Origin of the sequence: Methanoregula sp., from assembly GCA_041645435.1 — an archaeon.
GTDB lineage: Archaea > Halobacteriota > Methanomicrobia > Methanomicrobiales > Methanospirillaceae > Methanoregula.
The window spans coordinates 1-41,588 of record JBAZQB010000010.1 but is presented as its reverse complement, the minus strand read 5'-3'; the positions used below and the strand labels follow the sequence as shown (position 1 = coordinate 41,588).

The following is a 41,588-nucleotide window of genomic DNA, read 5'->3' as shown; positions in this document are numbered from 1 at the left end:
GAAAAATATCACAAAATACATGGGCCCGCTGAGATTCGAACTCAGGACCTCCGCCGTGTGAAGGCGACGTCATAGCCAACTAGACCACGAGCCCGATGCATCGACCGGGAATTGAACCCGGGCTATAGGCTTGGAAGGCCTAAGTCATACCACTAGACCATCGATGCACTGTGCTCTACAATTTTGGCGGGGAGCTGTATTAATAATTGTCACTGGATTTTCTGCAGACACTGTGCCTTGTATGTCAGTTTCCCCAAAAGTATCGTTCAGGTACGCGGACTTTTTCAACGGTAATATTCGCACACAATCCATGTGATAAACGTCTGAAAAATGGCGACTATTTATTTGCCGGATGGAAGGATGGTAATCGCTCGGGAAGTACCGCCGCGCCAATTGCGAGCACCGGTCCAATGATCAGACCTGCCCATAAGATGAGCCCCAGTATACCGATCAGCACAAGGAAAGCCCGGTCTTGCATCGTCCTCTTTGATGATGATCGCCCCATGCGTAGTGCCCAGATACCCAGTGCTAAGGGTATAACAGCAAAAACAAGGGTGAGGGCAACAGAAGAAAAAAAGCCCGTAACCGCCAGCGCCCGCATCATCTGAACCAGCGTGATCGCCGCACCGCCAAGATAGCATAAGCCGGCGATAGTTGCCAGCCAGCAGGAATAACTGAGGTGCGAACCCCTGCGTTTCTCGCGCCGGGAGATTACGATAAACCCGAGAATCACGACGGCAAGAAAAGGCGTGAGAATCGCGAGGATCGATTGGCCCTCCCAGAGATGGGTGGATATCACGCTGACCGGAACGAGCACCCATTCCGATGGTGTATACTCTTCTTCGTATCCGACTGCAAGACTGTACCGGGTTTCATCTGCCGGGCTGACAACCGCCAGATACCACAGTCCCGGCGCAGTAATCTCTTTTGAGTACGTAACAACCTCAAAAACCGGTGCCGGGCTGAATGGCTCGTAACCTGCAATCGGGGGCGGTTGCCCCTTTACAAGCTCGGTACCATATCCCTGCGGGACACTGATCTGTGCGGGGAGTCCTCCAGGTGACAGGGTCGTTGTCGGGCTCATAACGATCACATCCGGGACGGATGCATTATACCCGGCATTCATGAGCGAGAGAACAAGGCGCTCGCCCGGATTCATGCGCAGCTGGTAATATGCGACATCCCCTGCTTCGTGCAGGTGCCCGTATATCACGTAGGATTTTGTCGGTTTTTCTAGGGAAAATGCGGTACTGATATCATAATTGCCCTCTGCACTGACCGGAATATGGGCATTCACCGGCAGAGCGAGGCACAGGATCAGCAGGAGCGTTACGGGCAGTAACCAATGTTGCTTCAAAATGATTGGCCTTGTGCGTACTATCATCGCAATCCTCGTAATAGTACATCTCTTGAAATGATGTGAAATCGAATCCCTGTGCCAGGGGAATGATCGAAAAACAGTGCCCAGGTAAGATCAGAGATACTCATCGCGCCTGCGTAAAATGGGGGTATCCTTCATCGCGTGTTTGATCTCCATGGCCCGTTCAGAGTAGAATTTGGCCTCCTCGGCTTTTCCCATCTCCTTGTAGCAGATACCCAGGTGGTTCCAGGCCTCCATATTATTGGGTAAGATATTCACTACCATCCTCAATGTCTGGATCGCAGAATCAAGGTACTTGTTGTCCATATTGAGCACACCTATTAATTCGAGCGTCTCGGCAAGATCGAAGAGAAATTCCGGGTTGTCCGGTACAAGCTCCACGGCACGCAGGTGTGATTTGAGCGCCGAGGTATAGTCCCCAGTTTCCCGGTAACAGATGCCGCGATCGTTCCAGGCGAACGGGAGTTTTTCATCGATTGCCAGTGCCTGGTCAAAGGCTGCAATCGCTGCAGTAAATTTTCTTTCCCGCACATACAGGCCGACCCCGTCTTTATAGTGAGTCAGAGCCCTGCCCAGCGTCTTTTTGAGGGATCCTCCTGCTGGTATCAGCACCGCGGGTGTCTGATCGCCCTGAGGCAGTACCGGTTTATCAACCGGTGCTGCCTGGATAGTGACATCCCCAAACGTTGCCGTGACATCGCGTACCATGCTGATAGCCGCTATGCATTCTCCACGACCGTCATAGATGGGTTTTGCCTTTGCCCAGATGGTCCAGCCACTCCCGTCCTTTTTCTGTCCCCGGGTCACTGCAATGACCATCCCTTTAGGTACCCGGCTGACCAGCATGTACTCCAGCCGCTTGATCTCATCATCCGGTTCAAAGAGCAGATCCACCAGCATCTTTTTCCGGACCCCAAAGAACGGCTCTGCGTACGCGAGGTCCCCCTTGCCTATCATCATGCTTGCCGGAACCCCGGTGAGATGCTCCATGGAATCATTCCAGGCCATCACTTTTCCTTCACGATCGATGGCAAAGCTGGGATCTGATGAAAAGTTGATAATATCCGAAACGATCCGCTGGGTTGTACCCAGTGATCGCCCGATATAGTTCTGCTCAACTGACTGTTTGACAATGGCAACCAGTTCGCGGTACTGCATCCGCGGCGATTCTCCTTTTTTTAGAAAAAAGTTTGCACCATTGTTCAGTGCGTCGATGGCCGCCTGTTCGTGCCCCACTGCTGTGAAGATGATGACCGGCGTGGCATTGCCTTTCGAGCGGAGAATTTTTAAAAATTCGATACCGTTGATATCGGGCATATGGTAATCAACGATGATCGCATCGAACGTTTTACCCTGCAGGATAGTGAGCGCCTCTTGTGCAGACTGTGCAGTCTGAACGGTCATCTCACTCGACTGTTCGGAAACGATCTTGATAATTTCCAGCAGGCTGGATTCATCATCTACGAGGAGCACTGAGAGCAAGGGAATTTCCTCTCTATATAATCAAAATAAGCCCCTGATGATATAAATTACATCATTCACTCTGTGCTGTGAAACTGCTACAGGACAAATTTTCCGTATTCAAACGGAACAGGAATGCAGAACGAAAAAAACGGGATAGTGTTAGTATCCCCGCATCTCGGTTTCGACTTTTTCGAGGTTGGCGATGCGCTTTTCGAGTGGCGGGTGCGTTGAAAGAAGTTCCATAAAGGATTTGCCTGAAATGGCGGGGATGATAAAGAATGCATTTGCCGCCTCGACCTTAGCCTTGTATTCCGGTGGAACTGCATCCATCCTGCCGCTGATCTTGTTGAGGGCTGAGATAAGTGCCCGCGGGTTTTTCGTGATGAGCGCGCTGCCGCGATCTGCTGCGAACTCGCGGTATCTTGAAAGGGCGAGGATCAGCAGCGTACTGACAGCATACACGACAATCGAAACGATCCAGACAATGATCCAACTGCCGCCTTCACGATCACGCCCGCCGAATAGTGCAGAGAAGAAGAAACTCTGCATGATCATCGATGCGATCATTGCAATAAAACTGGCCATGGTCATGGTCAGGATATCGCGGTTTTTCACATGGGCCAGTTCGTGGGCAAGTACTGCCTCCAGTTCATCCCTGGTGAGCAGCCGCATGATCGAATCCGTGCAGGCAACAACGGCATGCTTCGGACTCCTGCCGGTGGCAAAAGCATTTGGCACCGGGCTCTGCATGATGGCAATCTTTGGCTTGGGGAGATCTGCTTCCGTGCAGAGCTTCTCTACTGTCCGGTGGAGTTCCGGATATTCATCCACTTCTATGATGCGTGCCCCGGTTGACCAGAGCACCAGCTTATCCGAGAAGAAGTATTGGACCAATCCCATTCCTACCGCAAGGAGGACAATCAGCCAGTAACCGGCTCCAAACGCCAACAATACTGTCATGAACACAAGGTACAGGATGAACAGTAAGAACATCGTCAGCCATACCCTGCCCGTAAGGCCCCAGTCACGTTTCCAATCCATAATTAGTACATTTTCGATGGTAGCGCTCTTAAAACATTCGACTGTTGCAAAAAACCGGCTTTATTCTGAACCTTTTTTTTGCATTCCTGATAATTATGCGAAGTCGTGCGAAAAAAGGGACCCGGTAAAACATTGGTAACTGACAAAACAGCCCCCCTCACCAGAAATCAATAACACAAGCTTATATTTTGTAACATCGGAAAGGTACGCATGGCGGAAGTCGATTCCGAAGCGCTGGCTGACGTGGCATACGGCATCTTCGAGCACCTCCTGAACAGGAGCCTCCAGGCACAGGGTAAATATCTTTATGCCCTTGTCGAAGGCGGTATTGATTTCAAACCGGATCTCGCGGCAATTTTCCAGAAGTTCACCGAAGAATACCCGCAACTGGCTGAAGCAATGCTTTCCCATTTTTCAAACCTTGACACCATATACCAGCAGCTCTGTGACGGTGAAGGGGTACTTCCTACAAAAACCACGCAGATGTACTGGATCGTTCAGGACGCACCGGGGAGTGCCCCAGAAGCGATCGAGGATGAGAATGCGGGCAAGTGGCTGATCTTCCAGGAACCCGATCAGGTGGATGGTGCCTGGACAAAAGTGCGCAATGCAACGGTGGCTCTCGACTTAGGGATCTCGGCAAAGGTGAGCACGGCAAAACCCAACCCGGATTCACGGGACAACCGCAAGGTAATCTACGTCTATACAAAGGACTGGGCAGATGAAGCAGATGTTATGCGGGCAAGGGAGAAACTCCGCGAACTGGGCTTCGTTGACCGGATCGGTTACAAGCGCAATATCGAGACCTTTGCGGGAGAATACGCAAAGAAAGGAAAACGTGTCACATATTACAGTGCATAATCTTTACACGATAATGGCCGGGGTATTTTCATGAACCATGCATGAAAGTCCTGGTGACCTTTCCACAGTTTTTTAAACATTCTGTTTTCGTTAAGAAAACCCAAAAAAGAGAGAAAAAAATATTGAAGATATCAATTATGCTTTTCGCTCTTTGTTCTTGGGGCGCAAGTTCGTGTAACCGCATTTGCGGCAGCTGGTTGCGCGGATCGCATTGCGGGCGTTGCAATGCATACATATCTTCACGTTGAGTAACCGGGCTTCGGCTTCAGGGAATTTTGCCATCGAAATACACTCCTGTCTCTGCCCTTATAAGAAAGCTGTAAGACTTCTTAACCGTTTGTGTCAAGGGGGTCGGATTGGTTTTTTTCCAAAAACCAGTCACGGAATGCAGCAAGGGCCCTGGCACGGTGGGACATGACGCTTTTTTCCTCAAGGGACATCTCTGCAAGCGTCCGCCCGTCAATGTCCACAATCGGATCGTAGCCAAACCCGTTATTACCTTGCGGAGATGTCGTGATGCTGCCGTGTATTGTTCCGGTAAATACCCGGATACCTGCGTTATCCGCGTATGCGATCGCGGTGGTGAAGTGGGCATTCCGGTTTTTCACACCATCCATAAGTTTCAGGATACCGGTATTGCCCAGCGTGTGCAGGACATACGCCGCATAGGGTCCGGGAAAGCCGTTCAGGGCATCGATGGAAAAACCGGTATCGTCAACGATGAGCGGTGTCCGGAGATGGTCATAGGCATACTGCGCTTTGCCCTTTGCGATCTCCCCCACATCATCGGAGCGGTGCTCCGGTATTTCAAGCGCCATGTGCGTAACATCCAGCGCACCTTTGAAAAATGCAGCAACCTCTGCAGCTTTGTTTGCATTACTGGTGACTATGGTAAGTTTCACAGGTATCTTCCCCTCAGTTCGATCTCGTGTTCGCGATGAATCACATCAGCAGCACCATCGAACGTTTCCGTATACCCTGCAATAAAGACTGCTTTGAGTGCATCTGCCTGCTCAGGTGCGGTGCTCTCAAGGGTCTGGAACAGCACATGGATGTCAACGCCCCGCTGCTCGATCTCGGTGGTTGCCTGTGCAAGCCCGAAGTCGATCAGAACGCATTTCCTGTCGCCTTTTCGAAGGATCAGGTTGCTTGTCGTGAGGTCTCCGTGCATGATGCCCGCCTTGTGAAGTCTGCCTACCATCCTGCCGGCTTCCATGACCGTGGATTCGTGCAGTGCGTGGGTGAGCAGGGTTCCCTGAATTTCTTCCATGACGATGGTATCAGCAGTGATGTCGCTCATGATGGGTGTGGGTACGCCACTTTTGCGGGCTGTGTGGATGAGGCGGGCTTCCGCCCGTGTTCTTTCCGCGATCAGGCGCTTATCGAGTGCTGCCACGCGGTAACGTTTCGAGACCCTCCTCTTCTCTGCAAGGCCATCGTGAAATGTGATGACGGCTTCTGCCCCCCGCTTCTGTGTGCCGTTACCGGGCTGAACCGCGACGTGTGCAGGGGGGGCATCGTGTTTCCAGGTAACCGCGACCTCATCCGAGCGGAATGAGGGATTGACCTGTGAGGATTCTATTGGCGTGATAAGCCCGCTCTCCAGCATCATCTTCCCGGTATAGGCGATCATTGCCCCGTTGTCGCCAAGATATTTCTGCTCGGGAACAAAGAATTGCGCACCGCGATCCTCGCACATTATCCGGAGCATTTCCTGGAGGCGCCTGTTTGCCCCTACACCCCCAACAAGCAGTACTTCATTTTTCCCGGCAAGCGACATAGCCCGTTCAACGACTTCCACGCACATTGCAAACGCGGTCTCCTGCAGGCTGTAGCAGACATCCGGCATTGATGCCTTGCTGTCCTTTGCAGCAGAGACAAGGCCGGAGAAGGCCAGATCCATTCCCTTCACCGTGTACGGGAGTTCAATATACTGCCCCTGTTTTCCCTGCGCTTCGATGATAGGGCCTCCCGGATGCGGGAGATTTTTTGACCGGGCGAATTTGTCCAGCGCATTGCCAATCCCGATGTCGAGCGTCTCGCCAAAGATGCGGTACCTGCCGTTCAGGTACCCTATCACCTGGGTATTTGCACCGCTTGCGTACAAAACGATGGGATCGCGACAACCGGTAGCAAAACAACCTATCTCAACGTGGGCAACGCAGTGATTGACTCCTATCAGGGGAACCTCAAGTGCAAGCGCAAGGGACCGGGCTGCTGTTGCAACCGTCCGCAGGCAGGGACCGAGCCCCGGCCCCTGGGAAAAAGCAATGCCGGTTATTTTTTCAGGCTCGGTGAGCACCGAACCTATCAGCTCCTTCATGACTGACGCGTGATGCTGGGCTGCTTCCCGGGGGTGAATGCCCCCCGTTGCCGGGCTGTAGGGTCGTGAAGCCAGCGTGATAAGATCGCGATCAAAAAGAGCGGCACTGAGGTTCCAGGCTGTGCCCTCAATCCCAAGTATCTGCCCAAAAACAGGCATTGGTGCTTATTTTCTGAATTCGGTATATCCGCACTTGCCGCAGGTAAGGCGATCCTTGTGGTCCGCCATCATGATACCGGGTCCGCAGCGCGGGCAGTATTTCTTTGCGGTGGTGATCTTGTCGCCTTCAACCTTGAAGTGCGCACCCCTCTGGGGTCCCTTGGCCTTGGCTCCTTTCTTTGGTGCTGCCATCGTTATGCCTCTTCCTTGGGCTTTGGCATACCGCGCGCTGCAAGGTGCGGGCGCTCGGTTTTGTTCCGAATCTCTTCGTTCTCGTAGATGCGGGCTGAACCGCTGATTTCAGTTTTGCCGAAGCTGCTGTGCAGGGTGTCAAGGGTAACCTGGTGCTCCTTTATGTTGAGCAGTGCGCAGAGTTTGCCGATGATCTGCATGCGGGAGGGGGTCGCTCCTTCGTATTTGAGGGTAAACTGAACCTCTCTTCTGGATAAAAGCTCATTCCTTTTATCGCTGGTGATCTCAAAGTCCATCGATATCCTGTAATTATTGGAAACCGGTTTATTTAAACTATGACCTATTCCGGAGAAAAAAATTCCCCCGGTAAAAACGATGCCGGGAAATGAAAGATGCCCATGTTGCGGTTAAAATCAGAATTTATGCATCGGAGCGTATAAAATGGTCAAGGAAATGCCGGGCAGTCTGTTGTGCCTCACGGTTCACCGTGCGCATAACAACCCCTTTGTTCGGTTGGCCATAGAGTACGATTGCCCCTAAGGGAGCTGCGAGGATAAGCGGGATAACTGCGAGATCTTCTTCCCCATCCACATTGATGGTTACCGGTGGATGGAGAACCGCATACGTGAGTGCGCGGATCAACTCATCAGTGAGAGTTCCGGCCGGGTTTTTGACATTTATGCACTCTCCCCGGAGTGCCGGTAGCCGGCTGCACGGGGACCTCATCGTATGCCCATCGATTACGGCAATCGCGGGGGTGATTCCTTTCCTCTGGAGGTTGTGGGTAACGACATCTCCCACAGCATACACGGTACTATTGGTGAGGAGGGGTATGATCTCCTCAATACTCTGGTGCAATTCCCCGAATGGATCCTTGAAGAGCTTACGGTGCTCTTCGGGAAGGGTAAGCATCAACGGACCTTCAGTGCGTAGCGGCCCGGAAGTTTGATGTTCATCCTTTTTGCCACTTCAGAGTTTTCCGGATCAATCATGACGAGGTAACCGGACCAGTCCTCGCTCAAGTTGGTGGTACCGCAGATGACACAGTTCTCACCGTCAACTACGCGGTGACAGTCACGGCAGACCTTTCCCTGTTTCTTCTTATTCGCCGGAGGCATGCTCCTTCCTCTTGCCTTTTGCCTTCTCGGGTGCCTTTACTGCGCCTTCAGGCTGGTTGGCCTTCTCTTTTTCCTTGTTCATCTCTTCTTCGAGCCAGAGTGCGGTGCCAAGTCCAGCCTGTCGCATGGTCAGGCCGATCTTGCTGTCACGTGGTTCGCGTTCGTTCAGAGAGAGGGTAACTACCCGTACGCGGACAACATCGCCGACGCCAATAAACCTCTTTGATTCCTGGCAGATGAGCCGGGCGTTCTTCTCATCGTAATTGATATACTCGTCTGAAATCTGGCTCACGTGAAGCATTGCATCGATGGGGCCGAGGCTCACGAATGCGCCGAAGCTCGTGGTTTCAACAACCAGGCCTTCGATGACTTCCTGTAATCCTAGCCTGAGTACCATCGCCTCAAACTTCACATCGTAATAGACGCCGCCATCTCCGGGAACGAGTTCTCCCTCTCCAACGTCCTGCACTTTTGTTACGCAGATGAAGATCCCGATCTCCTTATCGATGCTGCCTTCCAGCTGCTCCTGCAGGACCTCAAGGATCACTTTTTCGAGTTTCTCGCCCAGCCTCTGGGGGGGCACCCGTACCTTATCCTCAAGCATCAATTTGTGATACATTTTTTTACCTCCGTAAAATCTCCAGTTTTTTCTGATTTCTTAATGAAATTACACCGATACCCTGGGCAAACAACGCGTCTCTTACGCGCCGGTCATTGGTTACTACCAGGCACTTATTCTGGGCTGCATATTCGATTACCTGTCCATCAACCGATCCTGCTTTCAGGTCATTGACCTGTGCAATAGTGCATTTTTCGGCAAGGGCAAGACCGCAGCGTGCAGCGGCACCATCCCGGCCTTTTGCCCGGGTAAGCCCGTTCAGCTCCTGCAATACTCCGGGGAGTACTACCGGGTCAAATGCTCCGACGAGCATCCGTAGCTCGTCAAAGAGATCAACCTGGAACTGTGCCGGCATCATCAGTGCATTGGCGTCCAGGAGGACCTTCACTCGCCCAGCACACCCATCCCGATTAACCGCCAGCGTGCTCCCACCTGCCGGCTGATAGCGATCCTGGAACCGATCTCTGCACATACAGGCCGCTTCAGCGCAATCTCAACGTGATCTTTCTTGGTATTGCTCACAACTCCGACGGTTACTGCGGTACCGACAGAGAGCATCAACGGTTCGCTGTGCTTAAGCGGCTCGATGATAAGCTCGCTTGTAGCGCCAACAACCCGTTCCATCAGGGTTACACTGCACCGGATCTTCTCCCAGACCGGGGGAAGTTTGCCCTCGTGTCCAAGCACCTGGCCGGCAAGCGCATCGCTCTTGGTCAGTGCCGGATCGAGCTTTGTACCCACCCCGAGGAGTCCCCCGGGAGTCGCCGCTTCCACATTCTTGGAGCCGGCATTGATGGATGTGATCGTTGTGGTGATAGGGATCCATTTGATCTTGTTCTCAACCTGCACCTGTCTGCCGGGGCGGATCTCAATCTTCTCATCTGCTCGGAGGATGCCCCGTATAAGAGACCCCCCGACAACGCCGCCTTTCACATCCTTCCAGTTGCAGCCGGGTTTATTCACGTCAAACGAACGGGCGATCAGCATCAATGGTTCTGCATCCGGATCCCGTACCGGCTCAGGTATTGTACTGTCAAGAGCCTGCACGAGCGCTCCCATATTGATCCCTTTCTGGGATGAGACGGGAACAATGGGTGCATTTTCTGCAATGGTACCCTTGACAAATGCCTTGATCTCGTGGTAGTTATCGATCGCTTCTTTCTGGCTTACCACATCGATCTTGCTCTGGACAATGACGATATTTTTGATGCCGACAAGCTCCAGTGCCATCAAATGTTCTTTTGTCTGGGGCTGCGGGCATTTCTCACTGGCAGCGATGACGAGCATCGCACCGTCCATCAGTGCAGAACCGGACAGCATTGTCGCCATAAGCGTCTCGTGCCCGGGTGCATCAACAAATGATATGGAGCGGAAGGGAGTGCCGGTTCCACCACAGGCCGGGCATCCGGGGTGTGTGGAGAAGGCTTCTGTTCCTTCACACTTATCGCACCGGTAAAAAGTCGCGTCAGCATATCCGAGTCGGATTGAGATACCCCGCTTCACCTCCTCGCTGTGCCGGTCTGTCCATGTACCGGTAAGCGCATTGACGAGCGTGGTTTTGCCATGGTCGACATGACCCACAACTCCGATATTGACACTGGGAACTGTCACATCATGCAAATGAAATCGAACCTCCTTACTCTATAAAAGATTGTCAACCTGACCATCTTATTATGAATCTTTAATTATGCGCCGCATGGGATACCGAAGTGATTTCAGATCCCACAAAGTATAGACGCATAGCTGATCATCATATAGAGCGCCTGATACATAAATACAATCCCGCAGATCAAAAAATTATTCAGGAATATTACAAAACCAGAGGTCAAAAAAAGAAAGGATTAAAAAAGGCAAATCTCAATGAGGGGGGAGTCGCTTAACCCCCGCCCTCACAACTCTGGTCGATATTTTTTAACGCCTCGGTCATATCGTTTCCCGCAGCAAATGCCCGTTCCCTTTCAATGACTTTTTTTGCGTCTTCACTGATGGTTGATGTGGTTTTATCCGAACCGGATGCCGGGATCAGCTGGTCAATACGGTACAGGAGATGGGTACTGTCCAGCTCGGCAAATACATCTCCCCGAACGTGTTCGATTCGAAGAATGGTGCCGGTTGTCCCCGTCCTCGGATATCGCACTCTCATACCCTGGACAACCTCTTGAGATAACATACCGGAGAATACTAACTTCTCATCTATAAAAATATTTTTCTGTGCCCTGACCATCGTTTCAGGTTGTCAGTTTACTAAGAGCAGCAACAATTTCCAGTGTCGTCCTATGGGGTTCACCCACCGGATCGAGAGTATCAGATGATCCTTTGAGTGCAGAGAATATTGAGGAGACTGCTTCCCCATGGGAAGGGCCATATCCCCCTTCAAGAACAAGAGCGAGTGGATGTTCCGTTGAATCCTGGACAATCCGGGTAAGCGTACCAAAATCCCCGGGAAATAATAACATACCGCTTTTTGGGTCGTCTGACAGTGAATCCTGACCTGCAGAGATAATCACTACATCCGGTCTGAAGCGTTCAAGTGCAGGGACGAACACCCGCTCAAAGACATACCGGTAATCTGCAATGCCGGATCCCGATCGCAGGGGAGCGTTGATGGTGTATCCTTTGCCTTTCCCTGAACCGATCTCGTCTACCCAGCCGGTATGGGGGAAGATATTACCCTGGTGAATGGAACAATAGAGCACCCGGTCATCGGTATAAAATATCTTCTGTGTACCATTGCCGTGGTGAAGGTCCCAGTCAATAATGGCGACACGGTCAACACGGTCAAGAGCTACTGATGCTGCAATCGCCGCATTATTAAAAATACAGAATCCCATCGCCCTGTCCGGTTCTGCGTGGTGTCCCGGCGGGCGGACAAGCGCAAAGCTGTGTTCGCCTTCGATTGAACGGTGCACAGCCTCAATGGTGGCACCGGCTGCATAGGAAGCGACTTCGAATGTTTCTCCGTTGACATAGGTGTTCTGGTCTATGAAATGTTGTCCCCCATGGGAGGAAAACTCGCGGATCATGTGGACGTGTGAACGGGTATGGACGCGGAGGAGATCTTCTTCTTGTGCAATTCCCGGTTCAATGATGGCAATCCCGTCAGGTACACCTGAACATGCTGCATCCAGGCGGGCACTGCTCTCATCATGGTTTTTGATCTCATGCCGGGAGAAAATATCCCCGGTAATCGCGGAACACCTGACCATAATTTCTGTTCGGTACTATTATTCCCAATCTTTTAAAAAAGGGTTGGCTTTTTAAAACGAGAAAAAAAAATACGGGATTACTGGATAACGGATCCCTGCATTACTGCAGATTCCGGTACATCATATTGCTTTCCGCTGCTGATGACTCGGTATTTCCCCGTAGTCCTGACATCATATGGATTACCTGAAGTGGAGTAGGGTACAATGAATTCACCGTTGATACTTTCCTGTCGGTAGGTGTATTCCCTGCCGGTGTTGGAGATAACGGGGACTTCAATAATTCCCTCACCCTTTATATGCGCTCCTTTGACATATTCAAAGACTTTCACATACTTCACATCCGGCGTTTTTGCATTGAAGACATTGGTGGGGGATTCATGGACGAGACGGTAGTGATGCAATGCCGGAACTGTATCTATCGGGAGTGTTATTGCAGGGCTGAGAGCTGCTGCATGATACCCGGCAGGTGCTTTGAGGTTATATTCATCTGCAAGACGTTTTGCTTCAGAGGCATTCATTGCTTTTGCGTTTGTGATTACCGGCAGCGTGACCCGGGTAATCTCCGGATCAGCATATTCGACATAGTAAATATTTGAAGCGGGGGTCATGGAGCCGTCAAAATTGTGGAGCCGGGATATCGTTGTAAGATAATAGGGCTCCTTGTTCAATAGTGTGGGTTCATAATTATTTGCATCATTCTGCCCGGGTGCAAGCAGCGTCATCTGGTAGGGGGCGGTGGCAACCGAGCTGTTATACCATGTTGACATTGCCCAGAATTTTCCGGTGTCCATTTCAATATCGGTAATTACGTAACGGGTACCGAGATGATCAAGAATGCTATTTGCGTTATCCTCTGATGTTGACATGAAATAGGCAGCAGACCCCATATCTCCTGCCACACCCTGCTGGAATGGATTTGCGTTCGGGATACGTTTAGAGATATAGGTAATCATATGGCCATAGTCCCACCAGGACATGACACCATACGATCCTTCCGGGTATTTGAAGGTCTTTGGATCGAAGATTGTGTAATAATTTACTCCGGTATCTGGTGTGTTGTTCCCCAACCAGTCGAGGGACTCACGCCAGTCAGGATTCATCTGGGTCGGAATGCTTACGGCACTGGCATAACTGTATGAAACTGACGTATAAGCAAATAAAACACCCAATCCAGCAATGATCAGAATCAATCCAACCATCAGGAAATTAGATTGCGGGTGCCCCATACTCTTTTTTGCGGTTTTTTTCAGTTTTTTACTTCGGGGGGAGATATCATCCGCTGGCTCTTCCGGCTCTTTATCCGAAGAGAAACCGGATACAAGCCGGTAAATATCGCTCCGCCCTTTTATCCATACAAAACTTACACATACTGCCGAGAGCAGGGCGACGTTTATGGCCAGGTAATATTCGTACCTGACATGCTGCCAGGTAGAAAACAGCATGGTGAGTGACCAGACAAGTGCAAATACCTGTTCCGGATGCTCATTCCGCAGGTTGTTATATGCCATGACCAGAATCCCGCCAATCATCAGAATGAGGCCGTAATTAAAGGTCATCCATGCATTATCCAATGCCCAACCCCGTGCTTCCTGAACCGTATTGGTAACTGCAACCTGCCCGAAGAACGCGAAGAAAGATCCGATAAGCAGGTTAAACAGGGTAGGGCTTACGATAAACAGTACCACGGCAAAACCAATTCCACATCCAAGCAGTGCAGCGGGATAAAAATACCATTCTTTTCCTTTTAAGTAACGGGCAATAAGGTAGAGCACACCCGTACCAACGATCAGGCCGATATATGCGATGATGTGACCGATTGAGTAGGTGGAAAGACCTATGCCGTGGTCTTTGAAACCAAATAAAATCAGTCCCAGTGATGCAATGGCGAATACAACGAAGTTGATGATGACAAGATACTCACTCGTCCGGTTTTTGTGAACATCGATGATGAACTGTATTACGGTAAATATTCCCGCAATCATCGCAAAGAGGATCATTGTCGGCATCACAAAGAGGCCAAGCACGTAAGCAATGCCTGCCAAAGCTGAGAAAATGACTGATTTTTTGTAAGTGTTAATATTTTTCAGATCAGTTATTGTCTCTTTCTCTGAAAGCAGAGCGTACATATAGAACAGGCAGAATATGGTGGAAAAGAGGACTTCTGCGATATGGTGATCCATATAGCCGTATAAAGAACGGTAGAAATACTGTCCGGTTACAATGGCCGAAAAGCCAGATGTCAAAAGACCGGTTTTCCAGTCCCCGCAGGTCTTGCCCACCCAGTACATAATAGCTACAATAGCTGCTGCCATGATAGCGGGAATCACAAGGCCAACTCCAATGATTTCCGGACGCGTTGTTGCACCCGTAATCATGCAGCCTATGGCGACGATCATGGGGAAGAGAGGCCCCCAGTAGATCATCGAACCCGTGGGATACAGGGTCATGGGATCAAACCAGGCATATGCGAGATTATTGGCAAGCATCTGTTCAACCTGACGCAGGTTATAGAGCGGGTCATCACTTCCGACCATCATCAGGATATCTGTATTCCCCATCATGAACATAGGAATAAGACGAAGCCAGAGTGCGAAGAGTGAGAACAGGGTTACAAGGCCGATAATCACAAACGTCCGGCCGTTTTTTAAATTAAATTGTACCATAAGGCTAACCTTTCGTGGGTACTTGGTTTAAAGTTGTAATCATTAATAAATTTGGATTAATGTATCAGAGGATTGCCTTTAAAATCGTCTCGAACTGTCGTGATTTCTCTTTCCAACTATAATTTTCGAGATTGATGGAAAAATTGACCGGGTTATCCATCAAGGTCTTAATCTCTGCGATATACTCTTCCTGCGTCCGGTAGACTGACAAATTAGGTCCCCCGATGCGGGACACATCGGGAATTGGCCGCATCAGGATAGGTTTTCCACAGGCTGAATATTCAAAGAATTTGTTGGGAAGTGCAATATCTCCCCATTGGGGGGGTGAAAGGGGGATGGTGCAGACATCCATGCAGGCGATATAATTCGGGAGTTCGTGATAGGGTTTGGTCCCGGTAAAAACCACATGTTCTGAAATGCCGAGATCCCCGACAAGTTTCTTTAGTTCTGTCTCGTAACTGGTGAACAGCGAACTCCCCACAACCAGCATTTTTGTGGATGGACGATAACGGATCAATTCCGGAAGGGCCCTGATCATCTCATCAATGGCATACCATCGTTCCACACTCCCACAAAAACCGATAATAAAATCATCGGAACCAAATCCCAGTTCTTCTCGTTTTTTGTCTCCCGTCATAGGTTTGAAAATTTCTGTGTCCACACCATTTGTGACAAGATCTGCAGAAAAGCCAAATCCTTTGAGTTTTTCGACAAGCGAAGGTGAAACCGTTGTTATTTTATCACTGTTTGACAGGTTTCTTTTTGTGATTGCCCAGACACTTCTTCTGACCGCTTCCTGCATAAATCTGGCTTTAAAATATGCAGCAGCAGAGTCCGGGAACCAGTCCTTGAGGTCAAATACGACCGGAACATCATATTTTTTTGCTGCATGGATTACTGCTGTGCCGGCAAGCACATGAGCAGCAACTACGACATCAATACGCTGTTCCCGGATAATTTTGTTGAATATGTGGAAATGATACGGAGTATTGAACGTATAATGTAAAAGAGGACTGGTCAGGGGGAACTGTGTCGCCTCTTCTACGATAAGGCGGGTAGGACGAGTTTCTCCCCTGCTGACATGGAAGTGGGCAACGTGTACCTCGTGGTGGAGGGCCAGCTCTTCGAATATGTAGTGGTGCCGTGAAGGTATGGGGTGGTGGATATAATCCTGTGTTGATACAAGAAGAATCTTCATGAGGTATCCGGTAGTTTTTTTGGCTGTGATTTGCTTTGTGCTGTGATTTGCTGGTTGTACAATTTACCCGGTATCAGGTCTTATTTTCTTAGGTAATTCCCTGACCTTTGCCGGAGTACCAATCGCCATCATATGATCGGGGACATCACGGGTCACGACAGCACCTGCTGCAACAAGTGCACCCTTTCCGATGCATACTCCGGGTAATAAGGTTGCATTCGCTCCGATTGCGGCACGATCATGTATTACTGGACCCTCAAGCCCGCCGATGCGTGTAGGTGGATAACGATCGTTGGTGAGAATAGCGTTCGGACCGATAAAAACATGATTTCCTATCCGGGTATTGGTGGGTATGTATACCCGGCTCTGGAGATTAACATCGTTTCCTATGGTGGTGTTGCCATCTATCACCGTTGCTGTACCAATGGAAACCCGATCACCTATGCGGGTCTCTTCGCGGATCACAACATTATGCCCTGTCTGAAAAAAATCCCCAATAACCACATCGCAATAGAGGATGGTACCTGAGCGGATCACTGAATTTTTCCCGATTGTAGTCCCGGTAAAACCGGTTTTTTGCATCTTGTCCCGTGAGGGAAAACCAAGGGTTACCGGTTCGAATATCTGGGCATCGGGGCCAATGACATTTGTGCCATACTCAATCATTCAACGGTCACGCTCTTTGCAAGATTTCTGGGTTTGTCGACATCCCGTCCCAATGCAACTGCCGTATAATACGCGAGAAGCTGGAGAACCACAAGACTGGTGAGCACCTGCACATAAGGAGTAGTGCGGGGAATCGGAATGAAAATATCGACGATATCGGGCAGTTCACTATCCCCTTCGCTTCCAATGGCAATGACTGGCGCACCGCGTGCTTTCATCTCTTTGATATTGGAAACCATAACCGCATACGTGTCCCCCGGTATGCAGAGTGCAATGACCGGTGTTTCGGATGAAAGAAGAGCAAAAGGACCGTGTTTGAGTTCTCCTGCTGCATATCCCTCGGCATGGATATATGAGATCTCTTTCATCTTTAGCGCCCCTTCGAGTGCTACAGCATAGAACGGGCCGCGACCGACATAAAAGATGTCTTTTGCAGCTGTGCAGATGGCGACGGCTTCGGCAAGATCTATCAGCAGGATCTCCTCAATCGCCTGGTGGGCATGAAGGAGCATGTCATTGCATTTTCTATCGGAGATATTGTTGACGATCTGCATCAGAACAGCAAGCTGGGCGATAAATGATTTCGTTGCAGCTACGCTGATCTCAGGTCCTGCCCGCATGAATATTGTTGCATCCGCTATACGGCTCACACTGCTTCCTAATATATTGGTTATTGCAAGTGTCCTGCAGTTGTGTGCTTTTGCCTGTTTAAGTGCTGTGAGTGTATCAGCTGTCTCACCGGACTGGGTGATACCAATAACCAGTCCTTCAACCGGGGGCGGATAATATTTGAATTCCGATGCGAATTCAAGCCGGACGGGAACCCTGCAGGACTCCTCAAGGAGATATTTAAAAATGAGCCCGGTATGATATGAGGAGCCACAGGCTACAACGGTGATTGAGGTGGGATGATGGACAAATCCCGGAAGTGTTTCAGAATTTACGGCACGGATGGTATTATAGAATGCCTGAGGCTGTTCGTAGATCTCTTTGAGCATATAATGTGCAAACCCGCCTTTTTTTACATCCTCAAGTGACCAGTCAATAAGCTCCAGGGGGCGCTTTACCCGTGTTCCCCGGTTGTATATCGCAATCTTATCCCCGCGGATGGTGGCAATATCCCCGTCTTCAAGGAATATGGCACGTTCGGTATGTTCGAGTATGGGTGTCATATCCGATGCAGCAAAAGTCTCACCGTCTCCAATTCCAATAACCAGCGGACTTGCGTTTCTTGCGACGATCATCTGTTCTTCATTATCAGCGATGACAAGAAGGGCATAGGATCCTTCAAGTTTCGGGACAACTGTCTTCACTGCAAGAAGGAGATCCTTTTTCTTTCCATATTCCTCCTCTATGAGGTGAACGACAACTTCTGTATCCGTATCCGAACGAAACGTATGCCCCCGGGCTTTGAGTTGTTTTTTTAACTCTGAATAATTTTCAATTATGCCATTGTGGACAAGGGCAATGGTACCTGAGCAATCCATATGCGGATGGGCGTTTGCGTCATTAGGAATACCATGGGTTGCCCAACGTGTGTGGCCGATGCCGATCTTTCCTTTTAACCGTAGAGATGATTGGGCATTTTCCGAAATTCTTCCCTTGTGTTTATCGAATTCAAGGCACTTTCCGATCGTTGCAACACCAAATGAGTCATAACCCCTGTACTCGAGTTTTTTCAATCCCTCAACGATCAGGGGTGCAGCCTCTCTCCTGCCCACATATCCGACAATACCACACACGTTACATCACCGTAGAGCCGTCCGGGATATTCCGGGATTTCAGACAGCCCTGTTCCTCAATAGTTACATTATTTCCGATAATGGAGTTATGATAGAGGGAGAACGATCCGCTTTTCACGTTATCTCCAAAGATTGCTCCGAATTCCGATCGGGTCACGCAACCTTCAATCTCCAGAAGACCACTTGCCGGACTTGCAGAGGTATGATCTGCAAGAGTACACCGCTCCCCAAGTACAGTATCTTTGATCAGGGAATGAGATCCAATCATGGAATCGTCCATGATCAGGGTGTTACCTATGGAGGTGAATGGTTCGATGGTGACCCGCGAGCCGATGCTTGTGTTGGGCTGTATGCAACAGTTCGGACCTATGGTGCAATCGTTTCCAATAAAAACCGGCCCGGTGATGAGGGTATTGGGACCTATTGATGTCCCCTTCCCTATCCTTACAGCCCCCTGAATGATGGTCTGCCTGCTTGCCGCCCCCTCCCGTGCGGGAGGAAGTGTGCTTAAAAGGCGACGGTTCATCTTGAGGAGATCCCATGCAAAGATTGCATCCTGCCAGTCATCAGCGGGGATTGCCCGAACCTGCTCCCCCTCATCTATCATCAGGGAGATCGCGTCAGTGATGTCATTTCCATGAATTTTGGAGAAGAATTCCTTTTTCAGGGAATAAATGCCGGTACTGACCATGAAGCTGGGGGCATGTTCGGGCTTCTCAATAATCTGGGTCACACAGCCGTCTTCCAGCATTACAACCCCGAAATTTGAAGGACTGGGATGTTCTTTTACCAGCATTGCATTGGGAATATCTTTGATATGTGCAATTGATTGGGGGTCTATGTAATTATCCCCCGGCAGGACGAGAAAATCCCCAACAATTTTTGACTCCGCACATAACAGGGCGTGTGCAGTGCCCAGCTGCTTGGTCTGAACCACTACTTCTATGGGTATATCAAGTGTATTCAAAAAACGGGTTACCTGCTCTTTTCTGTACCCGACAACGACGACAATGTCGCGTATACCATTTTTCAATAGGGCTTCAATCACATACTCGATGATCGGCCGGTTTGCTACCGGGATCATCGCTTTGGGTCGGCTCCTCGTGAGCGGGCGCACCCGTTTTCCTTCTCCTGCTGCTAAAATGACGGCCTGCATTTTTTCACCTAACGGATTGTTGCTTTGTCTCCGATACATCCCTCAATTAAGGAATTGGGTGCAAACTGTGCCCCACTGCCTATCATTGAACCGACATTGATGGAACAGTTGATGCCAAACTGGACATCATCTCCAATGACAGCCCCGAATTTTTTTCTTCGGGTATCTTTTCTGCATACTTTGATATTCTCATGGTCATGCCGGAGATTTGCGAGTTTGGTTCCTGCGCCGAAGTTACATCCGGATCCAATGACAGAATCCCCGATATAATTGAAATGGGGGATTTTTGTGCCGCTCATGATGATGGAATTTTTTATCTCAGAACAATGCCCGATATGGCAGTCATTGCCTATACTGGTAGCACCCCGGATATATGCGTGAGGTCCGATGCGACAATTTTTTCCTATGATACAGGGCCCCTCAATATACGTTCCCGATTTTATGACACTTCCTTTTCCGATATCAACAGAACCATGAAGGAATACTCCTTCTTCAACAACACCGGCATTCCTTGAATCCAGTGATTCCATCAGGGTAGTATTGGCATCAAGCATATCCCACGGATGTCCGACATCCATCCAGTAGGACAGGTTATAGGCACTCAATTTTTTTTCCGTTATTAACCCGGTTAGGGCATCGGTGAGTTCAAGTTCTCCTCGTGGAGAGGGTTGCACCTGATCGATGAGGTCGAAGATATCCTGAGAGAAAAGATATGCCCCGGCGTTGATCATGTTCGATTTAGGCTGTTTTGATTTCTCTTCAAGAGAAGTCACAATCCCACCCTCCACCAGGACCACCCCGTAATCCCCGGGATGATCGGTTGTGCTTATCCCCATACAGGGAGCGGGTTGGCTGCACAGGTTTGCAATATCGCCGGTTTTCAGGATCATATCCCCGTTCATTAAAAGAAACGGCCCTGTTACAAGATCCCGTGCTGATCGAACTGCATCAGCAGTCCCGTGCTGGTGCCGCTGAGGGGCGTAATCGATATGAATGCCCAACTCAGATCCGTCTCCAAAATATTTTCGGATCTCTCTTTCCCCATAGCCAACAACGAAAACAAAATCGGTGATACCTGCGTCACGGGCTGCAAGGACAAGATGCTCCATCATGGGACGGTTAGCGAGCGGGAGCATCACCTTCGGGCGCTTGGCCGTGAGAGGGCGCATCCGCTTCCCCTCTCCTGCGGCGAGCACGACACATTCCATACGTACAGCTCTCCTTACAACGTTTAAGCAGTTTTCCCCTGCTGTATCCTGTCACGTCCCATTGAAAGCATCTCCTTTGCTTTCCGGAGTGATTTTCCTTCGGCGGTGATGCGGATCTTGGGTTCGGTACCACTTGCCCGGATCAGGTACCAGCCATCGTCATCGGCAACACGGATACCATCTGTCGGGCTTGATGCACCGAGCAATGAGACGATCTCCCGTGCATTTTCATAACTAAATGATTCCCGCAGTATCGGATAGACCGGCATTGCGTTGAGCTCAGATGCGACATCCCATTCGGACGCAATCTCGCAGAACAATGCAGCAGCGTACGGGCCATCGGGACACAACGAGATCTTGGGGAATATCCATGCCCCCGATGGCTCCCCCCCGAAATCCCCCCATTTCAGGAGTTCTTCCGAAACATAAGAGTCCCCGACGGGGGTGCGCCTGACCTCAGCAATATCGTCGATGATCATTGAAGCATCACTTGTTGTGACAACCTTTTTTGCATCAAGATAGCGGGCAAAGAGCATGAGCAGGTGATCCCCGTCAATAAAATGCCCCTTGTTATCGAATGCCATCATCCGGTCAGCATCCCCATCATGAACGACCGCACATATGGCTTCGGTTTTTTTAACCATATCCCCCACGTAGCCGAGATGTTCTTTTAGCGGTTCAGAGAGGCGGGCAAAATGGCCGGAGGTATCACAGTTGATACAAGTTGTCTTTGCTCCTGCATCTGCAAGGAGTGATGGTGTAAGTGCGCATCCCGCACCGTTACCGCAGTCAACCACAACCGACATTCCCTGCCTGATGTTGATCATATCGAGAATTGCATTTTTATGCGGTGTGATAGCATCAAACGACTGCGCGCTTCCCTGGTGCTGCCAGTCTGCCCAATGCGGTGTTTTGAGCAGCGTCTCCATATCAGCCTGTTGTGCAAGGGTAAACGATGAACCATTGGGATTGAACAGTTTCAGACCATTGTATTCCTCGGGGTTGTGGGAGGCTGTGATCATACAGCCGGCTTTTGCTCCGCGGGTGTTGAATGCAACCGTGGGGGTGGGGACAATACCGGCAACATGTGCAGTTCCACTATTTCCCATTATACCGGACACAACCAGACGCATGAGCAAAGGGCTTGTTGTGCGGGTGTCCATGCCAACAATGCATTCTGAAGACTGCGTGGCCAGCGCAGACCCTACTTTTAATGCGGTATCGATTAGTGTCTGGTCAAATTTTCTCCGTATCCCCGATGACCCAAAAAGCATGAGAAATTATTGGGATGCTGTTAAAAAGAGTTTTACCCTTCTTTTGGATTCTGCAAATAGTTTTTTTTGCATTTGTGTTGTGGATTTTATACGCTTGTTCCGTACGGGCACCAGTGTTCGATCTGCTGGAGCCGGGCTACCCCGGCGGTTGAAGATCCGAGACAGATAACCCGTTTCGCATCTTTACATTCTGCAATCAGGTCCCCCAACTCCCTGTCGATAATGCCTTCTGCATTGATCAGGACCAGATCAGCATTATTCGTATCGGTGACAATCTCTGTATGGCGTGTGTTTTCGATTGCCGGCATACTTCCGATGCACCGCACTCGCTTTCCTTTGATCGCTATACCAAGTTCTCTCATGCAGTCTGCATGTTTCGAGGCCGGGCATGCATGAAGCACACGCGACAGGCAGAAAAAACCTGTTGCTACATTGATCATTGCACATGCGGCACTCCTTACAGATGGAGTATCCAGAGGAGCTCCAAACATGAATGAAATTTTTGTCTGGGCCCGGATCGGATCACTGGTGGTAAACTCTGCACTCCTTCCCCCAAACGATGCAATCATGCATGCACCCCAGTCGAACTGGCAGTTCACCGCATCCGGTTTCACGTCCAGAATGACCCCGACCTCTTCACACCCGCTATGTTCAAGGATCGTTTCAAGTTTGTTAACTGAGTCGATGAGAATGTCCATAATTATCCCTATTTGTTCAGGTTTTCATGAGCACAACACGAGCCGGTGATCCATCAAGCCCTTCAAGGCGCAGGGGGAGTGCAATCATCTCATAATCCCCTTCAGGTACTGCTGACAGTTCGAGGAGTTCGATGATAATACAGCCCTTCCCGAGAAGCTCCCGGTGTACCGTACCATCGCAATGATAGGATTCGATAGAGGGAGAGTCAATTCCGACACAGCAGATCCCTTTACCGGTGATAAGGTGTGCTGCGTCCAAAGACAGGGACGGATAATCCCCGATGAACTGATTTTGCCCGGAAAAAGATGTTTTGAGCAGGAGCCGGGTAATATTGTCCGTCTTTTTGTCCAGGTTTTCCGCAGTGATGGTACTTCCGGCCCTGCTCACATCCACTACCCGACATCTGCCTATCAGATTGATAAGGGGGATGGTATCAATCGTATCACCGGTTTTAAGGTAGTGCACCGGTGCATCGATATGGGTACCCGTATGGGTACTCATATGCAGGTCACTGATCAGGTATTTTCCCTCATCCCGCTGCGTGAATGATAGTTTCATATCCCCGGGGAACACCAGCGTTTCATCTGAAAGGGGTCGTGTTATGTCAATAATTTCCATGGTATCAGTTTTCCCAGCCATGTTTGCCAATAAGTGGTACAAACCTGACTCCTCCGTGGTATTCAGGAATCAGTCTGCCCCCCTGTTTTTCAAGAGTCATCATCTCCTGGATATCGCGTGCCCCTACCGGCGCTACCAGCCTTCCTCCTTCAGCCAGCTGATCCACAAGCACCCGGGGAATTTCAGGTGTTGCTGCGGTTACCATAATTCCATCATAGGGGGCATTTTGCGGATAGCCCTGCGTCCCATCGCCTTCAATGACTTCCACGTTCTGAATCCCTAATGATGTTAGGTTATTCCGGGCAAGAATCACGATTGCCGGTATCCTTTCTATGGTGGTTAACCTGTGCACAAGCCGGGACAGAACAGCTGCCTGGTACCCGCATCCCGCACCGATCTCAAGGACATTATCAGAACGTTTCGGGCGGAGCAGTTCTGTCATCAGCGCAACGATATATGGCTGAGAAATGGTCTGTCCGTTCCCGATGGGTAGCGGATTATCGTCATATGCAGACTGATCGTAGGGTGGTGGGATGAAGTGATGGCGGGGAATCTCCCGCATTGCTGCAAGTACCCGGATGTCGTGAATGCCACGGGCTTCGATCTGACGTTCCACCATCCTGTTTCGTTCTTCAGCTCGTGGATAAGGAGACATATTACCCGATTTTAGAATCCGGACTTTTCCGCTACATCAATGGAGGCGTCGATCTGCTTTTGCAGCTCTTCCGGCAGACCACTGATCTTCACATCAAGAAAACCGCGAATAATCGTCGCGGTTGCTTCATCCTCATCAAGCCCCCGGGACATGAGGTATTCAATCTCATCTTTTGCGAGTTTTCCCACTGCTGCTTCGTGCGAAAGCTCGGTACCTACAACGGATCCCTCGATCTCCGGAATTGCGTAAATAACGCCATCTTTCAGGATCAGGCCCTTACATTCAAGATGCCCACGGGTGCCGGCAGTCTTGCCGTTGATATGTCCCCGTGAAATAATGGTGCCCCCTTTGGTGATGGCGCGCGTGATCAGTTCAGCGCTTGCACCGACACCTTCGAGAATTGCACGGGACCCAAGATCCATCAGTGAACCCGGCGTAGCGATTACGATACTGCTGAAACGGGCAACCGAGTTCGCACCTTTGAGCGTTGCGGTCGGGTACATCTGTACCTTTTTCACCGGCTGCATACAGACATAGTTGGAAAGGAACACCCCGTTCTCCTCAACCACCGAAGCGCTTCTTGGGTAGACCTCGATATTTTCACTCCAGTTGTGGATCATGGTGAAGCTGATCTTTGCATTCTTTTTTACATAGAATTCAGAGATCCCGTAATGTGCACCGCCTTTCCCCACATGTGCACCGCTCGTGCAGCCGGATATGATGTGGAGTTCAGCTCCTTCTTCCGCGATAATGATATTGTGGACATGCTGGATCTGGTCTTTACCCAGGTACAGACATGCCTGGATGGGAAGGATATTGCTCGAACCCTTGTGGGCTATAATCACGTAGCCCTTGGGATCTTTTTGTGCTGCAACATATTTTGTGACGTCATCTTTATCTGGAGAGACCATCTTCCAGTTATAATCTTTAAGCCACGCGTATTTTTCGAATGCCCTGGCATACGAGAGGACTTCGATACCCTCCTGAGAGCAATCGGCATGAACAATATCCTGATCCATCTGGAGGAAGCTGCCGCACCGGTTCTTCATGCCGAGATCGATACCCGACTGGGCAAGCCGCTCCTGGTCGATCTTTGAGAGTTCCGGGGTAGTTATGCGTGACGGCATTCGAGACACTCCTTGTATCCGCGCTGTTTGATATCTTTTAATATTTCACGGGGATTTCCATGACACCTGATCTGCCCGTCGCACATCACATGACCTTTATCTGCATCAAGGTAATCGAGAATGTACCCGGTATGGGTAATGACAAGACCACTTTTTTTCCTGTTGGCGAGGTGTTTGTCTTTTTCGAGAAGCGCACCGATGGTTGTACCGATAAGGGAAATATTTTCCAGATCGACGCCACTTTCCGGCTCATCAAGCATGACAAAATCCGGGTTCTGGATCATCAGCTGCAACACTTCGCTGCGCTTGATCTCCCCCCCGGAAAATCCCTTATTAATGTCCCGTTCCAGGAATTTGTCCATATTGACTGATTTTGCCAGTTCCGGAATATTTTCCTGTTTGGTCCGGGAAATGGCGGTGAGCATTTTCCCCAGTTTTAATCCGGAAATTGTTGGTGGGCGCTGGAAGAGCATGCCAATACCACGTTTTGCCCGTTCGTTGGCGTGCATGCCCGTTACATCCTCACCATTGTAGGTGATCGTCCCTTTTGTTACCGTGTAGTTGGAAAAACCCATCAGGGTCATGAGAAGTGTTGTTTTTCCAGATCCATTGGGACCAAGCAGAACATGTGTTTCCCCATCTTCAATATGGAGATTTATGTCGTGCAAAACTTCTTTGTCCCCGATATTGACATACAAGTTTTTGACCTGCAGCATAAAACAATCGTAGAGAATATGTCGATTGCTGCATTAAACGCTTTTCACTTTACGAACAAAAGGTATTGGAATTTCGGCATCTTTTAACCTGTCTGATGGTAAATTACACACAGGATATCACGTGTCATGAGATCTGAAAAAGTTCAGGATAAGAAAGGCAAGGCAAAAGTCAGGCAGGGATCAAAGAATGCCAGGAACGGTTTTATCACCACTGAACCTGTGGAGATCCACCCGTTTGTTAACCGTATCATATGCGGCGATGCACAGGATGTTCTTACCCGCATCCCGGACCGGAGTATAGATCTCATCATCACATCCCCTCCCTACAACTTCGGGCATACCTACGCGCAGGATCCCAATGATGATACGCATGAATGGAATGAGTATTTTGAAAAGCTCCTGCTGGTATGGACAGAGTGCGAACGGGTGCTCAAGCCGGGCGGTCGCATCGCGGTAAACGTCCAGCCGCTTTTTTCAGATTATGTGCCGACCCATCACATCATCTCCCGCCAGCTTGCCCGGCTCGGGCTTCTCTGGAAAGCGGAGTTCCTCTGGGAGAAAAACAACTACAATGCAAAGTATACTGCATGGGGAAGCTGGAAATCCCCCTCGATGCCCTATATAAAATACACGTGGGAATTTATCGAAGTCTTTGACAAGGAGACCCACAAAAAGACCGGGAAACGTGAGGATATCGATATTACCGGGGATGAATTCAAGGAGTGGGTGCTCGGAAAGTGGACATTTCCCCCGGAAACACGCATGAAGGATTACGAACATCCGGCCATGTTTCCCGAAGAACTGCCCCGGAGACTGATGAAACTGTTCTCGTACAAAAACGATATCATCCTCGATCCTTTCAATGGCGCAGGCACGACAAGCCTTGTTGCACGGAAACAAGGGCGACGATTTGTCGGGATTGATGTCTCCGAACAGTATTGCGAGATGGCACTGAAACGGGTAACCGGTGTGGATATTACACCAGAGACCCCTGAGGGAAATCCATATCCCTCACTTCTCACCATAAAAAAACCGGATTAGAAAAATGAGGGGACGTCCGTCTTTCATAATGGCAGATTCTGTTGTATATATTCATAAACGCCAGACCTGTCGAAATTATGATTGAGTATATAGTTGTGGACCTGAACCGCTTTTTCATATCGGGAAAATAGTGTCCGGTATGTGCTCAGATTTGCATTATAGTCCGCGACCAGCCCGTTGTGCACGGGTACCTGTGCATTATAATTCAGGGTATTACCCGATCCTTTCATGCTCTGCATCTGTGATTCGAGCTGCGTGATCCTTTCCTGCCGTGTCTTGAGATCCGCTTCAAGACTAATTATCTGTGGTTCCAGTTCCTTTACAATCTGCTCAGACTGAATATATGCACTGTTGATAGAGCGGGTTTCCTTCCCGCCGGTATAGATCTTCGTACCGTTTCCAATGGGAATGATAACCGGGTTTGATTGCAGCGTGCGACCGCCAAGGAGTGTACTCGCAGGGACCCCGACAAAGGAGATATTTGTTGTCTCGATATAGGAATAATTACTGTTTTTATAGAGATAATCATCAGCGGCTATCCCAACTGCCATATGTTCCTCTGGTCTAAATGACATCAGAGCAATCCTGTAGCCCTCACGGGAAAGAAGTCCGGCAAGAAGCAGGCTCTTGTCATCACAATCTCCTGAACCATCAACAACTGTCTCAACCGGAAATTTCGCAGGATTATCCGCGAGCGTCTCGTACCTGAGTGACTGGACGAACGTTGTTATCAGTTCGAGGTATTGATCATCAGAAAGTCCCTTTTCTGTTTTAATCTTCCTGAACTCCTTAAGCAAGGCCTGGTAGAGATCCTCCTGTGCAGGATCGTTTATCATCGAATGGTAACTCTCTGTAACCCACGTGAATTCTGAGATATTTCCATAAATGGTAACATCCTTTACTGCGAGTTTTGCACCCTGGTACACAGCGTCGCTGACCGGTACAGTGATTGTAATCATTTCCTGTCCAAACGGATACGAATGCGTTGAAGCGATGGATCGTGAATCAGAAGATAATGGTACGATATGTGGTGAAACAACCGACGCTTGGGGGAGAAACAGCCCTCCCATATATGCTGCCAGTATGGCGATTGCAAAAATAAATAAAAAAACCAGGAAAAATATGGTATTTTTATGGGTCATGTATCTGTCCCCGTTTTATTGTGTGAGTAGTGCCGGTCATAGAATTTTTTCCAGGGAAGCGATGGAATCGATGATATGCGTTGGTTTTACTATTGCACTCTTTACTATCTCTTCACGGAATTTACCTGTTCTGACAAGGATGCTCCTCATCCCGGCATTATGAGCCCCTCCGATATCGGTGAAGATGTCGTCTCCGATCATTGCGACCTGTTCGTTTCGTAAACCCATATCGTTGAGAGCAAGATCAAAGAATGTTTTTGAGGGTTTCCCCATAACTATTGCCGTCTTGCCGGATGCAAACTCAAGTGCCTGCACAAAGGGGCCGGCTGACAGAGAGAGGCCGTCGTGTGCCATCCAGTACCGGTCTTTTTCAAGCGCAATCAGCTCCGCTCCCTCCATGAGGTGACGAAAAGCTGTATTGAGACTGTCATAGGTGACTGAATCCCCTGCATCGCCGACTATCACATAATCTTTCTTTGCACCGGCATCTTTTGCACAAACCTGTTTAAAATCCCGGTCAACATCCCCGGTGGTAAGAAGACAGCAATGTTGTTTGCCGGTTTTTTTCATATATGCAACGGCTGCCAAAGGTGGAGTGAAAATATATTCCTCGGGGATGTCAAACCCCATGACAGATAACCGGCTGGCAATGGTCTTCCGGCATTTCCGCGTTGTATTGGAGACAAACCGGAACGTGTAGTTTTCCTGCATAAGATGTTCGATAGCATCCTGTGCTCCTGCAATAGGATTATCCCCAACGTAAAGAACCCCGTCAAGATCGATGAGAAAGCCTTTGATTCCTTTCATGCATCACGACCGTCTTTTCTTTCACGCCAAAATGCCTGGTTTTTCACGGCACCACTCTCTGTAAAAATGATTGTGTTCCCGGAAAGATTAACTGTCTCATTGCAGCATCAGACCTGTTTTTACACTTTCACCCTGCACGGCCGGAAGTTTATACGTCCATTTCTGGATGTAATCCTGAAGATGGCTGCACTACAAGCATCTGCCCGGATCGGATCCCTCTGGCACCAGCGCATGCAGACGCTGAAGGAATACGAAGTTGTCCGGGATGGAAACATATTCGGGACGAGTTTTTCTAACAGTGTTGTCTTTTCATCGGAGTATGATCAGGCGCGGCAGCAGCTTGATCATCTGATCGCCGGTTACCATGATCGGCCTTTTGAAGCAGTTTTTTCCGGGGAAGAGATATCCAATGATTGCGGTACCTGCTTCTCGTTAATGAGCCCGCACTCCCTTCACCCCCCGGCATTCGATCTCGATCAGTACCGGAACTCTATTCTCGGTGATTTGACTCTCGTCCGGGGGATTGGCCGGGCAACGGAAAAACGACTCCGGGCCAGGGGTTACGAGACCCTGCATGATCTCGCTGAGCATCCTAAATACCGATCGCAAGTGCACCCGGTCATTGACTGTATGTGTCACGGGGATTCGCGTGATATCATGGAACTCATCGGTAAACGGCATGCAAAATCGCACTCCCTGGTGCTGGGTGCAGCAGGTTTGCATGAACCTGAGGATTATGTCTTTCTTGATATCGAGACCATGGGCCTGTTCTCCCGGCCGATCATTCTCTTTGGTATTGGCGTTATGGAAAACGGATCCCTGAATGTCTACCAGTACCTGCTCCGCGATATCGCGGAGGAACAGGCAGCACTCTTTGAGACAATTCGCCACTTGTCCGGAGACCGAAAAGCACTCGTGACATTTAACGGTAAAGCCTTCGATCTTCCCTACATCAATGACCGGCTCGGGTACTATGGGATGAGTACTCCTTCCAGTACCCGCATCCCGCATTTTGATGTCCTGCATTTCAGCCGCAGGCACTGGCGGGATCAGTTTCCCTCCATGCGACTCACAGCGCTGGAACGCGAGGTCCTGCATATTCATCGCGAGGATGATATCCCCGGCCAGATGGTGCCGGAATTTTATGAAACATACCTGCGGACGGGTAATTGCGGCCCTCTCGTCCCGATCGTTGAACACAACCGGCAGGATATTATCTCACTTGCCCTGTTGTTTTTCCACCTGATGGGGGAGTCCTATGGCTGTTGATGATGTCATCCGGCTTCTCACTACCAACCCGGTTTATCATCGCCGTGTCGTACACACCGAAATTATTGAACCCCGGCCCCCCTGTTACGGTTCACTCGATTCCCCTCTTTCCGATTGTATCACTTCATACCTTGATCAGAACGGCATCCGGCTTTACACGCACCAGTGTGATGCCATCAACCGCATTAACGCCGGAAAAAACGTGATTCTCACAACACCTACGGCAAGCGGCAAGACCCTGGCGTTCAATATTCCGGTTTTTTCCGCGCTTGAAGCTAACCCGGATGCCCGTGCATTGTACCTGTACCCGACAAAAGCGCTGTCAAACGACCAGCTCGCAACGCTTGAGCAGATGGCAGACTATACCGGCATTTCAGCAAAACCTGCCATCTATGACGGGGATACCCCCCAGTCGCGACGGGCGGCGATACGGGATAACTCGCGGATCATCATATCGAATCCGCATGAGATGCATCATGTCCTGTCCTGGCATATGAAATGGCGCCCGCTGTTTGCGAATCTCCGGTTTATTGTCATCGATGAGGCACACCGGTACCGGGGGGTATTCGGTTCACATATTGCGATGCTGATCCGGCGGTTGTCGCGGCTTTGCCTTCATTACGGCTCACGCCCGCAATTTATCCTGTCCACCGCAACGCTGGCGAACCCGGAGGAATTTTCCTCACGGCTGACCGGTCATCCCTTTAAGCTGGTCGATGGCAATGGTTCCCCCCACGGGAAGAAACACTTCGTCCTCTACAACCCGTTCTACGATGGTATAGGAGAACGATCCACGCACCAGGAAACAAAAGACCTCCTGGTCTCCTGCGTGAAAAACGATCTCCAGACCCTGTGTTTTACCGGTTCGCGGAAGATGGCAGAACTCGTCACCCTCTGGGCCCGGGAAGATGCACGGCGTTCGAGTGTTAAACTCGCAGATGCGATCTGTGCCTACCGGGCGGGGTATCTTCCCGAAGACCGGCGGGCTATAGAAACCCGTCTCAAAGACGGGACGATGAAGGGTGTCGTATCGACAAACGCGCTCGAGCTGGGCATTAATATCGGATCGCTCGATGCCGTGATCATCTCCGGGTACCCGGGCACCATGATGTCTACCTGGCAGCAGGCTGGCAGGGCCGGAAGGAAAGGAGATGTATCCCTTGCCCTTCTTGTTGCACAGGCAAATCCCCTTGACCAGTACTTCATGAACCACCCGGATCAGTTCTTCTCGCGTTCTAATGAACACGCGATTGTTGATACGGAGAATCCTTATATCGTATCCGGGCATCTCCTGTGCGCCGCAGCCGAGCTCCCTCTCCGTGAGGATGAAGACCGGGTATTTTTCGGGGATACATTCCCCCAGTTGCTTCCGGAACTTGCAGCCACCGATCTTGTCAGGAAGACTGCGCGTGGCTGGGTATATTCCGGGCGGGGCAGAGCTGCCGAACTGGTAAGCCTTGGGGGGATCCCCGGTGAATCATTCCGTATTATGTGTCATGGCAGGATGCTTGAGACCCTGGACCGGGCGCAGGCATACCGGGAAGCGCACAAAGGCGCGATCCTCCTCCACCAGGGTGAGATGTATCTTGTCAAGGAGATAGACCTGGAAACCCATACCGTGCGGGTGACAGAAGCCGACGTGGATTACTACACGCAGCCCTTAAAAGAGGTAGACCTTGCTGTCATAGAGACTCTCGAAACCTGTGAATTGAATGGGGTGAAATGCGCCTTTGGGATAGTAGAGGTGACCGAACAGTATACCGGTTACAAGATCAAGCGCGGGGATACCATTCTTGGTGTCGAGCCCCTCACCCTACCTCCACTCACCTTCAGTACGAAAGCATTCTGGCTCATCCCCTCTCCCGATACGGAGCAGAATATTTTGAAGGGGAATCTGGATTTCGCCGGTGGGCTGCACGGTGCCGAGCATGCCCTCATCGCCCTCATGCCCCTGCATGTGATGTGCGATCGCTGGGACATCGGCGGATTGTCATCCGTCGCATATGGAGAGAACGGGGAGCCGGTCATATTTGTGTACGATGGCTATGAAGGGGGCATCGGCCTTGCAGAGAAAGCCTACGAGATCCTGCCCGATCTGTTTGCCACTGCCCATGCACTGGTGCGGGACTGCCGGTGCGATGAAGGCTGCCCGTCCTGCATCTACTCACCCAAATGTGGGAATGACAACCAGCCTCTCGACAAGAACGCGACAACGCTTATTCTTGGAGACCTCTGCCGGGAATCTGTGATCGCTGAATCCGCCATGGATTCCACGAGCTCTGAAACCGCCTCTTCGTGAACTGGTCTTTGGGCAATCCATGGTACACATTCTTTGGAGTTCCGGGAATAACCCCCCCACAACAATTGTACCCACGCGACTCCCACCCTCCGCCGGACTTGAAAGCGCGATAGATAAGCAATACTCATGAACGCAGAAAAAAATAAGCGGATAAAAAGAATAACAGGATTTCTCCAGAGCACAAAAAACAAATTATTCTTTGATGGTAGAGCGGACAGAGAGGAATACCGGCCCCCGCACATCCACTTTCTTGTTATTGTCTGTCACTGCACGCATTGCAAACTCCTCGATCTTCAGGTTAATGTCACTGGGGAGTTTCGCCATCTTTACCTGTACCGTGGTGGACTTCCCGCACCGGGCAGCTTCTTCTATCCGGGCAGCCGCTAGTGCTGCAACTGCGCTCAGGTAGCTGATGCCGGTTGACACGCCCTCTGTCCGCACCTGTTTCCACTTCTCTACATCTGGTACACCGAGAATCGATCCCTCGTGGACGAATATTTCATTGGCGCAGGCAGGACCGCAGAGTTTTGCATTGGATTCTGGCTCTTCTACAACTACTTTCATGACCACTCCGCCAAGAGTCCCTTCCCATGCATCGAACGAGCATGGCCCGGCAGCGGCGCCATTTGCGGTGGCGACACGGAGGATCGCTGCTGCAAGCTGCTTTCCTTCCGGGGACACCGGTTCTTCCCGCACATGAACTGCACGGGCGATCTCCCTGTCCGTAATCGGCCGGGGGAAGAACTGGGGGAAACAGAGTTGCCGGACATCGTTGGAATTGTACGCGATCATCGCAAGCCGCTCTACACCTAACCCAAGGTTCATCACCGGTACCCCGATACCATACTCAGCAAGTGCCGAGGGGGAGTACATTCCGAACGTTGCAACTTCGACCCAGCCATGGACCGGGTGCTGGGCGTAGACTTCGGTCTGCGAATCCGGCATATAATACTTGGATCGTTTCTCATCCGGCTGGAACCGGAAGTCCGTGTACCCGAATGCGGAGAGGAGCGCTTCGCTAACCGCTTTACCGTCCTCTATGGTGACATCTTCGCCGGCAATGATACATGATGCCGAGTGATAGGTCATCAGCCGGGTCGGCCCTTCAGCCTGCTCGCGCCGGAAACACCGGTCAACCGAGAACATACGGATGGGGAGCGCTGTTTTTTCCCAGATAGCGCCGAGCGTCATGAACCAGCCGCTCGTCATGTGACTGCGGAGGGTGGAACGCGAGGATTCGGGGACCAGTGCCCTGAACTCCGGAAAGACCGCGTCAAGGATGTGCACAACCAGTGCATCATCCACGCCAAGCACCTTCGAGAGTTCGAAGGTAAGTTCATCGCCATCGATCTCCGATTTTTTGTATGCATGAAGGGTCTCCCTCAGGTGTTCCTCAGTCTCCTTTGTCATGGGCTGGTAATGTTCATGGTGATGGGCTTGTGCAACCGGAACCGCATCGTGGTGGACGAGCGGGCTCCGGTGGCTCATCAGGATCTCGTTGATCTCATCGAGCTGTTTCCGGGCGATCCCCACGTTCGGGCGCGGGAGTCCCCCGAGATAGAAGACCCGGTCGAGCACGGCCATTGCTTCAGGGCCGAACTGCCGGTAGATGTCCTGTTCCTCTATGATGACCGGGTTTTCGGCTTCATCAAATCCCAGCGAAAGGTAGGTCTCGCGGAGCCGGTTTATCGTGGCAAAGATCGGGTGTGCCTGAGCCCGTTTGAACGAGAGGCACGGGTAGGTTGCCGCATGTCCCGGCGGGGTTACAACAGACGGGCCTTCGTGCCATGCTTCTTCAAAATTCTCATGCGACTTTCGTTTCCATTCTTCGGGATTGAACCTCATGTTTTACGCTCCAGGCAGACCACTCTGCTCAATATATTCTCATCTTTGAACCGGTAATCGCTCGCGGCGGCAATCTGCTCTGCAAACGCCCGCACACGCTCATGCTCCGGCATATTCTCTCTAGCCAACCGGTTTCTACTGTATCCCAGATACATATATCCCTTCACTTCCACAAATGACGCGCCAGAATCCTGCAGGATCGCTGCATATTTTTCCGGTGCGAAATCATTGAGATCCTTAACAAGGGTGATCCGTACCGCGGACCGCCGTGTTCCCAGCAGGGAAAGACTCTCGTTCACGCGTTCCCAGTAATCCTCCTGCGGGCGGCATACCGCGATGTAGGTCTCCCGATCCGGTGCATCGAGTGAGACATACATCTGGTACGGGTGGCACCGACGGAGCATATCCGGGTTTGTGCCGTTACTCACGAGAAATGTCGTATAGCCCGTATCGTTAAAGAGATCAATCAGCGCAGGGAGCTGGCTGTAGAGTGTTGGCTCCCCGGAGAGCGAGATCGCGACATGTTTGGGATCCAGCGCTTCCTGCCATTTTTCGGGAGTGACCGTATTGTCAAGAACAGCATTGTATCCCGCAAGAGCCTTTTTCTGGAACTTGTGCACACCGGCAAGAATCGTTTCCGGAGAGCATTCCTCTTCCTCGGGCATCTCCTCTTCATAGGATCGCCAGCAGAAAAGGCAGCGCTGGTTGCAGCGCAGGGTGGGGGTCATCTGGACGCAGCGGTGACTGTCAATCCCGTAGAACTGGTGCTTGTAGCACATGTCGCCGCCCATGAGCGCCCGTTTGCACCACATGCAGGGCTTGAGAGCGGCACCCGAAGTCTTTGAAAAAAACTGGTATCCCTGTCTTCGCAGGGCATCACATGGTGCGGATGGCATCGATCCCAAGTGTCTCTAACGATTCTTTGAGCGTGTTCTGCGCCGCTTTCACCAGCGTGAGCCGGCGATCGCGGACTTTTCCCTCGCTTTTCAGTACCGGGTCGAAGTGGTAGAACGAGTTGAAGGTGTCGGCAAGTTCGCGGGAGTATATGGCAAGGATATGCGGACGGAGCTCCGCGATCACCCGTTCAATGACCATGGGCAGCTTTGCAATCTGTTTGGCAAGGGCAATTTCCGCCGGTGTCTCAAGATCGTAGCACTCTTCAAACGGGCCTGCCTTCTCTAAAATACTACAGGCACGGGCATGGGAGTACTGGATGTACGGTCCGCTCTGGCGTTCGAAGTCCAGTGCCTCCTTCCAGTCAAAGACCGTGCTCTTTTCTGGAGAGACTTTCACGATATCGTAGCGGACCGCTGCAAGGCCGACCGATTGTGCAATTGCCCTCCGGGCCGGTTCATCGAGTTCGGGTCTCCGTGCGGTCACTTCATCGTATGCCCGCTTGTTGATCTCGGTGATCAGGTCGTCGGCCGAGACGAACTTTCCAGCCCGGGTGCTCATCGACCCTTCCGGCAGGGATACGAACTCGAAGTGGACGATCTCCGGTACCTTCTCCCCAAGCAGTTTCATGGTGCACTGGAGCTGGGCGCCGATCAGCTTGTGGTCAGCCCCGAGCACATCGATCATCCGGTCGAAATTCGCCCCTTTCCATGCATGAAACGCAAGGTCGCGGGCTGCATAGACGGATGTGCCATCGCTGCGCCGGATCACGTACTTGTTCTCGAAGCCGAACTCCGAGAGATCGAGTGCAAGGGTCTCTTCCTGTCGTGCCTGCGGAAGTTTCCTGATCCGGTTGATGATCTTCTCGGTATAGCCATTCCGGATGAAATCGCTCTCCCAGACAAACCGGTCGTGCGCAACATTGAGGTTCTTCATCGTGACCTTGAACCCGTCTAGGCAGCGTGAGACTTCGTTCCTGAACTTCTTAACCGTGGGAGTATCGCCTTTCTCCACGAGTTGCATCAGTTCATTGACCTGCTGGGTGATTGCCGGATCTTTCTCGATCTCGCGGTTCGCGGCTATGTAGATGCGGGCAATATGGGCATCCTCTTTCTCGCCTTCCTGCTGGGTGCTGTCGAGATGGGTGAATCCCCAGACCACGATGGCGATCTGCCGCCCCATGTCATTGACATAGTACTGGACTTCGAGTCGGTAGCCGGCTTTACGGAACGCCCGTGCAAGCGTATCCCCAATGATCGAGTTCCGGATGTGTCCCACGTGGAGAGGACCATTGGGGTTGGCGCTCGTGTGTTCGAGAACCACGCGGGTTGTTTTTTTCTCAAGCGAACCGTAGCCGGGCTGGATTGCGGCTTTCACCGTCTCGCTGACATATTCCTTTCCGAAAATAAAATTGATATACGGGCCTTTTGCTTCAACCTGTGTTCCCGCGAGATCAGGATGTTTTGCCAGCTCGGCCACAAGGTCCTGTGCGATCTTGACCGGCGCCTGTTTCTTCTGCTTTGCCAGTGCGAATGCAATAGTCGTGGCAAGATCGGCATGCTCCCCGCCTTCGGCCAGCAGCACATCTTCCATACCGGTACTCTCCCTGAGCACGCGCTCCAGTATCGTTCGTTTCTCCAGTAACATCAGCATCCCGTCCTGTAGCGCAGTATTGCCGCAATTCCGCCAAATGCGGTGAAGAGGATCGCCCCCTCTTCAAAATCATCGGAGATGAGCTCGACTTTGGCACTGCTCAGTTCAGCGAGTTTGGTCAGTTCATCGATGATATCGATCTCCTCATCGAGAATGAGCGGTGCAGTGCATTTCGGACAAGAACCGAGCGGGATATCCCCGACCGTTTTTCCTGCATCGATGTGAACCGTCTTCTCATCAGTGAAATCGCAGTTCTGGCATTTTATCCGGAGCCGGGATTTACGGAGGTTTGCCGAGAGGAGCAGGGTGTCGACCGCCCCGATTTCAAGATTTTTCCGGATACTCTCTTCCCCGTAGGCAGCATTGCTGGTATCCTTGACAAGCTCTTTGAGGAACTTGTCCATGAGCGCTTTTTCCTTGACTACGGTCATGCCCTTGAGCGCGTCCTTTGCCGCATCCACCAGTTCGGAAAGTCCGTCTTCGTTGGTATATGCTACATCAAAGATCCCGATGATCCGCTTCTGGATCTCGTGGTGGAGAAAGTTGCCTGCTTCAAACTCCTCTTTTGTCGGGCTGGGGCCCCCGATCAGCAAACCTTTGAACCGCTCGAAGAAATCTTTCTCTGCAAGGAATATGGCACTGGACCGCTCCCCTATTCTGGTATAGAACTCGGCAATCGCAATCTCCCTGAGACGCCCGAACCGGGCAGCGGACTGGCCGCCTTTGCGCGTCTTTCCCGGGACTGTTGAGGTTGTACCGCCAACGGGTTCGATCCGGTTGCCGCGCAAAAAGCCCCAATACGCTTCCCGACGGTCAAGGACGAGGAGCCCGTAGATGGACTTCTCTTCGAGCATCTGCTTGAGCGGCTCGAGCTCGAAGTTCGAGCTGCAGCGATACATGTAGAGGTTAAGAGGTTCAGGGGGCTCAACGATCGTGCACTGGAGATCCGTACGATCCCCATAGGTTTTGACGGTACCACAGAAGATCGCAAGGCCATGCAGGGGTGGGCGCTTGTAGTACTTGAGCCGGGAGAGGATGGAGGAGATAGCACTCTGGACATTGGTTTTGGTCTGTTTGCTCTTGATGTTGGCACACTGGCCAAACTCATCCTTGAGCTGGTTGGTAACATCGTAGATCTGCTTGTCAGGGGGGATATAAATCGTGATAAGTTCCGTCCCGTCTCCCTGCTGTAACTCGAGCTTTTCGAGCGCCTTTTTGAACTCGTAACGCTTTCGCGCGTCGTCCATTTCCCGTTCTTCTGCCATTGCCGGTCTCAAACCTCTCTGGAGCTATTACTTATTCACTCTCGTGTGCCATAAATTTGCGCCCAGTGCATAATGATCTGCGCATCGACATCGCTGTTGATGCCATGATCACCGGAAAATTCGATGAAGGTTTTGGGCTCCAGTGCCGATTCAAAGAACTGTTTTCCGCTGGCAAACGGGATGATCGGGTCGCCTGACGTGTGGAAGATCCAGACCGGGCGCGGGGCGATTTTTGTCAAATAGGTGCTTGGCTCTACTGATGTGGCGAACCGAACGGGATCTCCTGTGTAGCCCTGGTGTTTCACGGAGTCCAGCAATCCCCAATCGGATGTCGAGATTCCCACGTACCCGGCGAATTGGGGATCAACACCGGCAGCGACTGCTGCATACCGTCCCCCATTGCTTGACCCCATTACATAGACCGGGACTGAGAACCGGTCGGATACAATCTTCTGCGCGCTTACCAGATCGCATATCGTAAGATAATATTGTGGCCAGTCCCCGTTTTGAAACCGGCTGAAATCCAGCTCGACCATCTGCGGGCTGAAGGGGATGCCAGGGGTTTCTGCACCATTGCCCCGGATATCGGTAAACATGAACGCATAACCGGCTGCTGCATACCGAATCATCCGCTCTTCATGTCCGGTGATCTTTTCACCCGCTCCGGGAACGTACACGATTACCGCCTTCGGGTTTTTAGGTGCAGCGAGATATGTGACCACATCGCCGCTCTGCGTGTGCAGGACAATCCGGGTTTTGGTATAGGTTTCATTGGAGAAGAGCACATTTTCACTTGTTGTCACTGGAGCGCAGGTAACGGAAAGAATGCCGTTGTTGTCCACTGAGTACGCAGGTTTTGTCCCTGTGCCCGGTGTACCTGCACATCCGGCACACACAAGGAGCAGGATAATGATAATTCCCATTGTCAGGTATGAACGCATGATCAGCACCCAAAACAGCGGTGGATCAGGCAGATCGTCTTTGCATCAATGATCGTGCCCTCACGGATCATTGTCGGCAGATCCCGAATGGCAACATCCACCACCTCAATCACTTCGTCTTCATCTTTCCCGTACTCCTGTGAGGGGGAGAGGTTCCGGGCTTCGAACAGGAAGATCTTCTCATCGGTATATCCAGGTGTCGTGTAAATGAACCCCTTCTCCTGCATCGACTGCGCTGCAAAACCCGTCTCTTCGATCAGTTCGCGGTGTGCAGTCTGTAACGGATCTTCACCCAGTTCCATTGTTCCTGCCGGTGCTTCGAGTATGTACTGGTCTATGGCATACCGGTATTGTTTTACCAGTTTGCACCGGTCGCCATCCAGGGGAAGAATCACGACGGCGTTGCTCGGGTGGACGATCACTTTTTCCCGTTCAATCCCGTTCGGGAGCCGGATCATACGACTCTCTATCCAGAGGCGCCTGCCGCGAAATATTTCCATTTATTCCTCGTAGGGAATCGGGTCTTGTCTTCCGATTGCAGCAAATGCTTCCTTCCGGAAATGGCAGGACCCGCAGGTACCGCAGGCCCTATCTTCATTCCGGTAACAGGACCACGTATACTCGTACGGGACCCCGAGTTTCATACCCATGTGCAGGATGTCTGTCTTAGTCATACGGATGAAGGGAGTCTTTAGGGTGATCGTGGTTGTGTCCTTTGTACCAAGATCGATCACGCGCTGGAATGCCTCGATAAACTGTGGGCGGCAGTCCGGGTATCCGCTGTAATCGAGTGACTGGACCCCGATGAAGATCGCATCTGCGCCTTTCGCCTCGGCAAAACTGGTTGCAATGGAGAGCAGGTTGGCATTCCGGAACGGCACATACGTATTGGGAACATGTGCCCGTGCCGCATCAAATTCCTCGACGGCAATTTTTTTATCGGTGAGGCTGCTCTCCCCGAACTGCGAAAAATAGCCGACATTGACCGCAATGAATTCTTTTGCATCGAGCAGGGAGGCTATCTTCTGTGCGCAGGCAAGTTCTTTGGATTCCGTCCGCTGCCCGTAGTTCAGGTGCAGGGCGCAGATATCATATCCTTCGCTCTTTGCCAGGTATGCGAGCGTGGACGAGTCCATGCCGCCGGAAAGTAAACATACTGCTTTCATTTCACACCAATGATCTTGTGCAGCTGCAGCTGGAACCTGACGGGCAGGTTGTTGGCCAGTATAAATTGTGCAATCGTTGCATAATCGCTGCCCGCAACGGGAGAGAAGAAAACTTCTCCTGCAATCCGGTGCGACTCCAGGATCTGCTGTGCATACCGGCAATCCGTTTCATCCTTGATGACAAACTTCACGCTGTCCTGCGGGCGGATGGTATCGAGCAGGGAGAGATCGCTCTGCTCTCCGGATGACGGGCACTTCACGTCCATGCAGATCGAGGCGTACGGCTGCAGCCGGGTAAATGCATATGTCCCGTTCGTTTCAATGTCTACCAGCGCGCCCCGCTTGTGCAGGGATGCGAGCAGCGGTTCGAGCGAATCCGCCTGCATGAGCGGTTCACCCCCGGTGATACAGACATACGGCGGATTAATGCGCCAGACCTGTTCCAGAATTGCGTCGAGACTCATCTCCTTTCCTCCGGAACGGGAGTATTCCGTATCGCACCAGTGGCAGTTCAGGTTGCAGCCGGCAAGCCGGATAAAGAGGCAGGATTTCCCCTGGTTTTTCCCCTCCCCCTGAAGGCTCCTGAAGATTTCCGTGACCTTCATTCAGGTGAGCTCGGCGCAGGCGGTGGGGGATTCCCAGACCCGTATCTTAGTTACTGTTGCCTTTATTCCCCGATCCCGGCAGACGGCAGAGAGATCGTCTCGAATAATGACAGCCATCAGTTCGCTGGTCGGTTCCCCAGGTGTGGTGATAACCGGGTGGAACTCCTCAATGCGGGATACCATCGGGTCTTCGCGGTTCAGGATGATCTGGTGATCGTACTTGTTAATGACCTCTTTGATCAGGCTGTAATCGATCAGGATTTGCGTTGCCGGGTCCGGCTCCCCCTCCATCCAGACCTCAACTTTCCACCGGTGCCCGTGGAGGTTGGCGCACTTCCCCTTGTAATGGAGCAGACGGTGGCTGGTATCGATCTGCACCTCTTTATAGATCCCGACTTTCATCGCATATCATTGGCCTTACAGGATATAATATTATTATGAGTGGGGGATAATAGTATAAGACAGGCAGGTGGAGTGCCACAATTTATAAATCGGACCCCCGCGATTGTATATATCTCAGTGTGGGTTATCGATAACCACAAAAACAACTAAAATGAGGTTATTTAATGGGACAG

General features: G+C 51.1%; 42 protein-coding genes and 2 tRNA genes. 4 read left to right on the top strand and 40 right to left on the bottom strand.

What is annotated here, in order from left to right:
- Nucleotides 1-20 precede the first annotated feature (20 nt).
- From WC593_14965 to htpX, 5 genes are all read right to left on the bottom strand, one after another.
- Nucleotides 21-94: transfer RNA gene (locus WC593_14965), tRNA-Val, on the bottom strand.
- A 2-nt stretch (nt 95-96) separates the two neighbouring features.
- Nucleotides 97-167 (bottom strand) — tRNA-Gly (locus tag WC593_14960).
- Nucleotides 168-337: 170 nt separating this feature from the next.
- Nucleotides 338-1,357 (bottom strand): hypothetical protein, encoded by a 1,020-nt coding sequence (locus tag WC593_14955; protein ID MFA4826449.1) that lies wholly within the window; start codon nt 1,355-1,357, stop codon nt 338-340.
- 117 nt (nt 1,358-1,474) lie between these two features.
- On the bottom strand, nt 1,475-2,854 hold the full coding sequence (locus tag WC593_14950; protein ID MFA4826448.1) for a response regulator: 1,380 nt from the start codon (nt 2,852-2,854) through the stop codon (nt 1,475-1,477).
- Nucleotides 2,855-3,004: 150 nt separating this feature from the next.
- Entirely contained in the window at nt 3,005-3,886 is an 882-nt protein-coding gene (gene htpX, locus WC593_14945; protein ID MFA4826447.1) for a zinc metalloprotease HtpX, read from the bottom strand.
- Nucleotides 3,887-4,096: 210 nt separating this feature from the next.
- Between htpX and WC593_14940 the strand changes: the two genes are divergently transcribed.
- Nucleotides 4,097-4,747, top strand: coding sequence for a putative phosphothreonine lyase domain-containing protein (locus WC593_14940; GenBank protein MFA4826446.1), 651 nt, complete (start codon nt 4,097-4,099; stop codon nt 4,745-4,747).
- A 135-nt stretch (nt 4,748-4,882) separates the two neighbouring features.
- Here the strand turns inward: WC593_14940 and WC593_14935 are convergent, their stop codons facing one another.
- The 24 genes from WC593_14935 to WC593_14820 form a co-directional block, all read right to left on the bottom strand.
- The gene (locus tag WC593_14935; protein ID MFA4826445.1) at nt 4,883-5,029 is read right to left on the bottom strand and encodes a 50S ribosomal protein L40e; all 147 of its coding nucleotides are present in this window, start codon (nt 5,027-5,029) and stop codon (nt 4,883-4,885) included.
- A 47-nt stretch (nt 5,030-5,076) separates the two neighbouring features.
- A complete protein-coding gene (gene rdgB, locus WC593_14930; protein MFA4826444.1) occupies nt 5,077-5,649 on the bottom strand; it encodes an RdgB/HAM1 family non-canonical purine NTP pyrophosphatase in 573 nt (190 codons plus the stop codon).
- Entirely contained in the window at nt 5,646-7,229 is a 1,584-nt protein-coding gene (locus WC593_14925; protein MFA4826443.1) for a bifunctional N(6)-L-threonylcarbamoyladenine synthase/serine/threonine protein kinase, read from the bottom strand. The genes rdgB and WC593_14925 overlap by 4 nt, the downstream gene beginning before the upstream one ends.
- A gap of 6 nt (nt 7,230-7,235) precedes the next feature.
- Nucleotides 7,236-7,421 carry a 30S ribosomal protein S27ae gene (locus WC593_14920; GenBank protein ID MFA4826442.1) on the bottom strand — a complete coding sequence of 62 codons (186 nt, stop codon included), beginning with the start codon at nt 7,419-7,421 and terminating at the stop codon, nt 7,236-7,238.
- A 2-nt stretch (nt 7,422-7,423) separates the two neighbouring features.
- Entirely contained in the window at nt 7,424-7,717 is a 294-nt protein-coding gene (locus WC593_14915; protein MFA4826441.1) for a 30S ribosomal protein S24e, read from the bottom strand.
- Between the two features lie 124 nt (nt 7,718-7,841).
- Nucleotides 7,842-8,333: a GTP-dependent dephospho-CoA kinase family protein gene (locus WC593_14910; protein ID MFA4826440.1), complete on the bottom strand. Its 492-nt coding sequence runs from the start codon at nt 8,331-8,333 to the stop codon at nt 7,842-7,844.
- Nucleotides 8,333-8,539 carry a transcription elongation factor subunit Spt4 gene (spt4, locus tag WC593_14905; protein MFA4826439.1) on the bottom strand — a complete coding sequence of 69 codons (207 nt, stop codon included), beginning with the start codon at nt 8,537-8,539 and terminating at the stop codon, nt 8,333-8,335. The genes WC593_14910 and spt4 overlap by 1 nt, the downstream gene beginning before the upstream one ends.
- Nucleotides 8,523-9,158: a DNA-directed RNA polymerase gene (locus WC593_14900; GenBank protein ID MFA4826438.1), complete on the bottom strand. Its 636-nt coding sequence runs from the start codon at nt 9,156-9,158 to the stop codon at nt 8,523-8,525. The genes spt4 and WC593_14900 overlap by 17 nt, the downstream gene beginning before the upstream one ends.
- 4 nt (nt 9,159-9,162) lie before the next feature.
- Nucleotides 9,163-9,546, bottom strand: a complete 384-nt coding sequence (locus WC593_14895; GenBank protein MFA4826437.1) for a PIN domain-containing protein — start codon at nt 9,544-9,546, stop codon at nt 9,163-9,165.
- Nucleotides 9,543-10,778, bottom strand: coding sequence for a translation initiation factor IF-2 subunit gamma (locus WC593_14890; protein ID MFA4826436.1), 1,236 nt, complete (start codon nt 10,776-10,778; stop codon nt 9,543-9,545). Before WC593_14890 ends, WC593_14895 begins: the two co-directional genes overlap by 4 nt.
- Before the next feature lie 256 nt (nt 10,779-11,034).
- Entirely contained in the window at nt 11,035-11,328 is a 294-nt protein-coding gene (locus WC593_14885) for a DUF2098 domain-containing protein (GenBank protein MFA4826435.1), read from the bottom strand.
- A gap of 58 nt (nt 11,329-11,386) precedes the next feature.
- The gene (locus tag WC593_14880) at nt 11,387-12,364 is read right to left on the bottom strand and encodes a histone deacetylase (GenBank protein ID MFA4826434.1); all 978 of its coding nucleotides are present in this window, start codon (nt 12,362-12,364) and stop codon (nt 11,387-11,389) included.
- A gap of 77 nt (nt 12,365-12,441) precedes the next feature.
- Entirely contained in the window at nt 12,442-15,027 is a 2,586-nt protein-coding gene (locus WC593_14875) for an oligosaccharyl transferase, archaeosortase A system-associated (GenBank protein ID MFA4826433.1), read from the bottom strand.
- 64 nt (nt 15,028-15,091) lie between these two features.
- Nucleotides 15,092-16,225: a glycosyltransferase gene (locus WC593_14870; GenBank protein ID MFA4826432.1), complete on the bottom strand. Its 1,134-nt coding sequence runs from the start codon at nt 16,223-16,225 to the stop codon at nt 15,092-15,094.
- Between the two features lie 63 nt (nt 16,226-16,288).
- Nucleotides 16,289-16,891, bottom strand: a complete 603-nt coding sequence (locus WC593_14865) for a DapH/DapD/GlmU-related protein (protein MFA4826431.1) — start codon at nt 16,889-16,891, stop codon at nt 16,289-16,291.
- On the bottom strand, nt 16,888-18,633 hold the full coding sequence (gene glmS / locus WC593_14860) for a glutamine--fructose-6-phosphate transaminase (isomerizing) (GenBank protein ID MFA4826430.1): 1,746 nt from the start codon (nt 18,631-18,633) through the stop codon (nt 16,888-16,890). The genes WC593_14865 and glmS overlap by 4 nt, the downstream gene beginning before the upstream one ends.
- Before the next feature lies 1 nt (nt 18,634).
- A complete protein-coding gene (gene glmU, locus WC593_14855; protein ID MFA4826429.1) occupies nt 18,635-19,789 on the bottom strand; it encodes a bifunctional sugar-1-phosphate nucleotidylyltransferase/acetyltransferase in 1,155 nt (384 codons plus the stop codon).
- Between the two features lie 8 nt (nt 19,790-19,797).
- On the bottom strand, nt 19,798-20,997 hold the full coding sequence (gene glmU, locus WC593_14850; protein MFA4826428.1) for a bifunctional sugar-1-phosphate nucleotidylyltransferase/acetyltransferase: 1,200 nt from the start codon (nt 20,995-20,997) through the stop codon (nt 19,798-19,800).
- A 23-nt stretch (nt 20,998-21,020) separates the two neighbouring features.
- A complete protein-coding gene (locus WC593_14845; GenBank protein ID MFA4826427.1) occupies nt 21,021-22,271 on the bottom strand; it encodes a phosphopentomutase/phosphoglucosamine mutase in 1,251 nt (416 codons plus the stop codon).
- 86 nt (nt 22,272-22,357) lie between these two features.
- The gene (locus WC593_14840) at nt 22,358-22,969 is read right to left on the bottom strand and encodes a hypothetical protein (GenBank protein ID MFA4826426.1); all 612 of its coding nucleotides are present in this window, start codon (nt 22,967-22,969) and stop codon (nt 22,358-22,360) included.
- A 16-nt stretch (nt 22,970-22,985) separates the two neighbouring features.
- Entirely contained in the window at nt 22,986-23,588 is a 603-nt protein-coding gene (locus WC593_14835) for a cyclase family protein (protein ID MFA4826425.1), read from the bottom strand.
- A gap of 4 nt (nt 23,589-23,592) precedes the next feature.
- Nucleotides 23,593-24,207 (bottom strand): protein-L-isoaspartate(D-aspartate) O-methyltransferase, encoded by a 615-nt coding sequence (locus WC593_14830; protein ID MFA4826424.1) that lies wholly within the window; start codon nt 24,205-24,207, stop codon nt 23,593-23,595.
- A gap of 47 nt (nt 24,208-24,254) precedes the next feature.
- Entirely contained in the window at nt 24,255-25,370 is a 1,116-nt protein-coding gene (locus tag WC593_14825) for a SufD family Fe-S cluster assembly protein (protein MFA4826423.1), read from the bottom strand.
- On the bottom strand, nt 25,355-26,086 hold the full coding sequence (locus tag WC593_14820) for an ABC transporter ATP-binding protein (GenBank protein ID MFA4826422.1): 732 nt from the start codon (nt 26,084-26,086) through the stop codon (nt 25,355-25,357). Before WC593_14820 ends, WC593_14825 begins: the two co-directional genes overlap by 16 nt.
- Before the next feature lie 126 nt (nt 26,087-26,212).
- Between WC593_14820 and WC593_14815 the strand changes: the two genes are divergently transcribed.
- The gene (locus tag WC593_14815; protein MFA4826421.1) at nt 26,213-27,127 is read left to right on the top strand and encodes a site-specific DNA-methyltransferase; all 915 of its coding nucleotides are present in this window, start codon (nt 26,213-26,215) and stop codon (nt 27,125-27,127) included.
- Between the two features lie 23 nt (nt 27,128-27,150).
- Here WC593_14815 and WC593_14810 read toward each other — a convergent pair whose 3' ends face one another.
- Complete coding sequence (locus WC593_14810) at nt 27,151-28,086, bottom strand: hypothetical protein (GenBank protein ID MFA4826420.1); 936 nt, start codon at nt 28,084-28,086, stop codon at nt 27,151-27,153.
- A gap of 219 nt (nt 28,087-28,305) precedes the next feature.
- Complete coding sequence (locus tag WC593_14805) at nt 28,306-29,076, bottom strand: TIGR01458 family HAD-type hydrolase (GenBank protein ID MFA4826419.1); 771 nt, start codon at nt 29,074-29,076, stop codon at nt 28,306-28,308.
- A gap of 180 nt (nt 29,077-29,256) precedes the next feature.
- Here WC593_14805 and WC593_14800 point away from each other — a divergent pair, with 180 nt between their 5' ends.
- Nucleotides 29,257-30,345 carry a ribonuclease H-like domain-containing protein gene (locus WC593_14800; protein MFA4826418.1) on the top strand — a complete coding sequence of 363 codons (1,089 nt, stop codon included), beginning with the start codon at nt 29,257-29,259 and terminating at the stop codon, nt 30,343-30,345.
- Nucleotides 30,335-32,644, top strand: a complete 2,310-nt coding sequence (locus tag WC593_14795) for a DEAD/DEAH box helicase (protein ID MFA4826417.1) — start codon at nt 30,335-30,337, stop codon at nt 32,642-32,644. The genes WC593_14800 and WC593_14795 overlap by 11 nt, the downstream gene beginning before the upstream one ends.
- Before the next feature lie 192 nt (nt 32,645-32,836).
- Here WC593_14795 and sepS read toward each other — a convergent pair whose 3' ends face one another.
- Genes sepS through WC593_14750 form a run of 9 tightly spaced genes read right to left on the bottom strand, consistent with a single transcriptional unit; the run spans nt 32,837 to nt 41,415 of the window.
- Nucleotides 32,837-34,489: an O-phosphoserine--tRNA ligase gene (gene sepS / locus WC593_14790; GenBank protein MFA4826416.1), complete on the bottom strand. Its 1,653-nt coding sequence runs from the start codon at nt 34,487-34,489 to the stop codon at nt 32,837-32,839.
- Entirely contained in the window at nt 34,486-35,385 is a 900-nt protein-coding gene (gene twy1 / locus WC593_14785) for a 4-demethylwyosine synthase TYW1 (GenBank protein ID MFA4826415.1), read from the bottom strand. The genes sepS and twy1 overlap by 4 nt, the downstream gene beginning before the upstream one ends.
- Nucleotides 35,366-37,030: an arginine--tRNA ligase gene (gene argS, locus WC593_14780; GenBank protein MFA4826414.1), complete on the bottom strand. Its 1,665-nt coding sequence runs from the start codon at nt 37,028-37,030 to the stop codon at nt 35,366-35,368. Before argS ends, twy1 begins: the two co-directional genes overlap by 20 nt.
- Complete coding sequence (gene prf1 / locus WC593_14775) at nt 37,030-38,301, bottom strand: peptide chain release factor aRF-1 (protein MFA4826413.1); 1,272 nt, start codon at nt 38,299-38,301, stop codon at nt 37,030-37,032. The genes argS and prf1 overlap by 1 nt, the downstream gene beginning before the upstream one ends.
- Before the next feature lie 35 nt (nt 38,302-38,336).
- Nucleotides 38,337-39,242 carry an alpha/beta hydrolase gene (locus tag WC593_14770; GenBank protein ID MFA4826412.1) on the bottom strand — a complete coding sequence of 302 codons (906 nt, stop codon included), beginning with the start codon at nt 39,240-39,242 and terminating at the stop codon, nt 38,337-38,339.
- Nucleotides 39,243-39,244: 2 nt separating this feature from the next.
- Nucleotides 39,245-39,742, bottom strand: coding sequence for an NUDIX hydrolase (locus tag WC593_14765; protein MFA4826411.1), 498 nt, complete (start codon nt 39,740-39,742; stop codon nt 39,245-39,247).
- Complete coding sequence (queC, locus tag WC593_14760; protein MFA4826410.1) at nt 39,743-40,408, bottom strand: 7-cyano-7-deazaguanine synthase QueC; 666 nt, start codon at nt 40,406-40,408, stop codon at nt 39,743-39,745.
- Nucleotides 40,405-41,013: a radical SAM protein gene (locus WC593_14755; protein ID MFA4826409.1), complete on the bottom strand. Its 609-nt coding sequence runs from the start codon at nt 41,011-41,013 to the stop codon at nt 40,405-40,407. The genes queC and WC593_14755 overlap by 4 nt, the downstream gene beginning before the upstream one ends.
- Nucleotides 41,014-41,415, bottom strand: coding sequence for a 6-carboxytetrahydropterin synthase (locus tag WC593_14750; protein ID MFA4826408.1), 402 nt, complete (start codon nt 41,413-41,415; stop codon nt 41,014-41,016).
- Nucleotides 41,416-41,588: the final 173 nt, after the last annotated feature.

Coding starts and splice junctions, on each gene's coding strand:
- WC593_14870 (MFA4826432.1), bottom strand. CDS start 16,225: ATGAAGATTCTTCTTGTATCAACACAGGATTATATCCACCACCCCATA.
- WC593_14840 (MFA4826426.1), bottom strand. CDS start 22,969: ATGGACATTCTCATCGACTCAGTTAACAAACTTGAAACGATCCTTGAA.
- WC593_14935 (MFA4826445.1), bottom strand. CDS start 5,029: ATGGCAAAATTCCCTGAAGCCGAAGCCCGGTTACTCAACGTGAAGATA.
- WC593_14900 (MFA4826438.1), bottom strand. CDS start 9,158: ATGTATCACAAATTGATGCTTGAGGATAAGGTACGGGTGCCCCCCCAG.
- WC593_14820 (MFA4826422.1), bottom strand. CDS start 26,086: ATGCTGCAGGTCAAAAACTTGTATGTCAATATCGGGGACAAAGAAGTT.
- WC593_14830 (MFA4826424.1), bottom strand. CDS start 24,207: ATGGTGGAACGTCAGATCGAAGCCCGTGGCATTCACGACATCCGGGTA.
- WC593_14795 (MFA4826417.1), top strand. CDS start 30,335: ATGGCTGTTGATGATGTCATCCGGCTTCTCACTACCAACCCGGTTTAT.
- queC (MFA4826410.1), bottom strand. CDS start 40,408: ATGAAAGCAGTATGTTTACTTTCCGGCGGCATGGACTCGTCCACGCTC.
- WC593_14770 (MFA4826412.1), bottom strand. CDS start 39,242: ATGCGTTCATACCTGACAATGGGAATTATCATTATCCTGCTCCTTGTG.
- WC593_14875 (MFA4826433.1), bottom strand. CDS start 15,027: ATGGTACAATTTAATTTAAAAAACGGCCGGACGTTTGTGATTATCGGC.
- WC593_14835 (MFA4826425.1), bottom strand. CDS start 23,588: ATGGAAATTATTGACATAACACGACCCCTTTCAGATGAAACGCTGGTG.
- twy1 (MFA4826415.1), bottom strand. CDS start 35,385: ATGCCATCCGCACCATGTGATGCCCTGCGAAGACAGGGATACCAGTTT.
- sepS (MFA4826416.1), bottom strand. CDS start 34,489: ATGAGGTTCAATCCCGAAGAATGGAAACGAAAGTCGCATGAGAATTTT.
- WC593_14885 (MFA4826435.1), bottom strand. CDS start 11,328: ATGTTATCTCAAGAGGTTGTCCAGGGTATGAGAGTGCGATATCCGAGG.
- prf1 (MFA4826413.1), bottom strand. CDS start 38,301: ATGGCAGAAGAACGGGAAATGGACGACGCGCGAAAGCGTTACGAGTTC.
- WC593_14750 (MFA4826408.1), bottom strand. CDS start 41,415: ATGAAAGTCGGGATCTATAAAGAGGTGCAGATCGATACCAGCCACCGT.
- WC593_14765 (MFA4826411.1), bottom strand. CDS start 39,742: ATGGAAATATTTCGCGGCAGGCGCCTCTGGATAGAGAGTCGTATGATC.
- WC593_14810 (MFA4826420.1), bottom strand. CDS start 28,086: ATGATTACAATCACTGTACCGGTCAGCGACGCTGTGTACCAGGGTGCA.
- WC593_14825 (MFA4826423.1), bottom strand. CDS start 25,370: ATGCCGTCACGCATAACTACCCCGGAACTCTCAAAGATCGACCAGGAG.
- WC593_14845 (MFA4826427.1), bottom strand. CDS start 22,271: ATGCTTTTTGGGTCATCGGGGATACGGAGAAAATTTGACCAGACACTA.
- WC593_14805 (MFA4826419.1), bottom strand. CDS start 29,076: ATGAAAGGAATCAAAGGCTTTCTCATCGATCTTGACGGGGTTCTTTAC.
- WC593_14920 (MFA4826442.1), bottom strand. CDS start 7,421: ATGGCAGCACCAAAGAAAGGAGCCAAGGCCAAGGGACCCCAGAGGGGT.
- WC593_14915 (MFA4826441.1), bottom strand. CDS start 7,717: ATGGACTTTGAGATCACCAGCGATAAAAGGAATGAGCTTTTATCCAGA.
- WC593_14800 (MFA4826418.1), top strand. CDS start 29,257: ATGGCTGCACTACAAGCATCTGCCCGGATCGGATCCCTCTGGCACCAG.
- WC593_14940 (MFA4826446.1), top strand. CDS start 4,097: ATGGCGGAAGTCGATTCCGAAGCGCTGGCTGACGTGGCATACGGCATC.
- WC593_14925 (MFA4826443.1), bottom strand. CDS start 7,229: ATGCCTGTTTTTGGGCAGATACTTGGGATTGAGGGCACAGCCTGGAAC.
- WC593_14910 (MFA4826440.1), bottom strand. CDS start 8,333: ATGCTTACCCTTCCCGAAGAGCACCGTAAGCTCTTCAAGGATCCATTC.
- htpX (MFA4826447.1), bottom strand. CDS start 3,886: ATGGATTGGAAACGTGACTGGGGCCTTACGGGCAGGGTATGGCTGACG.
- WC593_14865 (MFA4826431.1), bottom strand. CDS start 16,891: ATGATTGAGTATGGCACAAATGTCATTGGCCCCGATGCCCAGATATTC.
- spt4 (MFA4826439.1), bottom strand. CDS start 8,539: ATGCCTCCGGCGAATAAGAAGAAACAGGGAAAGGTCTGCCGTGACTGT.
- WC593_14880 (MFA4826434.1), bottom strand. CDS start 12,364: ATGGTCAGGTGTTCCGCGATTACCGGGGATATTTTCTCCCGGCATGAG.
- glmU (MFA4826428.1), bottom strand. CDS start 20,997: ATGGAATGTGTCGTGCTCGCCGCAGGAGAGGGGAAGCGGATGCGCCCT.
- WC593_14815 (MFA4826421.1), top strand. CDS start 26,213: ATGAGATCTGAAAAAGTTCAGGATAAGAAAGGCAAGGCAAAAGTCAGG.
- glmU (MFA4826429.1), bottom strand. CDS start 19,789: ATGCAGGCCGTCATTTTAGCAGCAGGAGAAGGAAAACGGGTGCGCCCG.
- argS (MFA4826414.1), bottom strand. CDS start 37,030: ATGTTACTGGAGAAACGAACGATACTGGAGCGCGTGCTCAGGGAGAGT.
- WC593_14755 (MFA4826409.1), bottom strand. CDS start 41,013: ATGAAGGTCACGGAAATCTTCAGGAGCCTTCAGGGGGAGGGGAAAAAC.